We start from the raw sequence: 57,671 nt of genomic DNA, 5'->3' as shown, positions 1-57,671 counted from the left end.
CTCGCGGACGCCGTGGTGACAGCGCCCGGACAGCTGCTCGCGCCCAGGCCGCAGGCGGCTGGGATCTCAATGGAAGGACAGCACGCATGAGCCAGTACACGATCCCCAATGTCGTCACCCGGGACTCCGGGGGCGAGCGCATCGTCGACATCTACTCGCGGCTGCTGAGCAGCCGGATCGTCAGCATAGGCACCGGCATCGACGACGGCGTGGCGACCACCGTCATCGCCCAGCTGCTGCACCTGGACGCGGAGTCGCAGGAGCTGCCGATCAGCCTCTACATCAACTCGCCGGGCGGCTCGCTCACGGCGATGCTGGGCATCTACGACACCCTGCAGTACATCTCCGCTCCGGTCGCCACCATCTGCGTGGGCCAGGCCGCCGCGGATGCCGCGGTGCTGCTGGCCGCCGGAGCCCACGGTCACCGCACCATGCTCCCGCATGCGCGTCTGGTGCTCCGGCAGCCGCAGGTGGAGGGAGGCCGGGCCGCGATCCCGGACCTCATCGTCGCCGCGGACGAGGTGGTGCGCCAGCGCAGCGCCGTCGAGGAGATCCTGCACCGGCATTCGGGGCGCAGTGTGGACCAGCTCCGCCGAGACCTGGACCGGGACCTCGTGCTCACGGCCCGGCAGGCGGTGGAGTTCGGCATGGCGGACGCCGTCGTGGAGCAGCGGGACATGTGAGATGGGCGCATGGGCCGGGCCGGCGGGTCAGTCCGGAGGGGTGGGGAGGGCCGGATAGGTGAGGCAGGCGGGATCCGCCCGGGGGCTCAAGCGTGGCGGCCGAGTCCGGCCTGGCGCGCTCAGGCGGCGAGCGCGAGTGTGGCCTGAGCTGCTCCGCTGTATGCACCAGTACCGCCCGCACTGTGCGTGATGCCGTGCGCGGAGTGCGCAGCGTGTGGGACGGCAGGGGTGTGCGGGACAGCCGGCTCATGGGCCGAGGCGAGCTGGGCGCTGAGCACCAGCACCTCCGGGAGCGTCAGCCGGAGCGCTCCCGCGATCGCCGCCACCATCTCAGAGGAGGCATCCTTGAGCCCGCGCTCCACCTCGGAGAGGTACTGGACGGAGACTCCGGCCAGGGCCGCGACCTCCCGGAGGGTGAGGCCCAGAGAGATGCGGCGCAGACGCATGACTCGGCCGAGTGTCTCTCGAAGCAGTGCTGTCTCCTCCATGCCGTCAGCCTAGGCAGGCCGGTCATCGCAGGACCAGCGCATCTGCTCACAGCAGAACGCCTCGCAGACGCCGCCCACGGGGAAGGCGGCATCGGGACCTGTCCTCAGCGCTCTCCGGCTGCTTCTCTCCGGTGGGCATTCAGCTCGGTCGTCATGGGGCAGAAGCGAGGGGCGTCCGGCATGCGAGAGCTGTCCCGTGGAGGCGCAGGCCGGGCGGATGTTCCACGTGAAGCACGAGGATGAGGCACGGCGGGTGGCCGACGGTCAGTGGATGACCATCTGCACATCAGCGGACTTCTGCCACTTCAGCGTCTTCACCAGACTCTTCTCACTGAGCGAGACACATCCCGCGGTGGTGCCGGAAGCGGTGTGCTTGTGGAGGAATATGGCCGAGCCCTTGCCCGGGGTGCGCTCCTCGTTGTAGCCGATCACCTGCGCGTACTTGTACGGGCCGGTCTGGTGGAGGGCCTCACCCCGGTATCCCTTCGACCTGCGCTGCATGGTGTTGTAGCCCTGCGCCTTGGAGGCCTTGCCGTCCACCCACACGTGGTCCTTGGTCACCGTCGTCCACTTCTGGTGGTCGAGACCGGGGTTCTTGCTGGTGCCGAATCCGCCACGCATCCAGAAGACGCCGGCGGGGGTCTTCCCATCGCCTTCGCGCTTCTTGGACGTGACGCCGTTGTAGCCGAGGTGGCCGGTGTAGGAGGTGTTGTCGCGCACGTAGCGATCCCCCTTCCTGCTGCAGAGGTAGACGTCTGCCCTGGAGGTGGAGGTCTGGCGCACTTCGATGACCTGCTGAGCCTTCACACCCTTCCTGCCGTCCAGGTACGAGCAGTAGAGGGTCTTCTTCTTGGGCTGTGTCTTCTTGGGCGTCTGCGTGGGGGCGGGATCCGAAGCGCCCAGTCCGGCCTTCGCACTGCCCACCTGTGCAGACTCGCTTCCAGCCCCCGTGCTGTCCTTCCCGGCCGCCTCGCTCTCCGAGCCGTCGCCGTTCCCCGAGTTCCCATTCCCCGAGCCGTCGTTCCCCGCGCCGCCCGCGTCAGAGCTCAGGTCTGCCGCGCCCGGCTGCAGATCCGTGACCCGGGCGGTCAATGCGCCGGGCTTCTCGTGCGCCTGTGCGGGCGCCGCGCCCATCACCAGGGTGATGCCTGCGATCGCGGCGACGATGCCGCCGGTCCATCTGCGCGCTGAGGACATGGCTGTGACTCCTGCTCATCGGGACGGAGGGGGAAGTGTGCGCCAGGGTCACGCACCTGTCATGACCCCGCACGGAACTGCCGTTCCTCTCCCCAATCTACGTGAGACCCTGCACCTCTGCCTCATATACGCCCGCCACGCACATTCGTACCTCCGCGCTCCCATCCCGCACACCCCTGCCCCTGCCTCGGGCTCTGCTCCGGACCTCTGCCCGGCATCGTGCGCCGGACCCGGACCTCTGCCCGGCCTCGGGCACCGAACCGGCCCCGGACCCCGGCTACGATCTCGTGTGATCGCTTTGCCCAGCCAACCAGCCGGCGGTGGCTGGGCGAAGTGATCACCTGACAATGGGCCTTCCGTGCGGTATGGCCCTTCCCGCATCCCACGCCCCTTCCCCGCTTCTCCTCCAGCCGGCGAGCCCCGCTTCTCCTCCAGCCGGCGAGCGCCGCTGTCTCGGCCTCCGGGACCGCCCCACACTCGGTGCACCCCACGAGACAATGGGCGGCATGACCTCCCTGGGCCCCGCCGCCGTTCCCGGCCCTGCCGCTCGCTCCGGCGGCACAGCCCTCTCCGGCCTCGCAGACCCCACCAGCCCCGTCGACGGCACCGCTCCCACCAAGGCCACCGGCGCCACCACCCACGCCCGCCACACCGGCAGCGTCGTCCTCTCCCGCAGAGGCCTCCTCCGCGCCGGCTCCGCCCTGCTGGCGGCCACCGCCCTCACGCCCGTCCTCGCCGCCTGCGCGAGCGAGACCCCGGTCGGCCTCACCGAGGACGGCCGCGCCCTGCCCATCCCGCCCCTGCTGGAACCGGACGCGGACGGACGCTTCGAGCTCACCGCCATGACCGGCACCACCGAGTTCCTCCCCGGAGTGGCCTCGGACACCTGGGGCTACAACGGCGCGCACCTGGGCCCCACGCTCCGCCTGGCCCGCGGCCGCTCCTACGAGGCCGTCCTCACCAACGACACCGACGAGGACACCACCTTCCACTGGCACGGTCTGCTCGTGCCCGCACACGCGGACGGCGGACCGCATCATCCGCTGGAGCCCGGCGCCAGCCAGACGATCGCGTTCACCCCCGACCAGCCCTCGGCCACGCTCTGGTATCACCCGCACCCGCATGAGAAGACCTCGGACCAGGTGCGGCGGGGCCTGGCCGGCATGATCCTCCTCGAGGATCCGGACGAGCACGCACCGGGAACCGCACCGGAGGGCTCGGCTCCGTCCGCCGCCGAGGCCCCCTCAGCCCTCCCTGCCGCTCGCACCGCCCTGCCCCACGAGTACGGCGTGGACGACATCCCCGTCATCATCCAGGACCTCCGCGTCACGGAGGACGGGGAGCTGCTGGGCCACAACTTCGGCTCCGACGTGGGAATGCTGGGTGAGACGGTGCTGGCCAACGGAGCTCCGGACGCCGTCCTCACCACGGACCGCGCGGTCCTGCGGCTCCGGCTCCTCAACGGCTCGCTGGGGCGCAGCTACGGCCTCCAGCTGGACTCCGGCGATCCGCTCACCGTGATCGGCTCGGACGGCGGGCTGCTGCCGGAGCCCGTCGAGGTCGCCTCGGTCACCCTCTCCCCTGCAGAGCGCGCAGAGGTCCTCGTCGAGGTGCCCGAGGCCGGAGTCGCCCTGGTCTCCCGCTCCCCGGATCTGGGGAACGTCGCCGATCCCGAGGGCGTGGGAGGCACGGACGAGTTCACGATCCTGCGCATCCGGCGGGGCGCGGAAGGCGCGGCCTCGGCGGGCACGGCGGAGGGACACGGCGGCGGCAGCTCAGCCGCGACCTCGGCGAACGGCTCCGCCGGCACTGCGACCACGGGGCCCGCCTCGATCTCCGCGCTGGGACTGCCGGCGGTCCTGGCAGAGCTCCCGGAGCCGGTGGACGGCGGTCAGCAGCGCAGCTTCAATCTGCGGGGCCGACAGATCAACGGCGCCTCGATGGACATGGAGCGCATCGATGCCGCGATGTCCTCACACGCTCCCGAGGTCTGGCTGCTCACCAACCTCGACTCCGCGCCGCACAACTTCCACGTCCACAACGCGCAGTTCCGGATCCTCGACGTGGCGGGTCAGGCTCCCGCGCCGGAGTTCGCTGGCTGGAAGGACACCGTCTACCTGCGGCCGCAGGAGGCGGTGCGGATCGCGGTCGTCATGCCGCACCACGAGGACGACGACGGCTCCCTCCCGTACATGTACCACTGCCATCTGATGCTCCACGAGGACGACGGCATGATGGGACAGTTCACGGTGGACGCCGCAGCGGGCTCGGCGCAGGCGGGATCCGCCGGGCACGGGGGCCACTGAGCGGGGTGCGCCTACCGCAGCGGCCGGCTGCGTGCCAGGACGAGGGACAGCGCGAACGCCACGGCCATGAGGGCACCGCTCAGCAGGCTCACGCCGCGCCAGCCGTCCAGCTCCCAGGCCAGCGGCGCCAGATTCCCGTTGACGGAGGAGCCCGCATAGTAGAACAGCATGTACATGCTCATCGCCTGGGCGGGCACCCCCACGGAGACGGACGCCCGCTGCGCCACCCACGCGCTGGCCAGGGCGTGCATCATGAAGAAGCCCACGCTCAGCACCGCGATGCCCACGACGATCCAGGCGAGCTGGGGCAGCGCCATGACGGCGATGCCCGCCAGGGCCACCAGCGGGGCATAGGGCATCACGCTGCGGAGGCTGAAGCGCCCGGCCAGCCTGCCGGCGATGACGGAGCCCGTCCCGGCCACCGGATAGACGAAGTAGATGAGTCCGATCACGCCCACGGAGAGCAGATAAGGCGCGGCCTCCAGCCGGAAGCCCAGCACGTTGAAGGAGCCCACGAAGGTGCCCATGCCCAGGCCGCCGATGAGGTAGAGGCACAGCAGCACAGGGTCCCGGAAGGCCCGCCCGAACTTCCGCAGCAGCTGCCCCAGGTCGTCGCGCTGCGGGACGAACCCGCGGGACTCCGGCAGCAGCACCCAGCACGCCGCCGCGCACACCAGGCCGATCAGCGCGGCGACGACCATCGCGAGGTGGGAGACGCTGAGGACGCCCGTCCCGGCGTAGCCCCACGATTCCGCGAGCTGGATGGTGAGCGCGGAGGCCACCCGGCCCAGCAGCCCGCCCAGTGTGGTGCCGAAGATGTAGGCGCCGGTGGCCGCCGTCGCGTAGTCACGATGGATCTCCTCCTTGAGGTAGACCGCCGCGGTGGCGGGCAGTCCGGCCAGCACGAAGCCCATGACGAAGCGGGCGGCGAGGAACAGCGGCCACGAGGGCACGAACGCCACGGCGAAGGCCACCAGCGCCGCCGCCGTGAGCGAGGCCCGGATGAGGCGCACACGGCCGATCCGCTCCGAGACCGGGACGGCCACGATCAGCCCGATGCCCAGTCCCGCTGTGGCGGCGGACACGGAGAGCGCCGCTGCGGAGGGCGTGATGCCGTAGTCACGGGAGAAGTACGGCAGAATCGCCTGTGTGCTGTAGAGGAGTGTGAATGTGGCGAGACCCGCCATGAGGAGGCCGATCTCGATGCGCCGCGTCAGCGGATCGCCTCGCCGATGGCCCTCGAAATCACTCACCCGACTACCCTAGTACCCCGGCGGGACGCGGCGGAGCACCCGCGCCTCCCGCATGCGAGCGCCTCGGCAGCAGGCCGTGCCGCTCGGAACGTTACGCATCGCTGAAGGAGCGTCAGTGACACAGCCGCCAACAGTGGACACCCCCGCGGGGAATCCGCACGCGCACGGGAACGCCGCGTGGGAGTTCGTCGCGCACACCCCGGACCTCGCGCTGCCGGACTTTGCCGCGCTCACGCCGGAGGGTCTCCGCGAGGCCTGCGCGCGCACCGTGGCCGGCGTCCGCGAATCCGTCTCCGCGATCCTCGCCTCCACCGACGAACCCGCGTTCACCGGGGTGACCCTGCCGCTCGAGCGGGCGAAGCTGCCCGCCCGCGCGCTCGCCGCGCTCGTGAGGGTCCTCGAGTCGAACGTCATGGACGAAGGCCTCGCCGAGGCCGTGGCGGACATCTCCTCCCAGCTCACCTCCCTGCGGCTGAGCATCGAGCTCGACGAGCAGCTCTTCGAGAGGCTCAGCGCCGTCTCCTCCGCCGATCTCATCCCGGAGGACCGCCGGCTCCACGAGCACACCCTCGCCCAGCACGTGCGGGCGGGCGTGCGACTGCCGCGGGAGGAGCGCGAGACCGTCGCGGAGATCTCCCGCGAGCTCGACCGGCTGGAGACGGAGTTCGGCCAGACCCTGCTCCGCGAGACTGCCGCCCGCGCCTTCGTCACGGACGATCCGGCAGCCCTCGCCGGGCTGAGCGAGGATCAGATCGCCGCAGCCGAGGCCGCAGCGGCTCCCGCACCGGCCTCGGGCACGGGGTCCTCCCCCCAGGACGACCGGACCCGGCAGACTGCCGGGGACGAGGCGGCCTCGGGAACCGCAGGAGACCTGACCGGAGACGAGGGGACCGCACCCCGCTTCCGGCTCCCCCTCACCAACACCTCACAGCAGGACGCGCTCACCGCTCTCACGGACCCGGAGTCGCGAAGGCGGCTGCTGGACCTCTCGCTGGGCAGGGGCTCCTCCGGCGGCCCGCACGACACGCGCGCGCTCGTCGCGGACATCACCGCACTGCGCGCCGCACAGGCCGCTCATCTGGGCTTCCACAGCTATGCGCAGTACGCCGTGGACGATTCCACGGCCGGTGACGTCGACAGCGCCGGCTCCCTGCTGCACCAGCTGCTCGAGCCGGCGCTGCGGCAGTTCGAGCGGGAGGCGCGCCGGGTCCGCGACTACTTCGGCATGGACGAGGACCGGCCGCTGGAGCGCCACGACGTCCTCCACCTGTGGGAGCGCTACCGGGCCGAGACCTTCGAGGTGGACGCGGCGGAGGCGAGCGCGCACTTCGAATTCGAGCGGGTCCTCACCCAGGGCGTCTTCGCCACGGCGCAGCGCCTCTACGGACTCGCCTTCTCCGCGCGGACGGATCTGCACGGCTGGCATCCGGATGTGCGCGTCTACGAGGTGCTCGAGGGCTCGCGCACCCTGGGGCTGGTGCTCGTCGACCCGTTCGCGCGTCCCGGCAAGCGGGGCGGCGCCTGGATGGACGAGCTGGTGACGAGCTCGCGCCTCACCGGCCTGCACCCCGTGACGACGCTGACGCTCAACGTCCCGCCGCCGGCACCGGGACGCCCCGCGCTGCTGACGCCGGACGAGACGATCACGCTGTTCCACGAGTTCGGCCATGTGCTGCACGGCCTGTTCGCGGACTCCTCCTACCCCTCGCAGGCCGGCACGGCGGTGCCCCGCGACTACGTCGAATTCCCCTCCCAGCAGTTCGAGATGTGGGCGCTCCACTCGCAGGTGCTGCCCGGCTACGCCGTTCACTGGCAGACCGGGGAGCCGATGCCTCAGGACCTGGTGGAGCGGCTGCGGGACTCGCAGACGTTCGGGCAGGGCTTCGCCACCCTGGAGTACCTCGCGGCGGCCATGCTGGACCTCAGCTGGCACTCACTGGAGGGCGGTGAAGTCGTCGAGGACGTCCTCACCTTCGAGGCGGAGGTGCTCAGCGCCGCCGGGTTCGACCCGCTCGTCCCCCCGCGGTACCGCTCCGCCTACTTCGCACACATCTTCTCCAACGGCTACGCGGCCGGCTACTACTCGTACCTGTGGTCCGAGCAGTACGCGGCGGCGGTCTCGGAGCTGTTCGAGGACCACGGCGGCCTGGACCCGGAGCTGGGCCGGGCGTATCGCGAGGAGATCCTCGCGCCGGGCTACTCCCGGGATCCGCTCGCGGCGCTGGAGCGGTTCCTGGGCGGCGAGGTCGGGACGGAACCGCTGCTGCGCCGCCGCGGCCTCGCACCGGCGCGGCCCGCTCCCCCGGCGTGTCCCGAACACGCACGGCTAGAGAGGGACCTGCGTGCGGCCGGCATCAGCACCCGCGTACAGGTGCATCCGGAGCCGCTCCCCACCGCGCAGGCGGCCGCGGACTTCCACGGGGTCCCCGTGGGCGCCATCGCGAACAGCCTCGTCTTCATCGCGGAGTTCCCCGACGAGGACGTGCTCGCGGAGAGGCGCGCGCAGAGCCGTGTGGAGACGCTCTCGCTGGCGCTCGTCGAGGAGGACGCGGCACAGGAGGCCGCTGCGGCCGAGTCCGGTGAGTCGCAGCCCGCTGGTGGCGGGGCGGCAGGCAGTGGCGGTGCGGCCGGTGGCGGTGCGGCTGGCAGTGGCGTCGGCGGTGCGGCCGGCGGCGGCTCGGCCGGTGGCGATGCCCCGTCGGGTCTCGCCGGTGACGGGAGCCACGACTCAGCTGCTGCCCGGGACGGCGAGAGCCGCACGGGCACGGAGACGGCCGCGGCGCCGGGTGCGAGCGGCCGGCACGAAGCGGAGGCGGCCTCGGGCGCGGGCGCAGCCGACGCCGCTGGGTCCGGGACGGGCACCGGTGCGGGCTCTGACACTGATGCGGTCACTGGCGCAGGTGTTGAAGGCTCCGCGCCTGCCGCAGCCGCCTCAGCGCAGCAGAGCGCCGGTTCAGCCGCATCCGGAGTACGTGCGGCGGACACCGTCGAGGATGAGGACGAACTCCCCGTGCGCGAGGAACCCGTCCTCATCATGACCTCGGGCAGCCACAGGGTGGACACGGCGTTCACCGCCGAGCAGATCGGGGCGGTGCGGCTCAAGCGGGCCACCCCGGAGCAGGTGCTCGCAGCCACCGGCCAGGCGGTGGGCGGCGTCGCTCCCGCCGGACACCCCTCGCACGTGCGGTCCTTCGTGGACCGGACGCTGCGGGAGTACGCGCAGCTGTGGGCCGGCGGCGGCACCGTCGAGGCCATGGTCCCACTCACGTACGCGGAACTGGTCCGCGTGACACAAGGAGAGGAAATCGATGTCGAACAGCAGTGACACGGGTGCGGGAGCACCCGGCACACACGCATCTGGGCAGCCGGGTCCGCACGCACAGGCAACCGCGCAGGCGGTGTCTGGGAACGCAGCGGGCTCGGCGGAGAACACGGACAGTGCGGCCGGTGCGGGCGTGACCGGTACGGACGGTGCGCCCGGCGCGGGCGCGATGACGGCCTTCGCAAGCACCCGGGGCCGCTACTACGCGCTCATCCTCGCAGTCTTCTGCTGCGTCTTCATCATCTCGAACATCTCCGCGACGAAGGTGATCGGATTCGGTCCCATCGTGGGCGACTTCTCGATCGTCACCGACGGCGGTGCGTTCCTCTTCCCGCTCGCCTACATCCTCGGCGATGTGCTGAGCGAGGTCTACGGCTTCCGCGCGGCCCGCAGGGCCGTGTTCATGGGCTTCGCCATGCAGGCGCTGGCGGTGCTCGTCTTCTACCTCGTCATGGTCTCGCCGCCCGGCCCCGGCTACGAGTCGCAGGAGGCCTTCGAGGCCGTGCTGGGCTTCTACCCGCGGATCGTCGCCGCCTCGCTGGCCGGTTACGTGGTGGGCCAGCTGCTCAACTCCTACGTGCTGGTGTGGGTCAAGCGCCGCATGGGCGAGAAGCACCTGTGGGTGCGCCTCATGACCTCGACCGGCGTGGGCGAGTTCGCGGACACCCTCATCTTCTGCATCGTCGCGTTCGCGGGTGTCATCCCCGGTGCGGACTTCATCAACTACATCATCGTGGGCTTCGTCTACAAGGTCGCGGTCGAGGTGATTCTCATGCCGGTCACGTACACCGTGATCCGCGTGCTCAAGAAGCGCGAGGTCTCCTACGCGCCCGGCGGGGAGGACTGAGCGGGCCCGTTCCCGGCCTCCCGGCCTCCCAGCGGGCTCCCGCCGCGGCCTCCGCTCTGGGCTCCCCGCACCCACCCGCCGCGGGCTCCCGCTGCGGGCTCCCGCACTCACCCGCCCATGTCTCAATCTGCGTCGAGGATTCCGCCTCTGAGCGACGCAGGCTGAGACATGGGCGGGTGCTGTGGCACACCCTACTCCGTAGGACAGGCGGATCCGGGCTGGGCATCCGGCTTCCCTGCAGTCACTTCCCCTTCGCCGGGAAGGAGTGTCCGGACCGCCGGCGAGGCCGAATCAGACGCGAGCGGGCGCGCCGTGCTGCTCAGCCGCGCTTCCAGCTGAGGGAGACCTCGATCTCAGCGCTGCCGGCCTCCTCGATCTCCACCTCGTACTCGTAGGAGACCCGGGCGGGGACACTCACCGTCACGTCCTTCTCCCCCTGGTGGACGGTCACGGAGTTCTGCTTCTCCAGAGAGTCCGCGAGGGCGCGCAGCTTCGCAGCGGCCTCTTCACGGGAGAGGTCGGTCTCGGTCTCGTGCTCATACAGATCGTCGCTCATGCCACGAGTCAAACACGTTCTGTGCTCTGCGGGAACCCTCTGCCAGGCAGGTCTCGCGGGCAGCGTTGCAGATGGAAACGCTGAACGCGACCGCTCAGTGGCGCTCACCAGTGAGCATCGTGAGCAGGAGAACGCTCCCAGATGCCGCGGCCTCGGCCTCCGCTCCACTCGCCGCGTCCGTCGGGCCTGTCACGGCCGCCCGGCCCGTCGCTTCCGCCCCGCTCGCCGGTTTCACCTCGCCTGCTGGGCAGTCCACGCGATGCTCCACATGCGCACGGCAGTGGACGATCGTCCCCGGTGTGAGGACGGTCGTCTGCCCCTCGCATGTGAAGGTGAGCGTCCCGCTGAGGCACTGCACAGTGATGGGGTGCGCCGCGGTGTGTTCGGGCAGCGACTGTCCTGGAACAAAGGTGAACGCGATGAGATTCGCCCCGTCGCCCTGCAGGAGACGCTTCACGGAGGGACGGCCGTTCCTCCGCTGAGGGTCCGGCGCTGGGGCGGCCGCGAGGACGTCGATGGGGCGAGATCCCAGCCCCTGTGCATCGTCTGCCATGCGCTTCTCCTCAGTTCAGTGCCCTACTTCCATCACTCACGGTCCTCGCTCCTGAGCCGAGGCGGATGATGCACCCCCAGAATCCCACGTTCTGCCGGCAGAGAGCACCAGGCGCGCAGTTCTCGAGTGTGTGGGACACGCGCCGCAGCACCGGTCCGAGCCCGAAGCCACCGGCGGAGCAGATTCCGGTCGCGATCCTCAGCCCGCTACACGAGTGAGGAACGACGGACACAGCCGATTCTCAGGTCCGCTCCCCGACTTCCCACCTGCCACGCCGGTGTTTGCGGCCGCGCCTGGAAGCCGTGAGTATTGCTGGATGAAACCCGAGTCGACCGAGCCGGAATCGCAGGATCCCACTCCCGGCGGACCCGCTGAGCAGGTGCCGCCCCGGCCCACTGAGCCGCCGCGCTTCGAGACGCCCTCGGAGCCGGACCTCCCTTCCGCAGACCCGGATGATCCGCTGACTTCCCCGGGCGAGGCACCCGCCCTCACTGACGAAGCGGAGAGCACATCCGACAGAGCCGCAGAGCCCGGCCCCGAGGCCGAACACGAGGACGACACCGAGCCGGGCGAGTCCGACCCAAGCGACTCCCTACCGGGCTTGACCAGCCTGACCAGGCAGCACGAGCCCGAATCGAGCGGACCCGAGCCGGGCGAGTCCACGCTGCACGAGCCCGAGACCAACGACGGCACCAGGCCGGGCAGGTCTGAGCAGGGTGAGCCCGAACAGCCCGAGTCCGAACCGAGCGAACCCGAGGAGACGGAAACCGACCCCGTAGCGGAGTCCGACCCCGTAGCGGAGTCTGACCCCGAGACCGGCTCCGTCCTCGGCGACATGACCCCGCCGGGCACATCGACGGAGAGATCCTCCGAGGATGAGGATGCACCGGACGCAGCAAACGCACCAGAGGCACCGGACGCAGGAAGCACAGCAGAGACAGCAGAGACAGCATCGGAGCCTCAAGCCGAATCGGCCAGGCCGGAAACGAACAGAGCCGAATCGACCGAGCCGGAAACGACCGAGCCAGACCCTGGCCTCATGCCCGAGGCCGCGGCTGCGGCCGAGAGCAGACTGGCAGCCGAGCCAGAACCCGGCCCCCACGCACCCCAGCCACCACAGCCGCCGAGAAGCGCGGAAGCCTCCGGGCCTCCCACTCTCACAGTGCCGATCGTGCGCCCCTGCGCGCCGTCCCCTGTGTACGACGCGCCCGAACAGCAGCCCACCTCGCAGCCAGATACCCATGCGCCTGCGGCTGCCCTGCCGGACGTCGCGGACGAGGTGCACCCCGTACCGCAGCTCACCGCCGCACAGAGCACCTCCGCGGAGCACGCGGCTGTACGCCTCGCGGCAGACCCGACCACCGCCGCACCACAGCCGGCGGAGACAGCCTTCCCGCCGGAGTCAGCTACGGCGGCCGCCGTTCCTCCACCCGCAGCCGCACCTGCGCCCGCAACCGCACCTGCGCCTGCGCCCGCAACCGCACCTGTGCCTACCGCTGACCCGCCACCCGCAGCCGCACCTCGGCGTACCCGCCGCCTGCGGCCCTTCCTCGCGGGCGCGGTCGCGGCAGCCCTGCTGGTGGTGGCTCTGGGCCTCGGGCTGCGCGCGCTCGGAGTGCTGGGTGGTGAGGAGCCCGAGGCCGCGAGCAGCCCCGACTCAGCGCAGGAACACGGTGAGGACGGCGGCGCACCGCCTCCGGACGGCACGGAGCTGAAGCAGCTGCGCGACGAGGCGTGGGAGGCGCACTCGGCGGACCTCGACGGGCAGTGGGTGGTCCAGCTGAGCTCCATGCAGAACCCCAGCAGCGGCGACGCGGCCCAGGACGGCGAGACCCTCCAACTCATCCTCGACAAGTACGAGGAGTTCAAGGACCGGTACCCGGATGCCGCACTGCTGTGGTCCGGGGACTGGTCCACCTACGCCAACGACGGCTACTGGGTGGTGGTGCGCAGCAGCCCCTTCCCCGATGCCGAATCCGCCCTGGACGAATGCGCCGCAGACGGTTGGGGCCGCGACGACTGCATCGCCACACGGCTCTTCATCACGGACGCGCCGGAGCACACCACCGAGTACATGCCGTGAGAGCAGCTTCGAACTCACAGACGACACCCGCATCGCCGTTCAGACACCCGCCTTTCACTGAGAATCAGCGGGTGCGCAGGAGGAAAAGCGGATGTCGCCTTCCGTGCTCGGGCGATGCCCTCCGCACTCAGACAGATCAGAGGAAGGCGTCGTCCACGGGAACCTGCAGGCCGATCGCCAGTCGGTTCGTCTTGTTCGCCGCGGCGACGATCCCGTGGAGCTCTGCGATCTGCTCGTCCGTCGCTCCCTTGCCGCGCGCGGCTGCGGTGTGCGAACGGACGCAGTAGGTGCAGTTGTTCACGGTCGAGACCGCCACGTAGATGAGCTCCTTGACCAGCGGATCCAGCGCAGTGCCAGGGCCCATGATCTCCTTGAGCTCGCCCCAGGTCCGCTCCAGATTGGCGGGATCGTGCGCGAGCGCTCGCCAGAAGTTGTTGATGAAGTCCGTGTTCCGCGTCGCTCGGATGTCGTCGAACACCGCTCGGGCACGGGGATCGAGCTCCTCATCGGAGAGAAGCGGGAGGGTGGGTGAGAACTGCTCCATTGCACTGCTCCTTCGCATGCGGGGTGTATGTGGGGACCTCAGTCCCTGGAAACGGAACCTGAGTCCTTGGGAACGAAGGCGAACACCCGTGTGGGGAAGCCGGTGCCGCCCACGATCCGCGGCACGCCCACGGCGATCACCGCGCCCGAGGCCGGAAGCCGATCGACGTTGACGAGATTCTCGAGGTGCCACAGGCCCGCGGGGTGGGTCACCTCCCGGTGCACCGGGAAGTCGGGCCGGTCGCCCGGATCGATGCCCAGTGTATCCACGCCGAGCCCCACCACTCCCTTCTCCACCAGCGCACGCGCCGCATCGAGTCCGAAGCCCGGGAACCTCAGATCCTCCGTCGTCTCCGAACCGGTGTATGCCAGTGCGTCCGTGCTCCGGGCGGCCCACCCGGAATCGATGAGCACTGCGGTGCCGGGCCGAATCGGACCGTGCGCCGCCTCGAAGGCCTCGAGGTCGTCCACCTCCACGACGGCGTTGGGGTCCGCGGCCGCCTTGTCCCGGATGTCGATGACCACGGCGGGCACCACCAGTTCGTCGATGCCGATGCCGGCGGTGTCCGCACCACCGGGGACGAAGTGCTCCGGGGCATCGAAGTGTGTGCCCGCGTGCTCGAACGTCGTCACGACACGTGCGTGGTACCCGCCGCCCTCGTGACTCACCGCGTCCGTGAAGGAGAGCGCCGGGGCTCCGGGCCAGATGACGGAGTCGGGCCCCAGCGCCGCAGAGAGGTCAACGAGACGGAAGCCCTGCGTGAAGGAGGCGAACGCCGCATCACGGGCGGCGATGAGGGTGTCGACGGAGGCAGGCATGGATATCTCCCTGAGCTTGAGGCGGATGCCCCCTCTGATCGCGGAGGCTGGGAACACTTCGCAAGCTACCAGCCGCCGGCATTCCGCGAGTGTCCTGCGTCACACTCCGACCTCATCAGTCATATCCTGGCGCATGACCACCGCGCCCGCTCCCGGCTTCGCCCCCGCACAGAGTATGCCGCGCCTCCGTCCTCCGGCCCTCCCTCGCCGATGCGCCCGGGGATTCGCCCAGCCCGGCATCCGCACATATCCCCTGATCATGTGAACTGCGCCCGCGGTTTCCTGCATACGATGGGCACACGACCGCGAACATCCCAGCCCGCCCGCCACATCAGGAGAGCACGTGCCCGGCATGCAAGAGCAGAGCGCAGTCTTCATCGACGCAGGATTCCTGCTGGCGGTGGGCTCCACCAAGACCACGGGCACCTCGCTCCGGTCCTCGACGGTGGTGGATGTGCGCCGGCTCATCGCCGGCATCGTCGAACGCACCAAGGAGGACGCGGGCCTCTCCCCGCTGCGCGTCTACTGGTACGACGCCTCCCACCACGGCGTGATGGCGGACGAACACAAGAAGATCGCGCTGATCGACGATGTGAAGGTCCGCCTGGGGCGCATCGGCATCAATGGCGCGCAGAAGGGCGTGGACCTCCGCCTGGGCCTGGACATGGTGGAGGTGGCCCGGAACCGCTCCGCGCGCGTCGCCTACCTGCTGTGCGGGGACGACGACATCGCCGAGGCCGTCGAGGCCGCCCAGGACCAGGGCATGAAGGTGGTGCTCGTGGGCCTCGAGGATCCCGGCCGGCGAGTGGGTCTGTCCTCCGTGGCCGAGCATCTGGCTCTCCAGGTCGACCGCATCATCACGATCCCCTCGGAACTCATCCGCAGCTGCTTCGAGCCGTCGATGTCCCACCGCAGCAAGGAGAGCGCGGAGGGGATCACCACCGTCGCCGCAGCTTCCGTCACGAGGAACACCGAAGGCGCGGAGCCCGGCCACACTCATGCAGCGGAGGGCAAGGACGCCGAGGCCCCGAGCAGGCCGGTGCCCAAGCCCGGTCCTCCACCCCGCCCGGCTCCGCCCGCCTCGGTCTCCTCGCCGGGAACCGCGCGGCCTCATGTCACCCGCAGCGCCACGACACCGCTCTACTCCACCAGCACCGAGTCGCAGGACGTGGACTGCGAGACGCTGTTCGACGTCGTCGAGGAGGTCGCGGTGAATACCGCCGAGAGCTGGCTCAATTCGGCGACGCAGATCCAGCTGGAGGAGCTCCTGCGGGACTACCCCTATCTGGAGCCGGACATCGACCGGGCGCTCCTGCAGGACTGCGCCGCGCAGATCGGTGAGACGGAGACCAACAGCCAGGCCATCCGCAAGCATCTGCGCGACAGCTTCTGGGCCGCCGTCCGCGAGCGCTGAGCGATGCGGGCGTCGCCACGCTCTCATTCCGCCGAGTGGCGTCTGCGTACCGACCGCTCCACAGACCGCATACATAGCGTCTGCCCTCTGTTTTCATTCGATCACTCAGACATCCCCCACTCGAACAAGTATGCTCCTCTTCTCATACCATGCCGGCGTCGGCGCCTGGTCCGGGTGATACGGCGAAACCGTAATAGGGAATCACGGTCTGTCTAGGGAATCAGAGCTTGGAAGCAACATGAAGGCGGATGGAGGAAGTCCGATTAGTGGAAACCCGTATCCTCACTCACATGAGCCCTTGTGCTAAAGTCCACGTCATACCTGCCGGACCAGCGCCGCAAGCCTCGGTCACATGCATATAGAAGGAATCCGATGGGCTGGAGAGAACGGATATCGAGACTGCCCCGGCGAGTGGAGGCCCTGCATGGCGAGATAGCCAAGCTTATCGATACGGATCCGCTGCCTGCGCATGAGATAGCGCCAGAGCTCGATGACACGTTCGCAAAGGAAGTGCTCATGGCGGCCTGGTCTTCTTCGATGACCGATGCAGACGAGCCCGAGGACCGTCTTCGGCCCGCCTTCAAGAGAGCACTGATCGCCGCCCAGGAGCACCCCTCGGGAAGGTCGAGATCGATCCGCAAGCTTGCCCAGCTGGTGGTGTCCTGCGTGGCCGAGCAGGAGGAACAAGCTGAATCGATCACCCCGCTCTGGGCCTCGTCCACTCCCGACCGTTTCATCAACCTGGTGATAACCGGGCAGGACCTGCAGTCAACGCCGTTCGCAGAGGAGCTCGTCTCTCATTTCGATGAGTCCACGGCGTTCGCCGCCCGCGCATCGATCTCCGGTGTCGGATCCTCCCATACGTCACCGCTGGTAACGGAATTCGCCGCAAGACTGAGGATGCGACCCGACATCTCCGAATTCTGGCGCGGAATACTCCTTCGCCTGCTGATGGCCTATCGAGCCAGCGAGCAGAGTCTGTCTCACAGAATCGCAACACGAGACTCTGGACACGCCCCAATCCTCTGTCATCTGCCGGACACCCTGTACATCCAGAGCACCTTCGGTGACCACCTTTCCGACTCCCTCGACATATATGCCGACGACCTGCGTAGTGAGCTGTGCTTCGCAGGAACGGACCGCACCGACGACGTCGATCTCGTCACCAACCCGGTGCTCGAGGTGAGTGATGGTTTCATCACCTCGCCATACCTCATCCTCGATTCGCTCTCTCCCTTCATCCTGAAATGGCTGGGGGAGCACGGAGCCTGGACCGAGGCCATCACCAGACCGTTCGAGGAGAAAGTGATATCACTCCTCCGCGAGACCGGTCTCATCGCCGGTACTGTTCACAAGTCGGGTTTCTGGGAGACCGACACTGAGCGGACTCCTCTGCACGAGCAGCTGCATGAGAGCAGGTCCACCTGCCCGGGAGAGATGGACGCGGTGGCCTTCGACGGTAGTGTCATGCTTCTCTTCGAGTGCAAGTCGGTATACCCGTTCGCCAAGGTGCGGAATCTTGCAGGGAAGGTCTCCGACGAAGACGTGGAGGGCTGGTTTGGGAACGCCAGAAGGAAGGCACAGTGGCTGGCTGAGGCGACCGGGCTCCCCGTGGGGTTCACCGCGATAGTGGTGGAGGGTGTCCGGTACTTCGACTCGGACGCTGCAGACAGGTGTGTGCCCGTCATCGACTTCGCCACTCTCCAGGAGCTGATGACCGCCGTCGATGAAGAGCACCTCCTGTAGGGCCCGCCTGCGCCAGAGCGGCACGGAAACGGCCTCACACCCGCTCGCGGCGCGCCCCTCCTCCCTCCCCCCGGAAGTTACGTCTGCGTAGCGGCCGCCCTGCACGGCCGCTACGCAGACGTAACGTGGAGAAGCTCGAGAGGAAGGGAGGTCCGCTCACGGTGGACCCGCACACAGGGCGGAGTCCCACCTCAGAGCTGAGCCCGCGCACAGGGCGGAGTCCCACCTCAGAGCCACACGCGGAGCCCCGGCTCAGGGCTTGTCGCCGGAGTAGTACCGGCCCAGGACCTCGGCCTCGAGTTCGTCGAACCTGCCGTCCTCGATCGACTGCCGGATCCGCGCCACGAGCCCCACCGTGAAGTGCTCGTTGTGGATCGTGCACAGCGTGTTGAACAGCTGCTCCTTCGCCTTGTACAGGTGGTGGAGGTAGGCGCGCGAGTAGTGGCTGCACGTGTAGCAGTCGCACTCCGGCTCGATGGGCTTCCAGTCCCGCTTGAACCGTGCGCCGGAGATGTTGAACCGCCCGTCGTGCGAGTACACGGCCGCGTTCCGGGCCACCCGGGACGGCGAGACGCAGTCGAAGGTGTCAGCGCCTCTGCGGATCGCGGCGAAGAAGTCGTCCGGTTCGCTGATGCCCAGGAGGTGCCGCGGCTTGTCGTCCGGCAGCTCCTCGCACACCCAGCCCACGATGGTGCCGAGGTTCTCCTTCTCCAGCGCTCCGCCGATCCCGAAGCCGTCGAAGTCCATGCTCGCCAGATCCCGCGCCGCCTTGCGCCGCAGGTCCTCGTACTGCGCACCCTGCAGCACTCCGAAGAGCGCCTGGTACGGCCGGTGCGAGCGCTCCTGTGTGAGCCTGACGTGCTCCTCCACGCAGCGCTGCGCCCACAGGCGGGTGCGCTCCAGCGACTCCTCCTGATAGCGGCGCGTGTTCGTGAGCATCGTGAGTTCGTCGAAGGCGAAGATGATGTCCGCGCCCAGCTGGTGCTGGACCTGCATCGACACCTCGGGGGTGAAGCGGTGCAGCGAACCGTCGATGTGCGAGCGGAACGTCACCCCGTCCTCGTCGACGTTCGCCAGACGCTCCTCACGGACCTCCTGCTGCAGGTCCTTCTGCATGTCCGGCCGGTTCGTGCCGGCGAACTCCGTGGAGAGCACCTTCTTGGATCCCACGCCCAGGCTCATGACCTGGAAGCCGCCGGAATCCGTGAAGGTGGGCCCCTGCCAGTTCATGAACGCGCCGAGGCCTCCGGCCTCGTCCACGATGTCCGGGCCCGGCTGCAGGTACAGGTGGTAGGCGTTGGCGAGCACGGCGTCCGCGCCCAGCTCCTCCACCTGCTCCGGCGTCACGGTCTTCACCGTCGCCTTGGTGCCCACCGGGATGAACGCAGGCGTGCGGATGTCACCGTGCGGCGTGCGGATCACACCGGTGCGACCGCCCGCCTCCAGGCGTGTGCCCTCGGAGAACCCGAACCGCGCGCGTTCGTTCACGGCCCCGCTCATCCGCCCAGCTCTCCGAGCATCTTGCCCGGGCTGAGGATGCCCAGCGGGTCGAGCTCGCGCTTGATCGCCAGGTGCAGACGCTGGGACACCGGGTCGAGCTCCCGGGCCAGCCACGTGTTCTTCAGCACGCCCACTCCGTGCTCACCGGTGATGGTGCCGCCCAGCTCCAGGCCCGCCTCCATGATGGCGTCGAACGCCGCGTGCGCCCGGCGCGTCGACTCCTCGTCACGGGCGTCGAAGACCACGGCCGGGTGCATGTTCCCGTCGCCGGCGTGGCCTGCGACGGAGGTGATGACCTGGTGTTCGGCAGCGATCAGCTCCATCCGGGCGAAGAACTCCGTGAGCGCCTTGCGCGGCACGCACACGTCGTCGATGAGCTCGCCGCCGCCCTGCGTCGCCGCGAACTTCTCCATCGCCGGAGCCACGGCCCGCCGCGCCGCGACGAACAGCTCGGAGTCCTCCGGGTCGTCGGAGACCGTCACCTCCGTGGCGCCCTGGGCCTCCGCGACGCGCTGGAAGGCCGCCAGCTCCTCTGCGGCCGCCTCCAGCGAACCGTCGCCGTTGGACTGCACCAGGATCATCGCCGCGGCACCGTCCGGCAGCCCGAAGTCCCCGTAGTCGTTGAGGAAGCCGATCGTCACACCGTCGATGATCTCCAGCAGCGAGGGCATGGCGCCGGAGGCCATGAACTCCGTGATGGTGGAGCCCGCGTGCTTGATGTCGTCGAACAGCGCCACGCCGGTGAGCGGGGGCGGGATCGCGGGGATGAGGTCGAAGACGATCTCCACGACCACGCCCAGCGATCCCTCCGAACCCACGAACAGACTCGCGAGGTCGAAGCCGGCCACGCCCTTCGCGGTGGGCCGGCCCAGGGTGGTGAGCGAGCCGTCCGCCAGCACGACCGTCAGCTGACGCACGTAGTCCTTCGTCACGCCGTACTTCACGCAGCACAGCCCGCCGGCGTTCGTGGCGACGTTACCGCCCAGCGAGGAGATGTCCACGGAGCCCGGATCCGGCGGGTAGGCCAGGCCGTGCGGTGCCAGTGCATTCTTCAGCTGCCGGTTGACGACGCCGGGCTGGACACGGGCGGTCTGCTCCACCGTGTCGATCTCCAGCACCTGATCCATCGCGGCCAGGGACAGGAGGAGCGCACCGTCCGTCGCATTCGCCGCGCCTGCGAGCCCCGTCCGGGTGCCCTGCGGGATGACCGGCACCCGGTGCTCGCTCGCGAAGCGCATGACGGCCTGCACGTCCTCGATGCTGCGTGCGCGCACCAGCCCGCGTGCACGGCCCACCGGGGAGAAGATCGCGCGGTCCTGCGAGTGGGCGAGCACGACGTCCGGGTCCGTCACCAGGGCGCCTGCGCTGAGTACCGCCTCCAGCGGCGTCAGGTCGAGGGTGGCCTCGGGCGGGAGGAGGCCCTCCCCTCGCGCCACGGCACGGTCCGAGGCCGAGGCACCGCCCGAGGCCGGTGCGGGCTGCGCGTGCCCGGCCAGGGGCTGTGCCGGCGAGGTCGCCTGCCCTGCCCCCGCGGGGGCCTCGGGCACGGGTGTCTGCTCAGTCGAGGAGGTCATGGCTCACTTTCCGATGAAGGTGCGTGCGATGTCGACGAGGCGGTCGAGCGCCTCCTGCGGGCCCACCGTGACACGGACTCCCGCGCCCAGATTCCGCACCGCCAGGCCTGCGGCCATGCAGGCGTCCGCGAACTCCTGGGACCGCTTGCCCAGCGGCAACCACACGAAGTTGCCTCCGCTGGGCGGCACCGGGATCCCCACCTCCCGCAGGCGGGCGGCGAGTTCGTCACGGAGGACGCCCACCTCCTTGGACCGCACGGCGATCTCGTCCAGGTGCGCCAGGGAGGCCTGCGCGGCTGCCTGCGCCGGTGCGGTCACGCTGAAGGGGGCGATGGACTTGCGCATCTCGTGGATGATCCCCGGCTGCGCGAGCGTGTAGCCCACGCGCAGGCCGGCCAGCCCGTGCGCCTTGGAGAACGTCCGCAGGACCGCGAGGTTGGGGTAGGTGGCGAGCCCCACGGCGGAGTCCACGGGCGCGTCCAGCCCCGCGCCGTTCGCCCGGATGGAGGCAGCGCCCTCGCTGCCGGGGGCGAAGTCCACGTACGCCTCGTCGAGGACGACGAGGACGTCCGCGGGCACCTGCTCCATGAAGGTGTCGAACTCCGCCTGCCCCATCACCGCGCCGGTGGGGTTGTTGGGCGAGCACAGGAGGACCAGCCGGGTGTCCTCGCGGATGGCCTGGAGCATGGCGGGGAGATCCATGCGGCCCTCATCCGCCAGCGGCACCGCGATCTTCTCCGCACCGGTGAAGCTCACCACCTGCGGGTACATCTCGAAGGAGGGCCAGGGGAAGACCACGCTGGTGCCGGCCTCCGCCGTGATGCCGATGAGCGCCGAGAGCCCCTCCGAGGCACCCGCGGAGACGACGACGTTGTCGTAGGGCACCTCGTGATGGGCGGCGAGCGCGGCGGTGAGATCGTGGGCGGAGGGATCCGGGTAGAGGTGCGGCGTGCGCGCCGCACCCAGGATCGCCTCCAGCGCTGCAGGCAGCGGATCCATGTGGTGCTCGTTCGACGAGAGCTTGTACGACTGCACGCCTTCGACCGGCGCCGGCGGTTTTCCGGGGACGTATGCGGGAGTGTCGGCCAGGGCGGGCCGGACGCGGAAGTTCGTCATGGTCCGATTCTGCCACCCGGCACGGACGCTTGCGTCCCGGTCCACAATGAGGAGATGGACGAGATCCCGCGGACGGAGCAGCCGGGCGACGGAGGACAGCGTCGTGACGCTGTGCAGCCCCATGCCGCAGAGCAGCCGAGCAGCACTCAGCAGCCGAACGACCCGGCGCAGTCGCACAGCGCAGAGCAGTCGCACAGCACTGAGCAGTCGCACAGCACTGAGCAGTCGCACAGGACAGAGCAGTCGCACAGCACGGAGCACCTGAGGGCGCACGCGACGCACCCCCTCGACTGGCAGGAGGACCTCCTCGGCGGGGACTTCTCCTCCCTGTGCCTGCCGCTGCCGGAGGACCGGCAGGCCACCCTCGTGCGGCATCGGCCCCGGCACTCGCTGCCTGCGGCGGGAGGCGCGCCGGGAGCTGCGGCGCTGGACCCGGCAGCCGCCCGCGATGCCTGGGTGCCCCTGGCCTCGGCGATGGATCCGCGCATGCTCGCGGACGTGGCAGTCCTCCACCTCCACGGCTGGTCCGACTACTTCTTCCAGCAGAACCTCGCACGGTTCTGGACCGGGCTGGGCGCCCGCTTCTACGCGCTCGACCTCCACGGCTACGGCCGCAACCTGGATCCGGATCTCATGGAGCGCTCGGCCTTCTCCGCGCTGCGCGAGCCCCCGGACCCGGAGCGGATGCAGCGTCCCGGCTACACGACGGACCTCTCCGACTACGACGCGGATCTCGAGGCCGCCCTCGCCGTCATCGCCCAGGAGTCCCCGGGCAGGCGCGTGGTGCTCTCCGCGCACTCCACCGGCGGTCTCATCGCCGCACTGTGGGCCGATCGCAACCCGGGGCGCGCGCAGGGCCTCGTCCTCAACTCGCCGTGGCTGGAGTTCCAGTTCTCCACCGCGATCCGGAAGCTGCTCCAGCCGGTGTTCGCACGGACACGCTCGGCCACCTCGGCCCTGCGCCTGCACATGCCCAACCACTACGTGATGGCGACCTCCGCGACCCTGGGCCGGCTCCCCTACGACATCCGCCTCAAGCCCGCGGAGAGCTTCCCTGTCTACGCCGGCTGGATCCGGGCGATCTTCGCCGGGCACAAGGCCGTGGAGGAAGGGCTGAACATCGAGGCGCCGGTGCTCGTCCAGACCTCCAGCCGCAGCCTCATGAAACTCAGCTACGACCAGGAGATGGAGGAGACGGACATCGTGCTCGACGTCGACGCGATCGCCCACCGGGCCGTGAACATCGCCCCCACCGTGGTGCTGGGACGCGTGCCCGGCGCCATGCACGACCTCTACATCTCCCACCAGGAGGCGCAGACGCACGCCTTCGCCGGGCTGCTCCACTTCTCCCGCGGATACCTGGCGAAGGGGCCCGAGGCCGCGGCGGAGTAGCGCGCGGGTGCGGTTGCAGCAGCGCGCGGGTGCGGGTGCGGCAGCGCTCGAGTGCGGGTGCACTAGCGCGCGGGTGCACGCACAGAGGGATGTGCGGGCGCAGAGGGATGTGGCTCCGCGCCCCATCCCGGGAGGTTACGTCTGCGTAGCGGCCGTGCGGGGCGGCCGGTACGCAGACGTAACTTGTGGGATGCGGCGTGCGGGATGCGGCGTGCGGAATCGAGGAGGCCCGCATCCGTGAGACGGATCGCACACGCCGGCCCGGTCTCCCCTACGATGCGGGCCATGACTGAGACTTCGCACACCGCGTCCGCATCGGCCCGGACCGCCCCGACGGAAGCTGCACACGACGCCTGGTTCGACCGTCTCGCCGCCCGCGCCCAGGCCGGCCCGTCCGAGCTCTCGGCGGTGCTGGCGATGGCCTCGGCGGGCGGTGATCTGGTCGACTTCTCCGGCGGCTTCCCGGATCCTGGCCTCTACGACACCCAGCTGCTGGGCGAGACCGCGGCCAAGGCCATCGAGTCGCGGCCCGAGGTGGCCCTCCAGTACGCGCCCAACTACGGGCTGGCATCTCTGCGCGAGGTGCTGCGCGCCGAGGTCTCCCGGACCCAGGCGGTGGTCCCCGGTCCGGACGACCTCATCGTCACCTCGGGCGGGGTGGATGCCCTCACCCTCATCTGCAAGGCCATGCTGAACCCGGGCGATGCCGTGCTGGTGGAGGCGCCGTCCTACCTGGGCGCGTTCAGCGTCTTCCGGTCCCACGACGGCGTCTGCGTCTCCATGGAGAACGACGCGCACGGCCTGATCCCGGCCAGCATCGAGACGGCGTACGCGCAGGCGCGGGCCCAGGGCGCGGAGCCCAAGGTCGTCTACGTCATCCCGGACTTCCAGAACCCCTCCGGCCTGCGCCTGGACCGGGAGCGCCGCAGGGAGGTCGTGGAGATCTCACGCCGCCTGGGGCTGCTCGTGCTCGAGGACGTTGCCTACCGCGACCTCGCCTTCGACGGCTCCTACGTGGACTCCCTCTACGAACTGGGGCCTGACGTGACGGTGCAGGTGGGCACCTTCTCCAAGACCTTCACACCCGGCACGCGCATGGGCTGGGCGGCCGGCCCCGCCACCGTCATCGACGCGATGGCCCAGGCCAAGACGAACACGGACCAGTGCGCGGGCGCTCTCGGACAGACGATCCTCGAGGCCCACATCACGGAGGGCCACTACGCCGCCTCGCTGCCGGTGCTCCGCTCCGCCTACGCCGCGCGGTGCCAGGGGCTCATGGACGCGCTGGACGGCGCACTGAGCTCCTCTGCTGCGTGGACCGTGCCCGCCGGCGGCTTCTTCACCTGGGTGGATGTGCCCGGCGTCGACACCAAAGCCCTGGCAGCGCTGGCGATCGAGGAGGGTGTGGCGTTCGTGCCGGGCGCACCGTTCTTCGCCGACGGGCGCGCGACCAGCCAGCTGCGCATGAGCTTCTCCCGCACGCCGGTGAGCCGGATGGCCGAGGGCGCCGCGCGGCTGGCCCGCGCGATCGAGCGAGTGCGGTGAGTGCGGGGGCGGAGGCCCTCAGACACGAGGCGGAGCCACGGCGCTCCCGTCTGCGGATTCGCCGCTTTCCCCTCCGAGACGCGGCGAATCCGCAGACGGGAAGCCCAGGAGCCCCCGTCACTTCTGTTACGAGTATCGCAATGCGTGGCTCACGCGTCGCGCAGGGCCCGCGCCGCCCGCCCCGAGACGCACACGCCCCCGCGACGCTCCCCACGCCACGCTCCACGCCTCCGCTCAGCCGGCGTCGCCCTCACGCAGCAGGTAGCGCTGGATCTTGCCCGAGGCCGTCTTGGGCAGCGCCTCCACGAAGTGCACACGCCGAGGGCGGGCGTGAGCAGAGTACTGCTCCTTCACCAGCCGCGCGAGCTCGTCGCCCAGCTCCGCGGTCCCGCTGACGCCCGGCGCCAGGACCACGAAGGCCTCGGCGATCTCTCCCCGGATCCCCTCCGGGTCCGGGCGTCCCACGACGGCCACGTCCACCACCGCGGGATGGGTGATGAGCACGCTCTCCACGTCGAACGGGCCGATCCGGTATCCGGCCATGAGGATGATGTCGTCATCCCGTGAGGTGAAACGGAAGTAGCCGTCCTCGTCGACGCTGCCCAGATCGCCCGTGAGGTACCACTCGCCGTCCTCGGAGTAGCGTTCGGCGGTCTTCTCCGGCGCGTCCCGGTACCCGGCGAACCAGAGCAGCGGGCTGTCCGTGCGGAAGGCGATCGCGTCGTCCACGATCCCCGCCTCGATCCCCGGCAGGGGCCTGCCCATGGAGCCGGGCCGGTTCTCCGTCTCCGCGTCCGGGTTCCAGTGCGCACAGATCATCATGCCCACCTCGGTCTGCCCGTAGTGGTCGCGCACGCAGGTGCCGAGCACGCGTTCGGCCCAGTCGGAGACGTCGGCGGTGAGGGGTTCGCCCGCGGACGAGGCCGCCCGCAGCCGCGCGGTCGTCTCCAGCCCGGACTTGGACAGCGCGCGGTAGACCGTGGGCGCCGAGGCGAAGCTCGTCACGCCGAACCGCTCCATGAGGCGGAAGGTGGACTCGGGAGAGAACTGCGCCGAGTGGAGGATGTTGGGCCGCCCCAGCGCCAGCGGGCCCACGATGCCGTAGTAGAGGCCGTAGGCCCAGCCGGGATCGGCACCGTTCCAGAAGACGTCGTCGGCCCGGTGATCGAGGCTGATCTCATGGTAGGCGTGGAAGGCGGCGAGCGCCCGCACGGGCACCGGAACGCCCTTGGGCTTTCCCGTGGTGCCCGAGGTGTAGAGCTGGAGGAAAGGTGCGTCCGGACCCACTGCGACGGGTTCCGCGAGGGGCTCTGCGGCCTCGGCCGCGGCGAACTCGTCTCCCGTGACGAGCTGCGGCAGCCACTCCAGCGGATCCACCTTCTCCCGCTGACTCGGCTCCGTGACGACCAGCTTGGCCTTCGCCGCGCTCATGCGCATCTCCACGGCGCCCGTGGCGAACGCGGTGAAGAGGGGCACGTAGACGGCACCGAGGCGGGCGAGCGCGAGCAGCGTGACCGGCAGCTCCGGACGCTTGCTCAGCAGCACGCCCACGCAGTCGCCGAGGCCGATGCCCCGCGCCGCGAGCGAGGTGGCCAGCCGCGACGATCGCTCGCGCAGCTCGCCGTAGGTCATGGGCGAGGCATTGAGCTCGTCGTCGACGAATGTGAAGGCGACGGCTTCCGGGTCGTGGCGATCGCAGAGGAGGTGGGCGACGTTCGCCTGGTCCGCGGCGTAGACCGCGAGGAGATGGTCGACGTAGTCATGCGGGAGGGGCATGGGACCTTCTTCCCTTCGGGGATGCGGTTCCCTCTCACTGTTTCACGATGCCCGCCGTGCGCCGGCGGCGGTCCTCCAGGCGAGACCTGGAGGCGCTGCGGCGAACAGACCCGAGCCGGCGCTCTGGACGTTCCCGTCTGCTGACTCGCCGCCGAAACGGCACGAAAGCGGCGAATCAGCAGACGGGAACGATCCCGTGCCGCTTCATGTCTGTTCCGCCATTCGTACGGACACACGCCACGGCAGCCCGTCAAACGACGAAAACCCCCGGTGTCACCGGGGGTTTTCAATGGCGGTAGCGGTGGGATTTGAACCCACGGTACGGGGTTACCGTACACAACATTTCGAGTGTTGCACCTTCGGCCGCTCGGACACGCTACCGAGAAAAGAGTTTACACACCCCTCCCCGCGCGCCCAACTCGGAGGGACGCAGTGTGACGAGCGTCATCCGCGATGCGCGGCGAAGAAGTCCGTGAGCAGCTGCGCACAGTCCTCGGCGAGCACACCGGCGTAGACCTCGGGCCTGTGGAGAGCCGCGCGGTCCCGCGGCAGATCCCAGACGGACCCGCAGGCACCGGCCTTCTCGTCCCAGGCACCGAACACGATGCCGCCCACCCGCGCCGCGACGGCCGCACCGGCGCACATGGCACACGGTTCCAGCGTGACGACGAGGATCGCGTCCTCCAGCCGCCACCGGCCCACCGTCTGCGCGGCCGCACGCAGAGCCACCACCTCGGCGTGCCCGGTGGGGTCATGGACGGCCTCGCGGATGTTGTGCCCGAGGCCCAGCACAGTGCCGTCCGCACCGACGACCACCGCCCCCACGGGGATGTCGCCGGACTCCTGCGCGCTCCCGGCCACCGCGAGCGCCATGCGCATCCACGCCTCGTGCTCAGGACGCACAGCCAGCCCCGACGACGCCTCCACACCCATACGAACGCTCAGTCCACCGCTTCCTCGTACGTGCCCGCGGTCAGCGAGCAGCTTCCAGGACCTCGGCGAAGCCCGCCTTCTCACCCACGTGCGCCACGACGCGGGCGGGGTCGGAGGAATGCAGGCCGAGCTGCTCCAGCAGCTCGGCGGAGCCCACGCCGTCAGCGGCGAAGAGGTCCGGGTCGCCGCCCCACTCGGGCGCCTGCTCGAACTCGAGCATCTGCGGATCGTCGTCCTCGTCCTCGTCGTCCTCAGCGGCCTCGGAGTCGTCCTCGTCGTCCAGCTCCACCTCTTCGTCCTCGTACTCGTCCGCACGGGAGTCGAGGTAGTCAGCGAACAGCTCCGCGTAGGGGCTCTCACCGGCCGCCTCGATGTCGGAGACGAACACCACCGCATCGCCGTTCTCGATCCGGATGAACGCGAACCACTCGTCCTCGTGCTCGACGACGGCGAGCGCGGAGCCCTCCGCGGAACCGTCGCCGGCACCGTCGACCAGGTCGGTGAGGTCGGACAGGTCGGCCACGTCCTCGAGTTGGAGGTCGAGTGGACGGTAGCCGTCGTCCGTGCGGGCGAGCACTGCAGTGAAGTAAGCCATGCGTCCATTATGTGCCGCGGCACCGCCCGGCGCACTCCCCGGAAGCCCGCGCTCCGGTAGATTCCAGGATCATGGACCTCCACATCGCAGACCACCCGCTCATCGCCCACAAGCTCACGGTCCTCCGCGACCGGAGCACGGACTCCTCCCGCTTCCGCACCCTCGCGGACGAACTCGTCACCCTGCTCGCCTACGAGGCGACCAGGAACATCCGCACTACCTCGACGACCGTCACCACCCCCGTCGCCGAGGCCTCGGGCACCGTGCTCGCCTCGCCCCGGCCGCTGGTGGTCCCGATCCTCCGTGCGGGGCTGGGCATGCTCGAAGGGATGCTCAAGATCCTCCCGACCGCCGAGGTGGGCTTCCTCGGGATGGTCCGCGACGAGGAGACCCTCGAGGTCGACGCCTACGCAGAGCGTCTGCCGGCGGATCTCACCGGCCGGCAGGTGTTCGTGGTCGACCCCATGCTGGCCACCGGCGGCACCCTGGCGATGGCGATCGACTTCCTGCTGGAGCGCGGGGTCTCCGAGGTCACCGCGATCTGCCTGGTGAGCGCACCGGAGGGCGTCGAGGCCATCAGCACCAAGTACGAGGGGATCGCCGAGGTCACGGTCCACACCGCCGCCCTGGACGAGCGCCTCGACGCGAACGGCTATATCGTGCCCGGCCTGGGCGACGCGGGCGACAGGCTCTACGGCATCGTCTGAACCACCGCGTCACACTGCGTAATATTTCGTCATTGTTCTTCACGGAGACTTGGCAAGAGGTCTCCCGGTTAAGAAGAATGACGAACATGACGTACCTCTCCTCACGCAGGGAGAGCTGTTGCACACAGTCCTGTCGCACACAGCTCATGCCATGCGTTCGCGGCAGCCACTGACACTGCTGTACCGCCGCGAACGGATCCCCACAGCACCCCGCCGCCGTTCCGGCATCTGCGCCCGGCCCTGCAGGCCCCGCGCACCACAGGAGGAGAGACCATGACCGCAGCCGCACCTCAGCCCGAGGCGATCCACCCCCGCAGCGCCCGCGCCGCACGCCGAACCGGAGCCCGTTTGACACCCGTCGACCCGCAGTCCGCGCCGCGCACCTACGGCCCCGCCGGCGTCCACGCAGGCCCCCGCGCGGCCCGCGGCATCGTGCTCTACGTGGGCCTCGACGAGGCGAAGGCGGCAGCGGAGGGCACCAACCTCGCGGCGATCGCGCAGGCGCTCAAGGACCAGGTGAGCAGCCTCTCCAGCGCGGCGGAGACGCAGGCCATCATCGCGCTGGCACCGGAGGGGCTCGGCAGCGACATCGATGCCGTACGCGCCGTGGCCGTCGGCTCGCAGGCCGCCACCGGGTCCCCCGCCGGCCTGCACGGCCCCGTCCGCCAGCGCATCCCCAGCAGGGTCGCACCGCCCGTCACCCGGGAGCAGCTGGAGGACGCCCGGCAGAGCGGTGCCGCCGAGGCCGGCCGCACCCCGCTCTCCTCCGCACCGCACCAGCGCCGCCCGGCCTCCGCCGCAGCACCGTCCCCGCACGCAGCCGGCGGACACCTCGGCGGGGCCGCCGGAACGGACACCGGCTTCGCTCCCACCGAGCAGCACGGAGTTCCCGGCCAGCAGTACGGCTACCCCGCCGCGGACGCTCCGCTGAGCATCGACATCCCGCGCCGCGAGGTCCACCTCCGCGGCTCGCAGGTGCCGGTGACCACCAAGGAGTTCGATCTCCTCGCCACCCTCGTCTCGCACTCCGGAGTGACGCTCACCCGCGAGGACCTCATCGACGCACTCTGGGGCACGGACGGCGAGCGTCCGGACGCCCGCACGGTCGACGTGCACATCCGCCGTCTGCGCAGGCGGCTGGGCGATCACTCCTCGATCATCCGCACGATGCGGGGCGCGGGGTACCGCTACGACGAGCACCCGGACGTCGCCGTGTGGCAGGCGCGCGCCAGCCGCTGAGGGAGCCCGCTCCCAGCGAGCCCGCACCTGCGGCTCCGGGCTCACAGGACCGCGTCCGCCGCCGCCCAGCATCGCCCCAGATGCGCGGCATAGACTCATCGGCGATGTCAGCCACACGCCGCTCCCCCACACGGGGAATCCTCGTCCTCACCTTCGGCATAGTCCTCGCCGCACTCCTCGCGATGCACTCGCTCCTCCCCACCACCTCGGGGATCGCCCTCATCGTGGAGACGATGCTGCCGTGGACCTGGATCCTCGTCGCGCTGCTCCTGCTCGTCGCACTCTTCCGCCTCTCCCTGCTGTCCATCGCGGGAGTAGTGGTCCCCGCCGTGGTGTGGGCCTCGATGTTCTGGCCCTACCTCCGGCCGGCCTCCGCCCCGGAGGACCCGGACCTCACCCTCGCGACGCAGAACGTGGGCGCCAAGCTCCCGCAGCCGTCCGCCACCGCGCTGAGCATCATCGACGAGGACCCCGACATCGTCGCGGTCCAGGAGATCGCCTCGCTCTCCGGGCAGATCATCGAGGACCAGATGGAGGGGCACTTCACCCACGGCGCGGTCGTGGACTCCCTCGGCGTCTGGTCCAAGTGGCCCATGTCCCAGCCGGAGGAGGTGGACATCGGCGTCTCCTGGCCCCGGGCGATCCGGACCACCGTCCACACAGACTCCGGCGATGTGCGCGTCTACGTCGTCCATATCCCGTCCGTGCGGCCGGGCATGGAGTCCGCGCGCAACATCGCGCTCGGCAAGCTCGCCGACGCCGTGAGCAGCGACCCCGCCGAACGCGTGATCGTCGCCGGCGATCTCAACACCGCCGCCTCGGACAGGAACTTCAGCACCATCGGCGAGGACCTCGAGGACTCCCGCGAGGCCGTGGGCGGCGGGTTCGGCTTCACCTGGCCGGGGGTCTTCCCCGTCACCCGCCTGGACCACGTCCTCAGCAGAGGCCTCGACCCCGTGGGCGACGAGGTGCTGGGCCGCGGTACGAGCGACCACCGCGCGATCCTCGCCTCCTACGACTTCTGACGCCGCTTCATCGTCCGGACGCCCGCTTCTCACAACGTCGGCACCCGCTTGGTCGCGCGGACGCCCGCTTCTCTCCGCGAAGAAGCGGGCGTCCACGCGAAGAAGCGGGTGTGCGCATGGGATGCAGCGGCACGGCGCGCCTACGCACGGCGCGCGCCGGCCATATACAGGGCCGCAGCCCGCAACTCACGCCACCCCGCAGCGCATGCCTCAGCCGGAGGCGCAGGACCCGGCCGAGACGGCCTCGGCCTCCGCTTCTCCCGCGCCGTCCGCTCCCGCTGCGCTCCTGCCCTCGGCCAGCGCGGACTCCATCTCCACGAGGGTGAGGGCGTATCCGGTCTCGTCGTCGGCCGCGGACTTGGCGAAGACCATGCCCACGACCCGCCCGTCCGCGTCCAGCAGCGGGCCGCCGGAGTTGCCGTGACGCACCACCGCGCGGAGCGCGTAGACCTCGCGGACCACGTCCTCCTCGTCGTAGATGTCGAGGCCGCGGGCCCGCAGCGGCTCCCTCACCCGCGCCGGAGAGATGGTGAAGGGACCGTTCTCCGGGAAACCCACGAGCACGGCATCGGAGTCCGCCTGCAGCGGCTCTCCGAGGTCCAGGGGCTCCGCGCCCAGGCCGGGCACCCGCAGGACGGCGATGTCACGCCGCTCGTCGAAGACCACCACCTCCGCGCGGTAGGGCGCACCGCGGCCGGCGATCTGGACGATCCGGTCCGTGGAGCCGGCGACCACGTGGGCATTCGTCACCACGAGCTCCTCGCCGAGCGCCCACCCGCTGCCCGACTGCGGCGCCGGGCACTGCGTCGCCGTGGTCGTCACGCGCACCGTCTGCTCCTCGGCCTCCCGGCCCACCTCGATCATCGCCGGGTCCGGCTCCCCGGCCGTGCGGATCTGCTCCGGCTGACCGGAGAACACCTGTGGGAAGCCGTTGGCGGCGAGGACGTCGGAGAGGGCGCCCAGGGCCTCGGCGGACGTCACCGGCATGGTCCGGTCCAGCGCGCTGACGACGGCGGACTCCGCGACCGCGCGATTCACGGACAGCAGCGGCGTGGTGCGAGCCAGCCCGGCGCCCATCCACACGACGAGGGCGAAGGCGAGGACGAAGGTGAGGGCGCCTCCCACGGCGTCGGCACCGCGCCCCACCCTGCCGCGGATGGACTCGCGCAGAAGCGTCCCCACCCATCCGCCGATCCCGGCCGCGAGGAAGCCCAGCACCACGGGCAGCCCCAGGACCAGGCTGCCCGAGGTGTCCGCCGACATCAGGCCGTGCTCCGTGACGAGGTCCGCCAGCGCCGGCCCGGTGAGCCTGCCGACGACGGCACCCACCACGAAGCCCACCAGCGTGCTCGCGCCCGCCAGCAGCCCCGCGGCCCAGCCCGCGGCGGCGATGAGCGCGGCGAAAACCAGCAGCGCGATGTCGAAGACCGTCACCGGACGGCGAGCCCCATCGCGGCGAGCATGCCGTTGCGGTGGATCGTGAGCTGTTTGAGGAGGTACACCTCGTACTCCCTCTCCGCGTCACCGCCCACGTTGGCCTCCACACGGGCGCGCACGGCCGGCAGCGTCGCCGCGATGCGGATCATCTGCTTCATGTGCATCCGCGCCGGTCCCGGACGCGCCCAGCGCCTGCCGTCACGGCGACCGCGCCAGGTGCCGAGCATCTGCGCCTCCTCCTGCGTGAGCCAGCCCGCGCCCGCGTAGCGCTGCAGGGACTCGCGGGTGGTCGTGGTCTCCCGGTGCCAGAGCACCACCATGGTGGTCCACCAGCCGCCCGCGATGACGACGGAGAGGCCGAGCATCACCGCGAGGCCGCCGAGGCCCGAACCCAGCACCGTCGAGGTGCCGTTCCAGATGCCGTGCAGGATCATGCCGCAGATGAGGCCCGGGATCCACATGAGCGCGGTCATCCACCAGGTGCCCCGGCGGGCGGCGAAGCCGATCGAGAGGCCCGCGAGCGCGGAGAAGCTGGAGTGCAGCAGCGGGCTCATCACGCAGCGGACCACGAAGGTCGCGATGAGGCCGCCCGTCTGAGCCTCCGCGTACGCGCCGCCCAGGTAGAGGAGGTTCTCCGTGAAGGCGAAGCCCGCACCCACGAGCGAGCCGTACATCATGCCGTCCAGCGGGCCCTCGAAGTGCCGGCGGGCCAGCAGGACGATGGCGACGAGGAAGACCGTCTTGGCGGTCTCCTCGAAGATCGGTGCCATCACGACCGCGCCCACGACGTCGCCGCTGAGGTCGATGCCCACCGCGCCGGCGGCGTAGATGGTGGGGATCTGGAAGGCGAAGGTGAGCACCACGGAGGCCACGCCGCCCCACAGCACGCACAGTGCCAGCAGGACGAGCGGCTGCGGTTTCCACCTGTCGAACAGGAGCACGGTCGCGACGATCCCCAGCAGGGGGATGCCGGAGAGGAGGACGATGAGCACGCCCACGCCGTTGAACTGGAACGACGCGAACAGCAGGATGAGCAGCATGCCCAGTCCCAGCACCACCAGCCCGCCGATCCCCACGATCAGCAGGACGAGGTTCTGCGTCTGCTTGGGGTCGCGGCTGGTCTGCCGCACTGCGAAGTGCTGCGTCCACGCGCCCTGCGCCGCCGTGACGGGTGCCTGCACGGGCCGGGGGTGCATGCCGCCGGGCGGCATACCGCCAGGGTGCATACCTGCGGCCTGGACACCTCCGGCCGGCGCCCCGTGGCCGAGGCCGGGGTGAGCGCCGGCAGGTGCTCCGTATCCGGGCTGTGCAGCTGCGTACGGACCCGGGGCCCGGTGATCCACAGGCGCTCCGGGGCCCACGGGCGCTCCCGGGCCGGGCCGGGCGTAGGGCGGCTGGCCGTATCCGGGCCCGCCCGAGGGCGCAACGCCGGGAGCGGGACGGCCGGGGCCCTGGGGGTGCGGCCTCGGCGTGCGCGGGTCGTGCTGCCCGTGACTCATCTGGGGTCCTCTGGGTGTGTGCGGGGCTGCCGGAGGCAGCTGCGGTCTCTGCCGGCCGGCGGTGGACGGGCGCTCCGCGCCGGATCCGCCCACCGGCTGGTCATCCGCGCACCAGTCTACGGAAGCCGCCTCTCCGCTCGCCCTGAACTCCGTGACAGTCCTGCATCATTCCCTGCCCCAGCGGAGCTCCGCGGCATCACCGGCCGCCGCGTACGGTGCCGCCTTCCCGCCCGAGGACGGCGACGCCCCCGTGAGCACGACGCTCACGGGGGCGGAGGACCGGTGCAGCGCACCGCACGCGGTGAAGCCGCACGACATACGCGGTGAGACCGCGGATCAGCCGATCTGGAGGGTGCCTGCCGTGTACTCGGAGATCTCCTTGAGCAGGGCCGGATCCTCATGGAGCTTGCGGCCCAGCGAGGGGACCATGTCCTTGAGCCGGGACTCCCAGCCGGTGTACTGCTGCGGGAAGCAGCGCTGCAGGAGGCCCAGCATGATCGGCACGGCGGTGGAGGCGCCCGGGGAAGCGCCCAGCAGCGCTGCGATGGAGCCGTCGGCGGCGGAGACGACCTCGGTGCCGAAGGCGAGCACGCCGCCCTTGTTCCCGTCCTTCTTCATCGTCTGCACGCGCTGGCCGGCGGTGATGAGCTCCCACTTGGAGGGGTCGACCTCGGGAGTGAAGTCCTCGAGCGCGGCGAAGCGCTGCTTCTTCGTCGCCGCGAGCTCGCCCAGCAGGTAGGTGACGAGGTCGAAGTTGTCCTTGGCGACGTTGAGCATGGTGGGCAGGTTGCTGCCGCGCACGCTGAACGGCAGGTCCGTGAACCTGCCCTGCTTGAGGAACTTGGGCGAGAAGCCCGCATAGGGACCGAACAGGAGGTGCTGGTTGCCGTCGATCACGCGCGTGTCCAGGTGGGGCACGGACATGGGCGGCGCGCCCACGGCGGCCTGGCCGTAGACCTTGGCGTGGTGGCGTGCCACGAGGTCCGGGTCGCTCGTCTTGAGGAACATGCCGGAGATGGGGAAGCCGCCGTAGCCGCGTCCCTCCGCGATCCCGGACTTCTGCAGGAGCTGCAGGGCACCGCCGCCGGCGCCGATGAACACGAAGCGGGCGTTGACCTCGAAGGTCTCGTGCGACTGGAGGTCCTTGACGGTGACCTTCCAGCCGTCCGCGGAGCGCTCGAGGTCCGTGACGGTGTGGCCGGTGCGGACCTGCACGCCCTTGCTGTCCATGTGCGTGAGGAGCTGGCGGCTGAGCGAACCGAAGTCCACGTCCGTGCCCTTCTCCACCTTGGACACGGCGTTGACCTGGCCCGGTCCGCGGTTCTCGAACATGAGCGGCAGCCATTCGGCCTGCGTCGCCTGGTCGTCCGTGTACTCCATGTCCGCGAAGAGCGGGTTCTTCACCATGGTCTCGTAGCGATTGCGGATGTACCGCTTCCCCTTCTCGCCGCGACCGTAGGAGATGTGGGGAACCTGGTTGATGAAGGTCGTGGGGTCGTCGAGGACGCCCTCCTTCACGAGGAACGACCAGTACTGGCGCGACTGGTGGAACTGCTCGTTGATGTTCACAGCCTTAGTGATGTCGATGTCGCCGTTCGCGTCTTCCGGCGAGTAGTTGAGCTCACAGAGCGCTGCGTGGCCGGTGCCTGCGTTGTTCCACGCCTGCGAGCTCTCGCGGGCGACGTAGTCGAGCTTCTCGTAGACACGGATGTCCCAGTCCGGCTGCAGATCGACGAGCAGCGAGCCCAGGGTCGCGCTCATGATGCCGCCGCCGATCAGCACTACGTCGGCGTTCTCCTTGGTGTACGTCATCGAAACCTCGTCTGTTCGTCGCGTTCGCGATCTGTGGATATCGCACCTGGCGCGCAGCCTCACCGGCGCTGCGCACAACGCTTCGACTCTACTCCTGCCCCTCCCCTGAGGTGAAAACGCAGGTGCCGCGCACAATGCCGGAGATGCGCACCCGCGGTCACAACCGGCACTCCCGGAACACTCACTCTGCGCACCTGATCCTGTGGACGCCGAGGCCGCCATCCACAGGAAGCGCAGAGGGGTTCCTGCGGCGACCGTCCCGCACTGGAATGGCCGCATGACCGCACAGAGCAGCGCCGCCGAGCGCACACAGAGATCCGCCCACCGCCGCCTCCCGCGGGAGACCGGGGCCGGCACCCGCACCGCCGTGAGCGCACTGGCGGCCCTGGCGCTGCTGGGTGCCGCTCCCCTGGGAACAGCACAGGCGGCTGCCGCTCAGGCCGCTGCCGCGGGCCCGGCCGTCGAAGCGTCGTCTGCGAAGTCGTCCGGGGCGACGGGGACCGAGGCCGGCGCGAGCGCCGCTGCAGGGTCCGAGCGCGGGGGTCCGGTCTCGGCGGGTGCCGACGGCCCGATCCTGTCGTCTGCGCTCACGGCCTCGGAGGAGTCCGCACCTCGGCTGACAGGTGCGGCGTCCGTCCTGGGCCCGGGCATGTGGCACGAGACGAAGGAGGGGAAGACCTGGTACGGCGCGTACCGGACCTTCCCCGGCGGCTTCGCCTACTGCGTCGACGCCGGCCTCCGCACTCCGCGGCCCGAGCACTTCCCCACAGCGGCACCGGCGGCGGTGCTCACCTCTCCGGAGACGGCCTGGGCGGTCTCGGAGCATCACACCTCCGACTCCCCGGACGTCCAGGCGGCGCTCTCCGCACTGGTGAAGTTCGACGCCGAGATCCCGCACCGCCATGCGATCTCCCCGCGTCATCCGCGTGAGCTGGGCAGCGACTTCCGCGGTGCCGCCGACTCCTACCGCAGCATCGAGAAGGAGGCCGCGGCGGCCGCGGGCCCGTACACCCTGACGGTGGAGATCGGGCTGCCGGAGGGCGGGGAGTCCACCGGCACGGCAACGGTCTCCCTGCTCAGCGCGGCAGGGGAGCATCTCAGCGGTCACAGGGTGGACCTCGACACGGAGGGCGCCGCCCCCGCTGACACGCATCTCACCACGGGGGACGCGCCCACGGTCGTGGAACTCACGGACCTGGAGGCCGGGACGGTCACCGTGTCCGCGGAGGCCCGTGAGCTCCCGGCGACCACGCTCCGTCTCCACCGCCCCGAGGGGAAGGGCACCGAACGCGTGCAGTCCGTGGTGACCGCGGGCGCGCCCACCCGCGCAGCAGGCACCGCCGAGGCCGTCTTCGCACCGTCCACGCCTGCCCCCGTGCCGACGTTCACCGCAGAGGTGCCCACCGTCTCACCGGAACCCACACCGGAGGAGACACCCACACCGAAGGAACCGGAGGAGACGCCCGTGCCGGAGCGGACGCCGCCGCCCTCACCCGAGCCGAGCACCCCGGATGTGCCGCAGCCGGAGGAGTCGGAGAGCGCGCCGCCCACACCTTCGGAGCCGCCCGTGCCCTCGGAACCGCCCGCACCCCGGCCTGACGAGCCCGGCCCCAGCGAACCCCCGGCGGAGACGGAGCCGCCGGAGGAAGCGCCCGAGGAGCAGGAGACCGCGCCTCCGGAGACCACGCCGCCCGGTTCGGGCCCGCCCGCGGAGGAGCCGGAGGATGCCCCGGCTCCCGAGGCACCTCGCGGCGGTTCTGAGAACGGCGCTGAAGACGGTCGGACGGACACAGGCGCCTCACAGGAGGTGCCCGCGTCGCTCCCTCGGACCGGGGCGAGCACATACCTCGCACTGGGCCTCGGGCTCTGCCTCATCGGGGCCGGCGGTGTCACGATCGCACTCACCCGGCGACGCTGAGACCAGAGCTGGATGAGGCCGAGGGGCCGGGCGGACCCGAGCCCGGAGCGTTGCCGGAACTCGGAGCGCTGCCGGGTCGGGAACGAGCCCGCGGCCCGGAAGCAGGTCAGCGGTCCAGGAGCTCCGCCGAGCAGAGAACTGATCGGCAGCCGGGGAACGTCACCGGCCCGGCAACGGAAGGGCAGCCGAGGAACGTCGTCGGCCCGCCAACGGAACGGAAGCCCGCAGGCACGCTCTCAGTCCGGAGCCTGCCGGTCTCAGGCTCCGGTGGCCGTCCCCGCCTTCGCGGTCGCGAAATCGATGTACCAGTCGAGGACGGCGGCATCTGCGGCGGTGGCGCGGTTGGCCTTCGCCGGATCCGCCCCCTGAAGCAGGCGCTTGACGGGAATCTCCAGCAGCTTGCCCGTCCGTGTCAGCGGAACGCCCGGTGCCTCGATGATCTCGTCCGGGACGTACCTGGGCGACACGTCCCTCCGGATCGCCGCGACGATCCGCTCGCGCAGATCGTCGTCGAGGCTCTGCCCCGGCGCAGGGACCACGAAGAGCGGCAGGTAGTAGTCGCCGCCGGCCAGCTCCGCGCCGACCACCATCGAGGCGGCCACGCCCTCCACCCTGTCGACCGCATTGGTGATGTCGGCGGAACCCATGCGGATCCCGCCGCGATTGATCGTGGAATCGGAGCGGCCGTGGATCACATAGCTGCCGTCGGAGAAGCGGGTGACCCAGTCCCCGTGACGCCACACTCCGGGGAACACGTCGAAGTACGCCTCCCGGTAGCGGGAACCGTCCTTGTCTCCCCAGAAGAACACCGGCATGGACGGCATGGGCGCGGTCACCACGAACTCGCCGAGCTCGTCGGTGAGCGGTGTGCCGTCCGGCCCCCACGAATCCGCGGCGACACCGAGGTACGGCCCCTGCAGATGGCCGCGGACCACGGCAGCGGTGGGATTGGAGCCGATGAAGCCGCTCGCGATGTCCGTGCCGCCGGAGTCGGAGCCGAGCTTCACCGTGGGGCTGAGGTGCTCGTAGACCCAGTCCCAAGTGGGATCCGGCAGCGGCGACCCGGTGGAGAGGATGGTGCGCAGGGAGGAGAGGTCGTAGTCGTCCTTGGGCGAGTAGCCCAGTCGATGAGCCGTGGAGAGCACTGCGGCTCCCGTGCCGAAGGAGGTGGCGCGTTCGGACGCCAGCAGTTCGAACTGACGGTGCGGACCGCCGGCGAAGGGCGCGCCGTCGTAGGTGACGATGGTGACGCCGCGGGACATCGCGTTGACGAGCAGATTCCACACCACCCACGTCGTGGCGACGGCCGAGTACTGCACGTCCCCGGGCCTTGCGTCGTACTGCAGGAGGTTGGCCCGGTTGGCCTCGACCGTCACGCCCCCGTGCCCGTGGACGATCCCCTTGGGTCGTCCGGTGGTGCCGGAGGAGTAGAGGACCCACAGCGGGTGGGAGAACTCCACCCGCTCGAACTCCGGTTCCTGCTGCCGGGCCACCACCTGGGAGAAGCGGAGGGACTCCACCTCGCGTCCGTCTGCGGAACGGACACGCGCAGGGTCGTCGCCGGCGACCGGTGCCGCGCCCACCCCGCTGCCTTCCTCCGCGCCGCCACCCGCATCCGACCGCCCCGCATCCGCGGGCTCCGCGCCGGGTTGCTCCCCTCCCGTCCGCGCCGGACGAGTCTGATCCACGAGGATGTGCCTGGTGACGGTCGGGAGCACCTCGAGCAGTTCCGGCAGAGCCGCCCGCAGGTCCTGTTCCTCGCCCTTGAAGAGCACGGAATCGGCGGTGAGGAGAACACTCGGCTCGATCTGCGCGAAGCGCTCGGCCACACCGCGTGGGCCGAAGTCCGTATTCACCACCGACCAGATCGCGCCCACGGTTGCGGTGGCGAGCAGGGCCACGACCGTCTGCGGGAGATTGGGGAGCACCGCGCAGACGCGGTCGCCGGGCCGGATCCCCCAGGCCCGCAGCTGAGCGGCGAGAGCTCCCACCTGGCCGCGCAACTCGTTCCAGGTGAGAACCTCCCGGCGGTCGTCCTCGTGCCTGCCCACGACTGCGGGCGCGTCACCGAACTCCGCTGACCAGCGCAGCAGGTTCTCCGCGTAGTTGATCCGCGCTCCGGGGAACCAGCGCACCTCCGGCATGGTGTCTCCCTCGCGCACCGGCGCGCCGTTCCGTTCCCAGACCACACCGGCCTCGGCGATGACCTCCTCCCAGAACAGATCGAGCTCGTCGATCGTCCACTGCCAGAACTCCTGGTAGGAACCCTGCGGAGCCCCGTGCTCACGTCCCATGCGCCGCTGGAACGCGCACAGCTGCGAAGCCTTCACGTCTGCCGGGTCGGGGGTGAAGAGGACGGAGGAGTCGGTCATCGGTGGGCTTCCTTGCTCGGGACGACGGATCAGCGGCTCTGCTGCCGCCCTCATCCTATGCATCGCCTCCGCCGAGGGCACCGTGCCCACGTCCGAGGAGCCGTAGACGTTCCTGTATCCCCGGCACAGGCCGCGCCCCACAGCTCAGCTCAGCTCAGGCCACACCGCATACCGGTCCAGCCGCCCACATATATGTGGGCGGCTGGACCGACACCCGGGCCCTGCCGACATCCCGGGGGTTCCACCGCACCGGTGCGGTGGAGCCCCCGCCACGAGCCTGCGGTCCGGGCCCTGCCGGTACGCAGCCCAGTCCCGCGCCGGTTCACAGCCCGGTGAGGCGCCCCCACAGCTCCACGTCGAACGCCGTGTTCCGCGCGCGTCCGTGCATGTGCCTCACCGCGGCGTCGATCTTCCGATGCCATGCGCGCACTGCGGCCGGTGCGTCCCCGGAGGCCAGGGCGGTGAGGATCGCACGGTCGTCGCGGAGGATGCTCGTCGCCGTACGCGCATAGTCGAGGCGCAGCACGGCGATGAGCATGCGCACCCGCACCGTCGAGGACTCGAACAGGCGCACCGTCTGCTCCAGGCCCGAGGCTCGTGCCCACTCCTGCTGGAACCGCAGGTCCGCATCATCCACATGGGCCCCGGACGCCGCTCCCTGGGCCACCGCGTCCAAGGCCCGCCGCACCGGCAGCAGGTACCGGCGCGGCCGGTGCGCGGCGGCGCGGAGCAGGACATCGCCCAGCAGCATGCGGGCGGCGTAGAGCTCGATGACGTCGTCGGCGGAGGCCGCGGGGATGCGCACGTCCCCGGCGGAGCCGTCGAGGATCTCGTCGTCGACCATCCGCCGGAGCACCTCGGCCGCCTGTGCTCGGGGCACCTCCAGCATGGCCGCCGTCCGCGCCGCGCTCAGCCTGTCTCCCGGCCGCAGACCGGTGTCGATGATCGCATCGCGCAGGCGCACGGCGAGCTGCTCCGTCGCCGAGGTGCCGGCCCGGGGCAGCCACGTCCGCTGGCGGGCGACGCGAGCGGGTCCCCTGCCGCCCCTGCCGCGCGTCACGTCTCCGCCGATTCCGGCGTGGCTGTCGTGCCTGTCGTGGCTGTCGCGCCTGTCGTGATCGTCGCGCGCCGTGTCTCCACCGCGCCCATCGCCTCCCCCGGGACGGGCATCTGGAGCACGCTCCGCTCCAGCCACGGAGGCACCGGCTCCTGCCGCGGAAGCGCGGTGCCCTGCGGTGCAGCCTGGGCGTCCCGCGGCGGCGCGGTCTCCTGTGCCGGGGCTCCGCCCGCCCGCCGGCTCCGCGGTCCGGGCACGTCCCTGCACCCCGTCACCCACGTCGAAATTCTGTGAGTCAGAAAGGGGGTCCACGTTCCTCGCACTCCAGAGGAACTCGGTCTCTCCCGCGGCCACGTGTGCGCTCAGCGCCTCCAGCAGCTCCACCGGGACCTCTGCACAGTCCGCGAGCTGCCCGGGCAGCTCCTCCGGCACCCGCACACCGGCGGTGAGCAGCGCCCCCAGCACGGCCGCCCTGCGCCTCTGGTGCCGTGCCGGCGAACGCACAGACGAGCGCTCCGGCAGAGGCACCGGGCCGTGCTCGGACGGCGGCATGCGGCCTTCCCCCGGCGCACCCTCGGGCACCGAGGAACGGGCGTGCCCCAACGTGGACACCGGCTGGAAGTCGACCTGGCAGACGAGACCCACCGGCCCCTCCTGCACAGCACGGGGTTCCAGTCCGATCACGAAGCGCGCGATCCGCATGGTCCGCGCTCCTCCCGTGCCGCCGCTCGCGGCAGCACCTCCCACCGCACCGCCTCCCACAGCTTCCCCCGCCAACCGGCGCACGGCACGCGCGACCGCCGTCTGCGAGAGCCCGGTGCGTTCGGCCAGTGCCCGCGACGACCAGGCGGAGGAGTCGATGCGCGCGCCGGCCTCGGCGAGCACGCTCGCCACCACGCGGTCGGCGGCCTCCTGGATGCGGGGCCGGCCGCGCGGTCTGCCGGTGGGTGGAGTGGCCATACCCGAATTATGACTCAGATCCCGCGCAGAAGCGTCCGCACCCCTTCGCCCCGGACCCTCCCCAGGTCCACACTGAAGTGAAGAGAACGCAGCGCAGCCGCAAGGACACAGCGCAGGCACCAGGACGGAGCGCAGGCAGAGACGCCCCCGCGACAGCGCGGCACAGCCGGGATCGCTGCCGTGCGCCCCGGACGCAGACCCCGTGAGGAGATGAGCATGACCGCCGTGCAGAACACCCCGGACCAGCAGTCCACAGGCCGGCAGAGCGCCGGCCGGCAGTCCGCGGACCGCAGGAGCACCGCCCCGGATGCGGACACGCGCGTCGCGGAGCTGCGCACGACCGCCGAGGCGGCCGTCGAGACCGCCCGCCGCTGGCTGCGTCTCGCCACCTCCCAGGAGGAGCCGGATCCGGGCGCGGATCGCCTCGCCGCGATCCTCTCCGATCCGGACGGCGTGGGCTTCGCCGTGGGATTCGTGGACCGCGTCATCCGCACGGAGGACCCCGCCGCGGCCGCCGCCGCACTGGCCGATGTCGCCAAGCACACCCCGCAGTCCCTCTCCGCCCTGGACCGTCTGCAGATCGGGGCCGGCGCCGCGCTGGGCGGCGTGCTGCCTCGCGTGGTGGTGCCCGCCGCACGTGCGCGCATGCGCCAGATGCTCGGCCACATGATCGTCGACGCCCGCCCGGCACAGTTCGGCCGTGCCGTCTCCGCACTGCGGAAGAACGGCTCCAAGCTCAACGTCAACCTCCTGGGCGAGGCCGTCCTCGGCGAGGAGGAGGCCCGCCACCACACGGAGGAGGTGGAGCGCCTCATCCTCCGCGACGACGTGGACTACGTCTCCATCAAGGTCTCCTCCATGTGCTCGCAGATCGACCTGTGGGCGTTCGAGGAGAGCGTCGAGATGGTCTGCAACCGCCTGCGCCCGCTCCTGCGTTCGGCGGCCTCGCAGCCGGCCGGCACCGCCTTCGTCAACCTCGACATGGAGGAGTACCAGGACCTTGACCTCACCATCGAGGTCTTCACCAGGCTGCTGAGCGAGCCGGAGCTGAAGGACTACGAGGCCGGCATCGTCATCCAGGCCTACCTGCCGGATGCGCTCGCCGCGGTCCAGCGGCTCTCCGCCTTCGCCGCCGAGCGCTCCGCCCGCGGCCACGCCGGCATCAAGATCCGCCTCGTCAAGGGCGCCAACCTGCCCATGGAGAAGGTCCACGCCGAGGCCGCCGGCTGGCCGGTGACGGTGTGGCCGAGCAAGGTCGAGACGGACGCCAACTACAAGCGCGTCCTCGACTGGGTGCTGCGCAGCGAGCACCTCGAGGGCCTGCGCATGGGTGTGGCCAGCCACAACATCTTCGACATCGCCTTCGCACACGAACTCGCCGCTGCCCGCGGGGTGTCCACCTCGCTGGAGTTCGAGATGCTCCAGGGCATGGCGCGGGCACAGGCCGCCGTCATCAGCCGGGACGTGGGAGACATCCGCCTCTACGTGCCGGCCGTGCACCCGGAGCACTTCGACGCCGCCGTGTCCTACCTGGTGCGCCGGCTGGAGGAGAACTCCGCGAATGAGAACTTCATGTCCGGCATCACGGAGCTCGCCAACGGCAACCACATCTTCAGGCGCGAGGAGGGACGCTTCCGCGAGGCGCTGGACTCCCTCTGCGCACAGGTGGCCGCCGACGGCGACACCCCGCCGGCCCCGCGCCGCACGCAGAACCGTGCAGCGGAGGAAGCTGAACTCCCAGCCCTCCTCGCAGGTGCCCCAGACGCATCTCCCGCAGACGCAGGTGCCGAAACACTCCCAGCCCTCCTCGCAGGTGCCCCAGACGCATCTCCCGCAGACGCAGGTGCCGAAACACTCCCAGCCCTCCCGGCGGACTTCGCCAACGAGCCGGACACGGATCCCGCCCTCGCCGCCAACCGCGCCTGGCACGCCGCCCACATGGCGGAGGTGAAGGACGCGGAGATCGTGCCGGAGGCACTGACCTCGGCGGCGGACGTCGATGCGCTGGTCGCGGACGCCCGTGAGGCCGCGCAGTCCTGGCGCGCCGCCGGCGCCCAGCACCGCGGCCGTGTCCTCCACCGCGCCGCGGAGATCTTCGCCGCCCGCCGCGGCGACTTCCTCGCGGTGATGGCCGAGGAGGCCGGCAAGACCCCGGACCAGGCGGACCCGGAGGTCTCCGAGGCCATCGACTTCCTCCGCTACTACGCGCAGCGGGCCCAGGACATCCCCGCGATCGAGGCCGCGGACGGCGTCGAGTTCGTCCCCGACTCCGTGGTCCTCGTGACCCCGCCCTGGAACTTCCCCGTCGCGATCCCCACCGGCTCCACCGTCGCCGCACTGGCCGTGGGCGCCGCCGCGATCCACAAGCCCTCGGCACCCACGCCCCGCTGCTCCGCGCTCATCATCGAGTGCCTGCACCAGGCAGGAGTCCCTGCGGAGGTCGTGCGGCTGGTGAAGCCGGCGGAGAACGAGATCGGACGGGCGCTCGTGGGGCACCCGGACGTGGACCGCGTGATCCTCACCGGCGCCTCGGAGACGGCCTCCCTCTTCCGTTCCTTCCGCAAGGACGCGCAGATCGCCGCCGAGACCTCCGGCAAGAACGCGCTCATCGTCACCCCGTCCGCGGACCGGGATCTCGCGGTGGCGGACCTCGTGCACTCGGCCTTCGGCCACGCGGGCCAGAAGTGCTCCGCAGCCTCGCTGGCGATCCTCGTGGGCTCCACCGCGGATTCGGCACGGTTCGAGAACCAGCTGGTCGACGCCGCGAAGTCCCTCATCGTGGGCTGGCCGGCCGGCGGACCGGAGGGCGCCGAGCGCACGCATCACCGCTCCGCGACGATGGGCCCGCTCACGGTGGAGCCCTCGGACAAGCTGCGCCGGGCGCTCACGCAGCTGGAGCCGGGCGAGTCCTGGCTGCTCGAGCCCCGTCAGCTCGACGCCACCGGCCGGCTCTGGAGCCCCGGCATCCGCACCGGTGTGAAGCCCGGCTCCTGGTTCCACCTCACGGAGGCGTTCGGCCCCGTTCTCGGCATCATCCGGGCGGAGAGCCTGGACGAGGCCATCGAGATCCAGAACGCCGTGGACTTCGGCCTCACCGCCGGCATCCACACCCTCGACGTCGCGGAGGCCGAGACGTGGGTCAACCGGGTCGAGGCCGGCAACGCCTACATCAATCGCGGCATCACCGGCGCCATCGTGCGGCGTCAGCCTTTCGGCGGCTGGAAGCTCTCGAGCGTGGGCCTGGGCTCCAAGGCGGGCGGGCCGCACTACCTCAAGCAGTTCGGCACCTGGAAGGACGCGGACTCCGCAGGAGCGCAGCAGCCGGACGCGGCCTGGCTCGCACGGGCGCAGGAGTCGGACCGCCGCGCCTGGGCGGAGATGGGCGCTCCCGCGGATCCCACCGGGCTCACCACCGAGGCGAACATCTTCCGCGTGCTGCCGCGCGCCGTCACCGTCCGCGTCACGGAGCCGGTCGCCCCGGAGCTCGCCGAGCGCGTCGCCCACGCCGCCGCGACCGCGGACGCCCCGCTGCGCTGGAGCGCGGCTCCCGGAGCCGAGGCCTCCCTGGCCGCCGCTGCCTCCTCCGTGACGGTGGAGGACGCGGAGACCTTCGCCTCCCGCGTGACGGCCCGTGAGTACGACGACACCACGGGTGCCCGCATCCGCGTCCTGGGCACCGTTGAGGAGGCGCTGCTCGATGCCGCCGTGGGACGCCCCGAGGTGGCGGTGCTGGACCAGGTGCCCACCGCCTCGGGCGCGGTGGAGCTGCGGTACCACGTGCACGAACAGGCGATCTCGATGACCACGCACCGGTTCGGCACGCCCAACCGTGAGTTCAACGAGCTCGCGGACAGGCTCATGCAGCGCGCCTGAGCGGCTCACGCGGGCACTCCCTGCCACAGTCCTCACCCAGGGAGTGCCCGCCTCGGCCTGACGTCTGGGATACTCCCAGGGGAAGACGCCGCACTCGATCCGCTCGTCCCCGGGAGGTCCCTCATGGCACGCATCCTGTTCACGGGCCCCCTGGGGCACGGCCACGTGAACCCGACGCTCGGAATCGCCCAGGAGCTCGTGACCCGGGGCCACTCTGTCGTCTATGCGGCTCCGGAGCCGTTCCGGGAGGCGATCACGGAGACCGGGGCGGAATTCGTGCCGCTGCATTCGAGCTGGCTGAACTCCCCGGAGCGCTCCGGACCGCAGTTCCACGGCCGCGCGTTCGCCCGGGCCTCGGAGCTCGCACTGGCGGAGACCGTGCACATGGCCGGTCAGTTCGACGCGCTGCGTGCCCGCAACCGCCTCTCACCGCCGGACGTCCTCGTCCACGACGGACCCGTGGCCTGGTGGGGCCGGGTGGTGGGCCACATGTGGCAGGTGCCCACCGTGGAGACCTGGCCCAACTTCGTGAGCAATCGGCACTGGAACATGCAGCGCTACATCCGCCTCAACCCCCTCGACCCCGTCTTCCTGCGCTTCCTCTGGCGCCTGCGGCGGTTCCTGCGCTCCCGCGGAATGCACGGGGTGGGCCGCTTCATGCAGGGCATGGACTCGCACGACCGCATCGTCACGCTGCCCCGGGAGTTCCAGCCCGCCGGTGACACGTTCGGTGCCGGATACACGTTCGTGGGTCCCGTGCTGACCGACCGCACCCACCAGGGCGAGTGGAACCCGCCCGCGGCGGCGAAGCCCGTCCTGCTGGTCTCTCTCGGCACGGCCTACCACGACAGACCCGACTTCTTCCGGATGATCGCGCAGTCCGCCGCCGGGCGGCCGTGGCACGTGGTCATGTCGATCGGAGACCGCATGGACCCCGCCGATCTGGGCACGCTGCCCGCGAACGTCGAGGCCCGGGCGCAGGTGCCGCAGCTCTCCGTGCTCGAGCACGCCGCCGTCTTCGTCACCCACGCGGGGATGGGCGGGACCGTCGAGGGGATGGCGGCCGGAGTGCCGCTCGTCGCCGTTCCGCAGATGGCTGAGCAGCGGGCCAACGCCGACCGGATCGCGGAGCTGGGGCTGGGCCGGACACTGGATCCGGACTCCCTCGACGCGGAGCGGTTCTGGTCGCTCGTCGAATCCGTGCATGCGGACCCGGAAGTCGCCGCGCGGTGCGCATGGATGCAGGAGCGGACCCGGGCCTCAGGTGGGGCCGAGGCCGCCGCCGATGCCGTCGAGGCCGCCGCCCGCGCCGTGTGACGTGGGCGGGGTCCCTCCTGCCATGCGGGGGCTTTCCCCCTCGCCGCCCGGCCGGTCCGCTCGTACCGTTCGGAGCATGGACACGACACCGCGGTCATCCTCGTCCCCGCCCCGGCAGCAGCCCCCGCGCCTGGGTCCGGTCCCCGGCTGGATGCGGTTCGCGGGCTGGGCCGCGCTCCTCCTCCCGCTCCTCTCCGTCCTCTGGCGGGTGGCGATGCTCTCCGGGGCGGACGTGGGCCTCGGGCTCGCGGACTTCTACCGGTCCACCGCGGGGACGGTCGCCTACGTGCTGGCACTGGACGCGGCACAGGTGCTCGCCGCTGTGCTCACCTTCGGCCTCATCTGCGGCTGGAGCGAGACCGTGCCGCAGTGGGTGCCGGGCCTGCGGGGCCGGCGGATCCCGCCCCTGCTGCCCGGCGTCCTCGGCTCTGCGGGAGCCGCAGCGCTCCTCTGGATCATCGGCCTCCTGCTGTTCGCCTTCGTGCACTCATGGCTGGGGATCACGGACGGGTGGACCCCGGACGAGGGCATGGGCGGCGGGCACAGGGCCCTCCTGTTCGCCTGCTACCTCCCGTTCCTCCTCTGGCCGCTGGCGGTGGCTGCGACGGTGGCAGGCCACTGGGCGCGGTTCCGCCGCCGAGGCCGAGGCGCGGAGCCGCCCGCGGCACGTGCCGGGCGCCGCTGACGGGACCGGCACGCGGACCCGCCGCATCGCCCCTCGGCGCTCATGCTCACTGATACGAGACGAACCACGGCGCCGGGTCCAGCTCGAGGGTCTGCTCCGGGGTGAACATGGGCGTGTCCTCGTCGTAGAAGTTCTTCCACGCCATCCGGACGCCCGCGGGCAGATCCCGCTGGAGGGCGTTCCACGTCTCCAGCTTGAGGTCCGGGGTGCCGTGGCCGTCCGCGTGGAGGAGCATCGCGAGCTCGTCGCGGGAGGCGTCGATGTCCTCACGGTCCGTGATCATCGAGGCGGAGAACTGATGCAGAACGAACGCCTTCTGCGGCAGCCCGGCCTCCGCCGTGAGATCCGCCAGCCACTGCGCCGTCTCGTTCACCTCGGCCGCGTCCACGGAGCCGATCTGCTCCAGATGCCGCTGACCGCCCTCCAGCCGCCACTCCGAGTCGAGGGCCAGGCCCACGTGCGGCTCGCGGAGCAGGTCCTCGTACAGCTTCGCCTGCTCCGGGAAGCTCGAGGTGCCCGGCTGCAGGTCGAGGACCACGTAGATCCCCTCCTCCGCGGCCCGCTCGACCCACGGCTTCAGCGTCTCCGGGTCGAGCTCCGCCGAGTAGTTCCCGTCCGCACCCGCCTGGCCCGAGGCCACGGTCGTGATGATCTCCATGGCCGGGACGACGGGTTCCGCGGAGACGTCCTCGTACTCGGCCGCGAGCTCCTGCACCCGGTCCACAGTCGCATCGAGGTCCTGTTCGCCGAGGATGCCGAGGGAGGGGATGCCCGGGGAGCCGTAGGCGGCGACCATCCGCCGGCCGGGGAACAGGGACTGGCCGCCGCCGGGCAGTTCGGGGGCGGTGCGCGCCGTCTCCAGCCGGGACTCGAACCGGTCCGCGAACGACTCGCCCAAGGCCAGGACGCCGGCGGACTCGGACGCCTTCGCCGCCTCGACGGTCTCCGCCGTGGCGCGGGGATCGCCCTCGGGCAGCTGGGTCGCGGTGCCGTCCGCGGCCTCCACGGTGGCCTCGGCGACCTCCTGCGCAGGGGTGCGGTCGCTGCCCCGGTCCAGGAAGAGGGAGGCGTTCGCGGCGTCCCCCTGCCGGCTGACCTCCGGGGCGTCGCCCTCCTCCGCCTCGAGCGTCTCCGGGTTGAAGGTGACGACGGCGCGGTCCCCCGCGGCGGCGGGGGTCTCGCTGCCGGCGGGGACGAAGACGGTCTCCACACCCAGCCGGTCCAGCTCCTCGGACACGGCGTCGTCCGCCTCGGCATCGCCCGAGGCGCCCTCGTCTCCGGCGGCGGCGTCCGCTGCCGGCGCCCCGCCGGCGCCGGTCAGCAGACCGGGTGCCCCCACCTCGGCGGTCTTCTGCGACACCGCCCAGGAGTCCGACTCCGCACCCAGCACCGCGACGTCCGCGGACTCGTAGGCCAGTGCGGAGGCGGCTGCCGTCGCCGCAGCGGGATCGTCCCCCGCCAGGGAGGAGACTCCCTTCCCGTCCGTGCGGAGGACGACCTCCGCGTCCTCACTCCCGCAGGCCGCGAGCCCGCCTGCGAGGAGGACGGCGACCACCGCGGTGCCGAGGGAACGAGACGCGGGCCGGGCCGTGCCCGGGAGACGAGCGGCACCCGGGAGACGAACATCATCCGGGCGACGAGCGGGGTGCGCGACCGGGTGGCGCGCTGTGACTGGGTGACGCCGGGGGAAGGTCATGCCCGCCACCGTAACGACACAGCATCACCGTGCGCTGAATGCGTCGGGGGACGCTGAAGACTCCAGCGTCACCACGCACAGTGCGCCCGCGGCGAGGACGCCGCCTTAGTAACCGGAGAGGCTCTCGTCCACTCCGGCGGCGGCGTCATCCGCTGACCTACCGCACCGCGGCGTCCTGGGGCACACTGGAGTATGAGTGCTTCGCTGCTCCCGCCGTATCTGCTCGAAGCCGTCGCCGCGCACGGCTCCGCCCGTGCCGCTGCGTGCGCGCGCAGGACGCTCCGCCAGGACATGCACCTCCGCACCGCTCGCGCCGGCGGGGAGGCCCCCGCCCCACGCGAGCTCCGCGCCTCCCCGGGACGACCCTCTCGGACGATCTTCGATGCCGGCGGCACCGAACAGCTCCCCGGGGAGCGGATCCGGGACGAGGGCGAGGCGGCCGTCGGCGACCCGGCGACGGACGAGGCCTACGACGGCCTCGGCCTCACCTGGCAGCTGTTCTCCGAGGCCTACGGCAGGGACTCCCTCGACGACCGCGGCATGCCCCTCCTGGGCACCGTGCACTTCGGCACGGACTACGCCAATGCCTTCTGGGACGGCCGGCAGATGGTGTTCGGCGACGGGGACGGTGAGCTGTTCAACCGCTTCACCGCCAGCCTGGACGTGATCGGACACGAGCTCACCCACGGCGTCGTCGAGTTCACCGCGGGGCTGCGGTACGCGGATCAGTCCGGTGCGCTCAACGAATCGATCGCGGACGTCTTCGGCAGCCTCGTCAAGCAGCGTGCCCTGGGCCAGACGGCCGAGCAGGCGGACTGGCTGATCGGAGCGGAGCTGTTCACCGACCGGGTGCGGGGCGAGGCCCTGCGGTCGATGGCCGCGCCGGGCACGGCCTACGACGACCCCGTGCTCGGGAAGGACCCGCAGCCGGCGCACATGGACGACTTCGTGGTGACGCAGGAGGACAGCGGCGGAGTGCACATCAACTCCGGCATCCCCAACCGTGCCTTCCACCTGGCGGCGACCGCGCTGGGCGGCCGCGCCTGGGAGCGTGCGGGGGCGATCTGGTACGCCGCGCTCACCGGTGACGGCATCGCCGCGAACTGCGACTTCCCCGCCTTCGCCGCACTGACCCTCGCCGCAGCGGAGCGGAGGGGCGCGGAGGAGGCGGAGGCAGTGAGGAGCGCCTGGGCCGGTGTCGGAGTGGAGGCCGGCTCGCCCGCCTCGGGCCCGGCGGATTCTGCAGGGGTGTCCGCCCCGCCCGCCTCCGCCCCGCCCGCGGATGACGACACGCCTGTCCAGCTGGGCCGCTCCGGCGGCTTCGCCGGGCTGAGCCGCACGCGGGAGTTCCGGGTGGGCGAGCTCCCCCGCGAGGACGCCTCCGCCTGGAAGCGTCTGCTCGCGGAGAGTCTGCCGTCGGAATGGCGGGAGGATCCCCCGCAGCAGCCGGACCGCTACGTGTACCGGGTCGCCTGTACGGAGGCCGAGCTCGACGTGAGGCTGCCCGAGGCCCGCCTGCCGGACTGGGTCCGCGAGCTCTTCCGGCGCACCCTCGAGCGCTGAGCCCTCACCGCGCGCGGAACCCGCCCTCGCCTCATGCTGCAGGCGCAGGCCATGACCGCGCTCGTCCACACCCTCCTGGCGGAGATCCCGCCGTCCGGCGACCCTCCACCGGACAGCGTGTCTCCCCTGCAGTGAGGACGGCGAGGGCCGCCCCGCCCAATTCATCTCCCGTTCGCCGCGGGAACACATAAGCTGGACATGGCCTGAGTACGGTGTGGGCGTTCCCTGGATGCGCCATGCCGCACTCCTCCCCCGAGCCGCCCGCGGCCCGCTGCGGAGGAGCACCAGGTCCACAGAAGCCCTCACTGCCGAAGGACGTCCATGACATCCCCCTCCCGCCCGCTTCCGCTGCTGGCCGGTGCCGTCACCGCGGCCCTGGTCACCGGCCCGCTCCTCCTCCCTCTCACCGCGCACGCGGCCGATGCGCCGGAGATCTCCGAGATCGCCTACGCGGGCGGTGACGACACGGACTTCATCGAGATCGCGGCCGAGCCCGGCACCGATCTCTCCGGCTGGACAGTGGGCAGCGTGACCCGCGGCGGCACGCCGCAGTCCGCCGCCCACGTCGTCACGGTGGCCGAGGGCACGGAGGTGGGAGACTCCGGCGCACTCGCGGTGCGCGTGCCGATCACCAACTCCGTCAGCAGCGGCAGCGCGGCGGACGGCAGCTACGGCTCCTCCGCCTTCGCCGTGGATGCGGACGGCTCCCTCGTCGGCTTCGAGCAGGTGGGCGGCGTGACCGGCGGAAAGGGCGTCACGGCAGGCGGCGGCTCGCTTCTGCCGGAGGCCGTGCAGGGCCAGGAGGCCACACCCACCGGCGCGGTCTCCGCCAGGGGTGAGACCCTGCAGCGGGTGGACGGCTCGTGGACCTCCGCGCCGGGGACCCCGGACCGGCTGCCGGGCGCCGGGGAGCCCGATCCGGACCCCGTGGAGCCCGGCGAGACGCTCACCATCGAAGAGGTCCAGGGCACAGGCGAGACCTCCCCCTACACGGGGCAGACCGTCACCACCACCGGCGTCGTCACCGCGGTGTACGCGGACGGAGGCCTGAACGGCTACACGCTCCAGACCTCGGGCACCGGCGCGGATCACGAGCTGGGAGGCGCGTCCTCGGGCATCTTCGTCTACTCCCCTCAGACCGCGGGAACGGTGGCCGTGGGAGATTCCGCGGTGGTCACCGGCGAGGTCTCCGAGTACTACGGCCAGACCCAGATCACGGTCGCCGCCGGCGGTCTGCAGCAGGGCGGGCCCGCCGAGGCCCCGGTCCCGTTCGAGGGTGCGTTCCCGGAGGACGAGGGCGAGCGCGAATCCCTCGAGTCCATGCTGATGCTGCCCACCGGTGACATCACCGTCACGGACACCTACAGCACGAACGCCTACGGCGAGGTGGGGCTGGTGAACGGCGACGAGCCGCTGCGTCAGGCCACGGACGTCGTGGCTCCGGGCGCGGAGGCACAGGCGTTCGAGGCGGAGAATCAGGCGCGGGAGTTCGTCCTGGACGACGGCGCGAGCGTCAACTACACACAGGGCGCCTCGGACGTGCCCGTCGCCTATGTCTCCACCGAGGACCCGGTGCGCGTGGGAGCCGCAGCGACCTTCACGGATCCCGTCGTGGTGGCCTACGGCCGCGACCGGTGGCGGCTGCAGCCCACGGAATGGCTCACCGGAGCCGACGCGGACACCGTGCAGCCGGTGGAGTTCGCGGACACGCGCGAGGCCGCGCCCCGGGAGGTGGGCGGAGACCTCACGCTCTCCAGCTTCAACGTGCTCAACTACTTCCCCACCACCGGGGACCAGCTCTCCGGCTGCACCTTCTACGAGGACCGTGAGGGCAACCCGATCACGGTGCGCGGCGGCTGTGACGCCCGCGGTGCGGCCACGCAGGAGAGCTTCGAGCGCCAGCAGGCGAAGATCGTCGCGGCGATCAACGGGCTGGACGCCTCCGTGCTCTCGCTCGAGGAGATCGAGCGCTCCTCCGCCTTCGGCAAGGACCGCGACGAAGCGCTGAGCATCCTCGTGGACGCGCTCAATGCGGACGCGGGAGCCGGCACCTGGGACTTCGTGCCCTCGCCGGAAGGCCTGCCCGAGGCCGAGGACGTCATCCGCACCGCGTTCATCTACCAGCCGGCGGAGGTCACGCCGGTGGGAGACTCGGAGATCCTCACGGACTCCCCCGCCTTCTCCAACGCGCGCGAGCCTCTCGCGCAGGCCTGGGCCCCGGCCTCGGACGCGGGAGGAGCCACCCGGGGCGCGACCGCTGCCGACGGCGGGAGCGCCGCCGAGGACGACGGGACATTCGTGACGATCGTCAATCACTTCAAGTCCAAGGGCTCCGGCTCCGGCGAGGGGAACGTGGACAACGGCGACGGCCAGGGCAGCTCCAACGCGGACCGCGTGCGGCAGGCCGAGGCCCTCGTGGAGTTCGCGGACGCACAGGCGGAGAGGGCCGGCACGGAGGACGTGGCGCTGCTGGGCGACTTCAACTCGTACACGGAGGAGGACCCCATGCAGGTCCTCTACGGAGCGGGCTACGCGAACGTGGGCAAGGAGCATACGGACGAGCAGACCTACCTGTTCGGCGGACGAGTGGGCAGCCTCGACCACGTGCTCACCTCCGCCTCGCTGTCCGCGGACGTCGCCGGGGCAGACGTGTGGAACATCAACTCGGTGGAGTCGATCGGGCTGGAATACAGCCGGTACAACACCAACGTCACGGACCTCTACGCGCCCGATGCCTTCCGCTCCTCCGACCACGACCCGCTGCTGGTGGGCCTGCACCGCGGCGGAGAGGACGGACCCGGGGAGGAGCCGACGGGTGAGCCGACCGGCGGACCCGGAGAGGAACCGACGGACGGGCCCACAGGCGAGCCCACGGACGGGCCGAGCGACGGCCCCGGCCAGGAGCCCACGGGTGAGCCGACCGAGGGGCCCGGGGAAGAGCCCACGGAGGCACCCGGTGACGGGCAGGGCGACGAGGACGGTTCCGGTGACAACGGGAACGGCAACGGAAACGATCGTGACGACAATGGCCAGGGCGACACCGGCCGGGGCGACGACAGCCGTCTGCCCCGCACGGGTGCAGGGCTCGGCGCCCTCGGGGCCGGTCTGGCGCTGCTGAGTGCGGGTGTCGCAGCAGTGATCATCGCGCGCCGCAGGGCGCAGTGACCGCGACGGAAGAGCGGGGAACGGCGAGAGAGCCCGGAGCGGCGGAACTGCAGCACGGTTGACTCCCGGCCCCAGCAGGGGGTGATCCCAGGCTGCGGCCGAGGTGATTCCAGTAAGAGGGCGGGTGCAGAGGTGAGAACCTCCGCGCCCGCCCTTCTCTGCATCCGTTCGCGCCATGCACCGGCCGCCCTCGCTCGCCGGGCAGATCCCGCTCAGCGAACACTGCACCCCGTGGTTCTGCCTATCGACCAAGGAGTGTGCGCGGCGGACGCGGAGCCCCGGGAACTCACCCCTCCGCCCAGGGCTGGACGCCCCGCGAGCGCGAAGAGGACAGCGAGCACACACCTGCCCGCTCAGGACAGGATGCGTGCGCTCACGTCGGAGATCGGCAGGCTGCCTCCGGCGGGCGCGAGGTCCGCAGCGATGGCGGCGGCGATCTCCTCGCAGGCGCGAGCGGACAGACCGGTGCCGAGCACCGCGTTCCAGTAGTGGACGACCTCGCCGTGGTAGCTGTGTCCGTATCCGCCGGGCATATCGACCGAGCGCGGCATGTCCACCGTCAGCTGGGCGAACGTGATGAACGGTCGCCAGCGCAGGCCCGGGGAGACGCCGCGGCCCAGCGGTTCGCGCAGCCAGTCGGGACGGTGCCAGACGAGTGCGGGGCTCCACCAGACGACGGGGTCGGAGGGATGCTGTGCGAAGACCACGCGCGGTCGGGACCACGATCCGTACTCGAGCCCGTCCGGGGCGGCCCACAGGTCCTGTGGGCCGCCGACGAACCGGAAGTGACGCCCCGTCCCGTGCACGGGGCGGACCTCGGGGGATCCGCGCCTGCGGGTGCGGAGCAGCTCCGCGAGGATCCGCGCGGCCCGCGGAGTGCCGGTCCACACCGCACCGTCGAGGCGCCGGAGCATGGCACCCGCGGATCCGTACGCCCCCAGCCCTCCGTATGCGCCCAGCGACTCCCCCGTCGCATACAGCAGAGGCCGCTCGCTCGCCGGCATCGCATCGAGGCGGGCACGCACCGCGCGGCGGAGCGCGAGGGACAGCTCCACCGCCGCGCTGCGGTGGATGAGGAAGGCGAGCCAGGAACCGGCGAAGCTGTACTGCGCGGAGACGACGGCGCAGTCGCCGCGGAGAAGGTGCTCGAAGGCCGCGGCCTGCCAGGGAGGGACCCAGCCGGATCCGGTTCCCGTCGCCAGCAGGATCGCCCGCCGGTCGAAGGCACCCGTGCGTTCGAGTTCCGCGACCGCGGCCTCGGCCGCCTCGCGCGGGTCCGGATGCCCCAGCCTGCCGATGAAGACGCGGATGGGCTCGCGCACCGTCCCGCGTATGGACCCATCGCCGAGGCCGGCCCCCGGACCGGATGCGGCAGCGGCATCCGCCTCACCTGTGGGGTCAGCGAAGGCCGCATCCTCGGGGACCGTGCCGATGTCTCCGGGGACAGTACCGATGCCCGCGGGAACGGCCGACAGGTCACCCGTCTCCCGGAGCCTCTCCCACACCTCGGAGATCCTCACGGCGCGCGGCCCCTGGGTCACGAAGCGCCGGCCGTGCAGACCCATCGTGAGGAAGGGTTCGTACGAGGCGAGGGAGCCCGAACGCTCCGGTTCGGAGGGGCGTGGACCGGAGCCCAGCCCCGCGAAGGAGCCCACGACGGAGTGCTCGTCGAGCCTCCGCAGCAGACGTTCCAGCAGCCACCGATCCGCCCGGAGGATCAGCAGAGTGACCGCGACGGTGACGAGCGGGCCGGGCAGGGAGGGGATGCGCGCCGCGACGGTCCGGATGGTGCGCAGCCGCAGGCGGCGGGAGAGGCGCACGACCAGTTCGAGCGCCACCCACCCAGCGCCCCCGGCGAGGTATCCGAGGACCTGCTGGAGGTCGCTCTCCGGACGCATGCGCACACGGTGGGCGAGATCCCGCTGCCTGCGCGTCTCACCGGCGAGCACCGCACCGCTGGCGGCGACGAGCAGGGCGGCACCCGTGGCGGCGGTGCGCATGGGAGGCCTCGGAGAGAGCAGCGGGATGCGCAAGGGGTCTGCCGGGCCCGGTGCGGAGGACGGCCTCAGCGGCGGGAGGCGTCGTGCGCCTCGGGCAGCTCTGATCACCAGACGCGCGTTCAGGGCGGCCGCCGGGGCGGTGAAGGCGACGGAGAGGCCGGTCATCCACCAGCGCCTCGGGACCAGACTGGGCGCGAGGGCCGCCCAGGAGGCCGTGACCCCCACCGCCAGCGGGCGGGGATCCGGCCGGCCAGCCGCACGGCGCACGGCCCGGCCCAGGGAGCGAACGACCCCGCCCGGGGAGCGGGCTGTCCCGCCCGGAGACGGGAGGCGCGGGCTCTCAGCCATCCGCAGCCTCGGGCGCGGTGGCACCTGCGGAGCGGACCACCACCTGATAGCCGCCGCTGTCGTAGACCGTGGTCCAGTCCCCGCTGTAGCGGTCCTCCGCCCAGGTCTCGATCTCCTCGCCATAGTCGTCCGGACGGAGGGCCACGGCCTCGGGCTCCGCGTCCGCGGAGCTGCCCGTCCAGTACACGTCCGTGTGCGGGGCCAGGTAGGCCAGCAGCCTGATGTCGGTGACGACGGAGTCGTACTCGGACGCCGCCGCGACCGCGCCCTGGCCGTCCACGCGGTACCGGTCCGCTTCCCACAGGAGGTTGAGGTGGGTCTGGCTGAACAGCGCCACGGCCGCCACCGCGGCCACGAGCGGCGCGAACTCCCGTTCCTGCCGCCTGGTCCCCTCGAGGAGGCTCACGGCGACGACGGGGATGAGGACCGCCGAGTAGTGGAAGCTGGTGTCCCAGTAGCCCTCCACGTTCCCCACGAACCGCCAGGCGAGGGTGGGCAGGAGGAGCAGCGCGAACGGCGAGCGCAGGCCCACGATGCCCGCGGCGAGCACGAGGAATCCCACGGTGCCGATCTTGGTGAGCAGCCCCTCGGCGAGGACGTCTGCGAGCGCGACGTTGCCGGTGTAGTCGTACTGACCCTCCGTGTTGAATGCGGGCAGGAAGAAGACGACGGAGTAGACGAGCCAGGCGATGCCCCAGGCGGCCAGGCCCGCCGCCCACCTGAGATCCGCGCGGTTGCGCAGCCAGATCGCAAGGCC

At 71.1% G+C, this 57,671-nt stretch carries 40 protein-coding genes and 1 tRNA gene (2 of these 41 cut by a window edge); 19 read left to right on the top strand and 22 right to left on the bottom strand.

Annotated elements, in window-relative coordinates; all coding sequences use genetic code 11:
- Both ABD240_RS08040 and ABD240_RS08035 read left to right on the top strand, forming a co-directional pair.
- On the top strand, positions 1-90 hold the final stretch of the coding sequence (locus ABD240_RS08040; RefSeq protein WP_344336815.1) for a ClpP family protease. Its footprint begins 576 nt before the window's first position; the window shows 90 of its 666 coding nt (coding positions 577-666); its start codon lies off the left edge, out of view; it ends in the stop codon at positions 88-90.
- Positions 87-683, top strand: coding sequence for a ClpP family protease (locus tag ABD240_RS08035; RefSeq protein WP_291793354.1), 597 nt, complete (start codon positions 87-89; stop codon positions 681-683). The genes ABD240_RS08040 and ABD240_RS08035 overlap by 4 nt, the downstream gene beginning before the upstream one ends.
- A gap of 119 nt (positions 684-802) precedes the next feature.
- On the opposite strand, the gene ABD240_RS08030 is transcribed toward ABD240_RS08035, so the two are convergent.
- Positions 803-1,171 (bottom strand): helix-turn-helix domain-containing protein, encoded by a 369-nt coding sequence (locus ABD240_RS08030; RefSeq protein ID WP_291793357.1) that lies wholly within the window; start codon positions 1,169-1,171, stop codon positions 803-805.
- 264 nt (positions 1,172-1,435) lie between these two features.
- Positions 1,436-2,368, bottom strand: coding sequence for a hypothetical protein (locus ABD240_RS08025; RefSeq protein WP_344336812.1), 933 nt, complete (start codon positions 2,366-2,368; stop codon positions 1,436-1,438).
- Between the two features lie 506 nt (positions 2,369-2,874).
- On the opposite strand from ABD240_RS08025, the gene ABD240_RS08020 reads away from it, so the two are divergent.
- The gene (locus tag ABD240_RS08020; protein ID WP_344336810.1) at positions 2,875-4,674 is read left to right on the top strand and encodes a multicopper oxidase family protein; all 1,800 of its coding nucleotides are present in this window, start codon (positions 2,875-2,877) and stop codon (positions 4,672-4,674) included.
- Positions 4,675-4,685: 11 nt separating this feature from the next.
- On the opposite strand, the gene ABD240_RS08015 is transcribed toward ABD240_RS08020, so the two are convergent.
- The gene (locus tag ABD240_RS08015; RefSeq protein ID WP_344336808.1) at positions 4,686-5,927 is read right to left on the bottom strand and encodes an MFS transporter; all 1,242 of its coding nucleotides are present in this window, start codon (positions 5,925-5,927) and stop codon (positions 4,686-4,688) included.
- 115 nt (positions 5,928-6,042) lie between these two features.
- Here ABD240_RS08015 and ABD240_RS08010 point away from each other — a divergent pair, with 115 nt between their 5' ends.
- Positions 6,043-9,252, top strand: coding sequence for a M3 family metallopeptidase (locus ABD240_RS08010; RefSeq protein ID WP_344336806.1), 3,210 nt, complete (start codon positions 6,043-6,045; stop codon positions 9,250-9,252).
- A gap of 166 nt (positions 9,253-9,418) precedes the next feature.
- Positions 9,419-10,096 (top strand): queuosine precursor transporter, encoded by a 678-nt coding sequence (locus tag ABD240_RS08005; protein ID WP_291793629.1) that lies wholly within the window; start codon positions 9,419-9,421, stop codon positions 10,094-10,096.
- A gap of 319 nt (positions 10,097-10,415) precedes the next feature.
- Here ABD240_RS08005 and ABD240_RS08000 read toward each other — a convergent pair whose 3' ends face one another.
- Together ABD240_RS08000 and ABD240_RS07995 are read right to left on the bottom strand one after the other, a co-directional pair.
- A complete protein-coding gene (locus tag ABD240_RS08000; protein ID WP_291793610.1) occupies positions 10,416-10,652 on the bottom strand; it encodes an amphi-Trp domain-containing protein in 237 nt (78 codons plus the stop codon).
- A 94-nt stretch (positions 10,653-10,746) separates the two neighbouring features.
- Positions 10,747-11,205, bottom strand: a complete 459-nt coding sequence (locus ABD240_RS07995) for a cupin domain-containing protein (protein ID WP_291793612.1) — start codon at positions 11,203-11,205, stop codon at positions 10,747-10,749.
- Between the two features lie 1,486 nt (positions 11,206-12,691).
- On the opposite strand from ABD240_RS07995, the gene ABD240_RS07990 reads away from it, so the two are divergent.
- A complete protein-coding gene (locus ABD240_RS07990) occupies positions 12,692-13,288 on the top strand; it encodes a hypothetical protein (RefSeq protein ID WP_344336804.1) in 597 nt (198 codons plus the stop codon).
- A 136-nt stretch (positions 13,289-13,424) separates the two neighbouring features.
- On the opposite strand, the gene ABD240_RS07985 is transcribed toward ABD240_RS07990, so the two are convergent.
- Both ABD240_RS07985 and ABD240_RS07980 read right to left on the bottom strand, forming a co-directional pair.
- Positions 13,425-13,832 (bottom strand): carboxymuconolactone decarboxylase family protein, encoded by a 408-nt coding sequence (locus ABD240_RS07985; protein WP_291793619.1) that lies wholly within the window; start codon positions 13,830-13,832, stop codon positions 13,425-13,427.
- Positions 13,833-13,870: 38 nt separating this feature from the next.
- The gene (locus ABD240_RS07980; RefSeq protein ID WP_291793623.1) at positions 13,871-14,650 is read right to left on the bottom strand and encodes a cyclase family protein; all 780 of its coding nucleotides are present in this window, start codon (positions 14,648-14,650) and stop codon (positions 13,871-13,873) included.
- 352 nt (positions 14,651-15,002) lie between these two features.
- Between ABD240_RS07980 and ABD240_RS07975 the strand changes: the two genes are divergently transcribed.
- Together ABD240_RS07975 and ABD240_RS07970 are read left to right on the top strand one after the other, a co-directional pair.
- Positions 15,003-16,064, top strand: a complete 1,062-nt coding sequence (locus ABD240_RS07975; RefSeq protein WP_291793632.1) for an NYN domain-containing protein — start codon at positions 15,003-15,005, stop codon at positions 16,062-16,064.
- Positions 16,065-16,475: 411 nt separating this feature from the next.
- On the top strand, positions 16,476-17,810 hold the full coding sequence (locus ABD240_RS07970; protein ID WP_344336800.1) for a hypothetical protein: 1,335 nt from the start codon (positions 16,476-16,478) through the stop codon (positions 17,808-17,810).
- Between the two features lie 252 nt (positions 17,811-18,062).
- On the opposite strand, the gene tgt is transcribed toward ABD240_RS07970, so the two are convergent.
- Genes tgt through hisC form a run of 3 tightly spaced genes read right to left on the bottom strand, consistent with a single transcriptional unit; the run spans position 18,063 to position 22,000 of the window.
- Positions 18,063-19,310, bottom strand: coding sequence for a tRNA guanosine(34) transglycosylase Tgt (gene tgt, locus ABD240_RS07965; protein WP_344336798.1), 1,248 nt, complete (start codon positions 19,308-19,310; stop codon positions 18,063-18,065).
- On the bottom strand, positions 19,307-20,884 hold the full coding sequence (locus ABD240_RS07960; RefSeq protein WP_344336796.1) for an FAD-binding oxidoreductase: 1,578 nt from the start codon (positions 20,882-20,884) through the stop codon (positions 19,307-19,309). The genes tgt and ABD240_RS07960 overlap by 4 nt, the downstream gene beginning before the upstream one ends.
- A gap of 3 nt (positions 20,885-20,887) precedes the next feature.
- Positions 20,888-22,000: a histidinol-phosphate transaminase gene (hisC, locus tag ABD240_RS07955; protein ID WP_291797801.1), complete on the bottom strand. Its 1,113-nt coding sequence runs from the start codon at positions 21,998-22,000 to the stop codon at positions 20,888-20,890.
- A 54-nt stretch (positions 22,001-22,054) separates the two neighbouring features.
- On the opposite strand from hisC, the gene ABD240_RS07950 reads away from it, so the two are divergent.
- Both ABD240_RS07950 and ABD240_RS07945 read left to right on the top strand, forming a co-directional pair.
- Positions 22,055-23,392, top strand: coding sequence for an alpha/beta hydrolase (locus ABD240_RS07950; protein WP_344336794.1), 1,338 nt, complete (start codon positions 22,055-22,057; stop codon positions 23,390-23,392).
- Between the two features lie 285 nt (positions 23,393-23,677).
- Positions 23,678-24,937: an aminotransferase-like domain-containing protein gene (locus tag ABD240_RS07945; RefSeq protein WP_344336792.1), complete on the top strand. Its 1,260-nt coding sequence runs from the start codon at positions 23,678-23,680 to the stop codon at positions 24,935-24,937.
- Positions 24,938-25,171: 234 nt separating this feature from the next.
- Here ABD240_RS07945 and ABD240_RS07940 read toward each other — a convergent pair whose 3' ends face one another.
- The 4 genes from ABD240_RS07940 to ABD240_RS07925 all read right to left on the bottom strand — a co-directional run bounded on the left by ABD240_RS07940 (position 25,172) and on the right by ABD240_RS07925 (position 28,241).
- Positions 25,172-26,713, bottom strand: coding sequence for an AMP-binding protein (locus tag ABD240_RS07940; RefSeq protein WP_344336790.1), 1,542 nt, complete (start codon positions 26,711-26,713; stop codon positions 25,172-25,174).
- Positions 26,714-27,003: 290 nt separating this feature from the next.
- Positions 27,004-27,094 (bottom strand) — tRNA-Ser (locus ABD240_RS07935).
- Between the two features lie 63 nt (positions 27,095-27,157).
- Positions 27,158-27,646 carry a tRNA adenosine(34) deaminase TadA gene (tadA, locus tag ABD240_RS07930; RefSeq protein ID WP_344336789.1) on the bottom strand — a complete coding sequence of 163 codons (489 nt, stop codon included), beginning with the start codon at positions 27,644-27,646 and terminating at the stop codon, positions 27,158-27,160.
- A gap of 40 nt (positions 27,647-27,686) precedes the next feature.
- Positions 27,687-28,241: a tRNA adenosine deaminase-associated protein gene (locus tag ABD240_RS07925; protein ID WP_291797155.1), complete on the bottom strand. Its 555-nt coding sequence runs from the start codon at positions 28,239-28,241 to the stop codon at positions 27,687-27,689.
- A gap of 71 nt (positions 28,242-28,312) precedes the next feature.
- On the opposite strand from ABD240_RS07925, the gene upp reads away from it, so the two are divergent.
- The 3 genes from upp (at position 28,313) to ABD240_RS07910 (ending at position 31,212) form a co-directional block, all read left to right on the top strand.
- Positions 28,313-28,948 (top strand): uracil phosphoribosyltransferase, encoded by a 636-nt coding sequence (gene upp / locus ABD240_RS07920; protein ID WP_344336787.1) that lies wholly within the window; start codon positions 28,313-28,315, stop codon positions 28,946-28,948.
- A 273-nt stretch (positions 28,949-29,221) separates the two neighbouring features.
- The gene (locus tag ABD240_RS07915) at positions 29,222-30,187 is read left to right on the top strand and encodes a winged helix-turn-helix domain-containing protein (RefSeq protein WP_291797148.1); all 966 of its coding nucleotides are present in this window, start codon (positions 29,222-29,224) and stop codon (positions 30,185-30,187) included.
- Positions 30,188-30,291: 104 nt separating this feature from the next.
- A complete protein-coding gene (locus ABD240_RS07910; RefSeq protein ID WP_291797145.1) occupies positions 30,292-31,212 on the top strand; it encodes an endonuclease/exonuclease/phosphatase family protein in 921 nt (306 codons plus the stop codon).
- Between the two features lie 210 nt (positions 31,213-31,422).
- Here the strand turns inward: ABD240_RS07910 and ABD240_RS07905 are convergent, their stop codons facing one another.
- From ABD240_RS07905 to ABD240_RS07895, 3 genes are all read right to left on the bottom strand, one after another.
- Entirely contained in the window at positions 31,423-32,646 is a 1,224-nt protein-coding gene (locus ABD240_RS07905) for a MarP family serine protease (RefSeq protein WP_291797142.1), read from the bottom strand.
- Positions 32,643-33,860: a PrsW family intramembrane metalloprotease gene (locus tag ABD240_RS07900; protein ID WP_344336784.1), complete on the bottom strand. Its 1,218-nt coding sequence runs from the start codon at positions 33,858-33,860 to the stop codon at positions 32,643-32,645. The genes ABD240_RS07905 and ABD240_RS07900 overlap by 4 nt, the downstream gene beginning before the upstream one ends.
- Before the next feature lie 624 nt (positions 33,861-34,484).
- Positions 34,485-35,960: a malate:quinone oxidoreductase gene (locus ABD240_RS07895; protein WP_291797136.1), complete on the bottom strand. Its 1,476-nt coding sequence runs from the start codon at positions 35,958-35,960 to the stop codon at positions 34,485-34,487.
- Between the two features lie 277 nt (positions 35,961-36,237).
- On the opposite strand from ABD240_RS07895, the gene ABD240_RS07890 reads away from it, so the two are divergent.
- Positions 36,238-37,878 carry a hypothetical protein gene (locus ABD240_RS07890; RefSeq protein ID WP_344336781.1) on the top strand — a complete coding sequence of 547 codons (1,641 nt, stop codon included), beginning with the start codon at positions 36,238-36,240 and terminating at the stop codon, positions 37,876-37,878.
- 257 nt (positions 37,879-38,135) lie between these two features.
- Here the strand turns inward: ABD240_RS07890 and ABD240_RS07885 are convergent, their stop codons facing one another.
- Both ABD240_RS07885 and ABD240_RS07880 read right to left on the bottom strand, forming a co-directional pair.
- On the bottom strand, positions 38,136-40,250 hold the full coding sequence (locus tag ABD240_RS07885; RefSeq protein WP_291798510.1) for an AMP-binding protein: 2,115 nt from the start codon (positions 40,248-40,250) through the stop codon (positions 38,136-38,138).
- Positions 40,251-40,572: 322 nt separating this feature from the next.
- Positions 40,573-42,267: an FCD domain-containing protein gene (locus ABD240_RS07880; RefSeq protein WP_344336779.1), complete on the bottom strand. Its 1,695-nt coding sequence runs from the start codon at positions 42,265-42,267 to the stop codon at positions 40,573-40,575.
- Between the two features lie 216 nt (positions 42,268-42,483).
- On the opposite strand from ABD240_RS07880, the gene ABD240_RS07875 reads away from it, so the two are divergent.
- From ABD240_RS07875 to ABD240_RS07865, 3 genes are all read left to right on the top strand, one after another.
- The gene (locus ABD240_RS07875; protein WP_344336777.1) at positions 42,484-46,140 is read left to right on the top strand and encodes a proline dehydrogenase family protein; all 3,657 of its coding nucleotides are present in this window, start codon (positions 42,484-42,486) and stop codon (positions 46,138-46,140) included.
- Between the two features lie 123 nt (positions 46,141-46,263).
- On the top strand, positions 46,264-47,457 hold the full coding sequence (locus ABD240_RS07870) for a macrolide family glycosyltransferase (protein ID WP_344336775.1): 1,194 nt from the start codon (positions 46,264-46,266) through the stop codon (positions 47,455-47,457).
- Positions 47,458-47,533: 76 nt separating this feature from the next.
- Positions 47,534-48,142: a hypothetical protein gene (locus ABD240_RS07865; RefSeq protein WP_344336773.1), complete on the top strand. Its 609-nt coding sequence runs from the start codon at positions 47,534-47,536 to the stop codon at positions 48,140-48,142.
- A 46-nt stretch (positions 48,143-48,188) separates the two neighbouring features.
- On the opposite strand, the gene ABD240_RS07860 is transcribed toward ABD240_RS07865, so the two are convergent.
- Complete coding sequence (locus ABD240_RS07860; protein WP_344336771.1) at positions 48,189-49,697, bottom strand: hypothetical protein; 1,509 nt, start codon at positions 49,695-49,697, stop codon at positions 48,189-48,191.
- 333 nt (positions 49,698-50,030) lie between these two features.
- On the opposite strand from ABD240_RS07860, the gene ABD240_RS07855 reads away from it, so the two are divergent.
- Together ABD240_RS07855 and ABD240_RS07850 are read left to right on the top strand one after the other, a co-directional pair.
- Positions 50,031-51,401, top strand: coding sequence for a protealysin inhibitor emfourin (locus ABD240_RS07855; RefSeq protein WP_344336769.1), 1,371 nt, complete (start codon positions 50,031-50,033; stop codon positions 51,399-51,401).
- 321 nt (positions 51,402-51,722) lie between these two features.
- A complete protein-coding gene (locus tag ABD240_RS07850; protein WP_344336767.1) occupies positions 51,723-54,566 on the top strand; it encodes an ExeM/NucH family extracellular endonuclease in 2,844 nt (947 codons plus the stop codon).
- 353 nt (positions 54,567-54,919) lie between these two features.
- Here the strand turns inward: ABD240_RS07850 and ABD240_RS07845 are convergent, their stop codons facing one another.
- Both ABD240_RS07845 and ABD240_RS07840 read right to left on the bottom strand, forming a co-directional pair.
- Positions 54,920-56,914 (bottom strand): alpha/beta-hydrolase family protein, encoded by a 1,995-nt coding sequence (locus tag ABD240_RS07845; RefSeq protein WP_344336765.1) that lies wholly within the window; start codon positions 56,912-56,914, stop codon positions 54,920-54,922.
- Positions 56,907-57,671, bottom strand: the 3' portion of a protein-coding gene (locus ABD240_RS07840; RefSeq protein ID WP_344336763.1) for a DUF2079 domain-containing protein. Its footprint extends 627 nt past the window's final position; only the last 765 of its 1,392 coding nucleotides appear in the window; the start codon falls outside the window, past its right edge — the gene reads right to left on this strand; the stop codon is at positions 56,907-56,909. Before ABD240_RS07840 ends, ABD240_RS07845 begins: the two co-directional genes overlap by 8 nt.

The sequence above is a fragment of the Brevibacterium salitolerans genome (assembly GCF_039531405.1).
GTDB lineage: Bacteria > Actinomycetota > Actinomycetes > Actinomycetales > Brevibacteriaceae > Brevibacterium > Brevibacterium salitolerans.
This window is presented reverse-complemented; position numbering and strand designations above follow the sequence as displayed.

What these genes read in the sequence shown, in the direction of transcription:
- ABD240_RS07960 (WP_344336796.1), bottom strand. Translation starts at nt 20,884, where the DNA reads ATGACCTCCTCGACTGAGCAGACACCCGTGCCCGAGGCCCCCGCGGGG.
- ABD240_RS07915 (WP_291797148.1), top strand. Translation starts at nt 29,222, where the DNA reads ATGACCGCAGCCGCACCTCAGCCCGAGGCGATCCACCCCCGCAGCGCC.
- hisC (WP_291797801.1), bottom strand. Translation starts at nt 22,000, where the DNA reads ATGACGAACTTCCGCGTCCGGCCCGCCCTGGCCGACACTCCCGCATAC.
- ABD240_RS07985 (WP_291793619.1), bottom strand. Translation starts at nt 13,832, where the DNA reads ATGGAGCAGTTCTCACCCACCCTCCCGCTTCTCTCCGATGAGGAGCTC.
- upp (WP_344336787.1), top strand. Translation starts at nt 28,313, where the DNA reads ATGGACCTCCACATCGCAGACCACCCGCTCATCGCCCACAAGCTCACG.
- ABD240_RS07940 (WP_344336790.1), bottom strand. Translation starts at nt 26,713, where the DNA reads ATGCCCCTCCCGCATGACTACGTCGACCATCTCCTCGCGGTCTACGCC.
- ABD240_RS07975 (WP_291793632.1), top strand. Translation starts at nt 15,003, where the DNA reads ATGCAAGAGCAGAGCGCAGTCTTCATCGACGCAGGATTCCTGCTGGCG.
- ABD240_RS07870 (WP_344336775.1), top strand. Translation starts at nt 46,264, where the DNA reads ATGGCACGCATCCTGTTCACGGGCCCCCTGGGGCACGGCCACGTGAAC.
- ABD240_RS07895 (WP_291797136.1), bottom strand. Translation starts at nt 35,960, where the DNA reads ATGACGTACACCAAGGAGAACGCCGACGTAGTGCTGATCGGCGGCGGC.
- tgt (WP_344336798.1), bottom strand. Translation starts at nt 19,310, where the DNA reads ATGAGCGGGGCCGTGAACGAACGCGCGCGGTTCGGGTTCTCCGAGGGC.
- ABD240_RS08005 (WP_291793629.1), top strand. Translation starts at nt 9,419, where the DNA reads ATGACGGCCTTCGCAAGCACCCGGGGCCGCTACTACGCGCTCATCCTC.
- ABD240_RS08000 (WP_291793610.1), bottom strand. Translation starts at nt 10,652, where the DNA reads ATGAGCGACGATCTGTATGAGCACGAGACCGAGACCGACCTCTCCCGT.
- ABD240_RS08030 (WP_291793357.1), bottom strand. Translation starts at nt 1,171, where the DNA reads ATGGAGGAGACAGCACTGCTTCGAGAGACACTCGGCCGAGTCATGCGT.
- ABD240_RS07885 (WP_291798510.1), bottom strand. Translation starts at nt 40,250, where the DNA reads ATGACCGACTCCTCCGTCCTCTTCACCCCCGACCCGGCAGACGTGAAG.
- ABD240_RS08020 (WP_344336810.1), top strand. Translation starts at nt 2,875, where the DNA reads ATGACCTCCCTGGGCCCCGCCGCCGTTCCCGGCCCTGCCGCTCGCTCC.
- ABD240_RS07980 (WP_291793623.1), bottom strand. Translation starts at nt 14,650, where the DNA reads ATGCCTGCCTCCGTCGACACCCTCATCGCCGCCCGTGATGCGGCGTTC.
- ABD240_RS07875 (WP_344336777.1), top strand. Translation starts at nt 42,484, where the DNA reads ATGACCGCCGTGCAGAACACCCCGGACCAGCAGTCCACAGGCCGGCAG.
- ABD240_RS07945 (WP_344336792.1), top strand. Translation starts at nt 23,678, where the DNA reads ATGACTGAGACTTCGCACACCGCGTCCGCATCGGCCCGGACCGCCCCG.
- ABD240_RS07995 (WP_291793612.1), bottom strand. Translation starts at nt 11,205, where the DNA reads ATGGCAGACGATGCACAGGGGCTGGGATCTCGCCCCATCGACGTCCTC.
- ABD240_RS08025 (WP_344336812.1), bottom strand. Translation starts at nt 2,368, where the DNA reads ATGTCCTCAGCGCGCAGATGGACCGGCGGCATCGTCGCCGCGATCGCA.
- ABD240_RS07925 (WP_291797155.1), bottom strand. Translation starts at nt 28,241, where the DNA reads ATGGCTTACTTCACTGCAGTGCTCGCCCGCACGGACGACGGCTACCGT.
- ABD240_RS08035 (WP_291793354.1), top strand. Translation starts at nt 87, where the DNA reads ATGAGCCAGTACACGATCCCCAATGTCGTCACCCGGGACTCCGGGGGC.
- ABD240_RS07855 (WP_344336769.1), top strand. Translation starts at nt 50,031, where the DNA reads ATGAGTGCTTCGCTGCTCCCGCCGTATCTGCTCGAAGCCGTCGCCGCG.
- tadA (WP_344336789.1), bottom strand. Translation starts at nt 27,646, where the DNA reads ATGGGTGTGGAGGCGTCGTCGGGGCTGGCTGTGCGTCCTGAGCACGAG.
- ABD240_RS07865 (WP_344336773.1), top strand. Translation starts at nt 47,534, where the DNA reads ATGGACACGACACCGCGGTCATCCTCGTCCCCGCCCCGGCAGCAGCCC.
- ABD240_RS07850 (WP_344336767.1), top strand. Translation starts at nt 51,723, where the DNA reads ATGACATCCCCCTCCCGCCCGCTTCCGCTGCTGGCCGGTGCCGTCACC.
- ABD240_RS07910 (WP_291797145.1), top strand. Translation starts at nt 30,292, where the DNA reads ATGTCAGCCACACGCCGCTCCCCCACACGGGGAATCCTCGTCCTCACC.
- ABD240_RS07950 (WP_344336794.1), top strand. Translation starts at nt 22,055, where the DNA reads ATGGACGAGATCCCGCGGACGGAGCAGCCGGGCGACGGAGGACAGCGT.
- ABD240_RS07900 (WP_344336784.1), bottom strand. Translation starts at nt 33,860, where the DNA reads ATGCCGCCCGGCGGCATGCACCCCCGGCCCGTGCAGGCACCCGTCACG.
- ABD240_RS07845 (WP_344336765.1), bottom strand. Translation starts at nt 56,914, where the DNA reads ATGGCTGAGAGCCCGCGCCTCCCGTCTCCGGGCGGGACAGCCCGCTCC.
- ABD240_RS07880 (WP_344336779.1), bottom strand. Translation starts at nt 42,267, where the DNA reads ATGGCCACTCCACCCACCGGCAGACCGCGCGGCCGGCCCCGCATCCAG.
- ABD240_RS07890 (WP_344336781.1), top strand. Translation starts at nt 36,238, where the DNA reads ATGACCGCACAGAGCAGCGCCGCCGAGCGCACACAGAGATCCGCCCAC.